Source organism: Actinoplanes rectilineatus, from assembly GCF_000962825.1.
GTDB classification, from domain to species: Bacteria; Actinomycetota; Actinomycetes; order Mycobacteriales; family Micromonosporaceae; genus Actinoplanes; species Actinoplanes rectilineatus.
In genome coordinates, this window is record NZ_JZKF01000044.1 from 1 (window position 1) to 57,671 (window position 57,671).

A 57,671-nucleotide genomic window follows, 5' to 3' on the forward strand; every position below is an offset into this window, starting at 1 on the left:
CTCGGCATCGCGCTGCTCGGCCGGCACACCTATGACCCGCGGGCTCTGGACTGGCTGGGTTCCACGCCGGCCCTGGCCGGTTGCCTCGGACTGTGGACGACCGATAGCGATCAGCTGGAGCTTGCCGGCGAGTACCGGGTGACGGCCTCGGACGCCGCGATGTATCGCGCCAAGACCGCCACCCGAGACAACTATAAAAGCGACTGCCCGTACGCGCTTGACAACTTTCTGGAACCGATTCCAGACTGACCGGCGAACCGATCGATCGATGTCGAAAGATCAGGGAGTCGCCGTGCCGGTGACGATCAAGGATGTCGCGCGTCTGGCCGGGGTCTCACAGTCCTCGGTCTGCCGGGCGCTGGCCCACCCTGACCAGGTCAGACCGGAGACCCGGGAGCGTGTCGAGCGGGCCGCACGGGACCTCGACTACCACCCCAACCGGGCCGCCCGCAGTCTGATCACCGGCCGCACCGGGACCATCGGCGTGATCCTGCCGGACCTCGGGAACCCGTTCTTCCCGGATGTCGTCAAGTCGATCCAGACCCGGGCCCGCCGCGCCGAGCACGCGGTGCTGTTCAGCGACACCGACGAGGATCCGACCGTCGAGGCGCCGGTGATCGCCGCGATGGCGCGGCAGGTGGACGGCCTGCTGCTCTGCTCGCCGCGGGCCGCCGACGAGGAGCTGCGCGCACTGGCCGGGCGCAAACCGATGGTGGTGCTCAACCGGCGGATCACCCCGTTCCCGTCGGTGACCGCGGACAACGCCGACGGGATGCGCCAGGCGGCCGCCCATCTGCACGCGCTCGGGCACCGCCGGGTGGCGTACGTGGCCGGCCCGCGCGCCTCCTGGTCGAACCGGGACCGGCTGCGGGGTCTGCGGGCCGCGACCGCCACCCGGGACATGACCCTGATCGAGATCGGCAACGTGACGCCGACCGTGGACGGCGGCGCGGCCGCGGCCGATCTGGTGGCCGCCTCGCCGGCGACCGCGGTGCTCGCCTACAACGACCTGATCGCGCTCGGCCTGCGGCAACGGTTCCAGGCCCGGGGCATCGACGTGCCGGGCCGGATCAGCATCGTCGGCTTCGACGACATCCTGGTCGCCGCGCTGGTCGACCTGACCACGGTGGCCATCGCCAGGGAGCAGATCGGGCGCGTCGGAGTCGAACTTCTTTTAGCCGAAATGTCGAACAAAGCGGACAAGCCGCGAAAGACGACGGAAACCCAGCTCAGAGTACGCGCTTCCACCGGACCACCACCCCTCGTCTAGAGGAGAGCCGTCATGCGCAGAACAGCCGCCACCATCGCCGTCTTAACCCTCCTCACCGCCTGCAGCCCGCCCGAGAACAACGCCGCGAACACCAAGACCGACGGCCCCGTCCCCGACAAACCCGCCGCCGCGGTCACCCTCAACGTCCTGGACGTGGCCGGCAACCTCCAGCTGACCCAGGGCATGATCGACGACTTCGTGGCCAAGAACGGTGACGTGATCAGCAAGGTCACCTACACGAAGTCCACCGCGCCGGAACTCGTCGGCAAGATCAAGGCGCAGCAGGCCGCGAACCGGGTCGATCTGGATCTGGTGCTCACCGGCGTGGACGGCCTGGCCGCCGGCATCGACCAGGGACTGTGGCTGCCGCTGCTGCCCACCCACGCCGCACGGCTGACCGGCATGAACGCGTACTCCGAGGGCGCCGCCGCGATGCAGGAGCTGGCCGGCGGCAACGGCGTGACGGTCACCTACTACCCGTCCGGACCGCTGATCGAGTATCTCCCGGCGAAGGTCCCGGCCCCGCCGGCGAACGCGCAGGCCCTGCTCGACTTCGCCAAGGCCGACCCGGGCGCCGTGCAGTACGCCCGGCCGTCCAACTCCGGCCCCGGCCGCACGTTCCTGATGGGCCTGCCGTACCTGCTCGGCGACAGCGACCCGAAGGACCCGGTCAACGGCTGGGAGAAGACCTGGGCGTACCTCAAGGAGCTCGACAGATACATCACCCTCTACCCCTCCAGCACCAGCGAGACGATGAAGAACCTGGCCAACGGGTCCACGAAGATCATCGCGTCGACGACCGGCTGGGACATCAACCCGCGGGTCCTCGGCACCGTGCCGAAGGAGGCGAAGGTCGGCACCCTGGCGGGCTTCCACTGGGTCACCGACGCGCACTACGCGGTGATCCCGAAGGGCGTCCCGGTCGACAAGCAGGCCGCCGTGCTGTCCCTGCTGAACTGGATGCTCACCCCGGAACAGCAGGCCAAGGCGTACGACAAGGGCTACTTCTACCCCGGCCCGGCAGTCAGGGACGTCCCGTTGTCGATGGCTCCGGCGGACAGCCGGCAGGCCATCACCGAGTTCGGCCGGCCCGAATACGATCAGCTGATCGCGGACAATCCGCTGGAGACACCGCTCGACGCGAAGGCCCTGGTCGCCGCCTTCGACCGCTGGGACAGGGAGATCGGCGGCTCGAAGGTGTCGAAGTGACCGGCTTCGACCGTCTGCGCCTGGACGGCGTGACCCGGCGTTTCGCGGGCGCCGACGCCCTGACCGACCTGACCCTGGAGATCCGCCGGGGCGAGTTCATCGCCCTGCTCGGCCCCTCCGGCTGCGGCAAGTCCACCGCGCTCAACTGCCTGGCCGGCCTGCTCCCGCTCAGCGGCGGCAGCATCTGGCGCGACGACACCCGACTCGACACGCTCCCCCCGGAGAAACGCGGGTTCGGGATGGTCTTTCAGAACTACGCGCTGTTCCCGCACATGTCCGTCCAGAAGAACATCTCTTTCGGACTCTCGATGCGGGGTGTGCCGCGCGCCGAGGCACGGCGCAGGACCACCGAGGCGATCCGTCTCGTGCACCTCGAGGAACACGCGCGCAAGCTTCCCGGCCAGCTCTCCGGGGGCCAGCAGCAGCGGGTGGCGATCGCGCGGGCGGTGGTGGTCGAGCCGTCGCTGGTCCTGATGGACGAGCCGCTCTCCAACCTCGACGCCAAACTGCGGCTGGAGATGCGCACCGAGATCCGCCGCCTGCACCAGAGCCTGGGCCTGACCACCGTCTATGTCACCCACGACCAGGAGGAGGCGTTGTCGCTGGCCGACCGGCTGGTGGTGCTGCGCGACGGCCGTGTCCAGCAGATCGGCACCCCCGAGGAGGTGCACACGCGCCCGGCCAACCGGCACGTCGCCGACTTCATCGGGTTCCGCAATCTGCTGCCGGGCCGTTTCTCCTCGGCCTTCTTCCACACCGAGGGGGTACGCGTGAAAGGGACGCCCGTGGGCACCCTCGAGGACGGCGGGCCGGCCGTGGCGGCGATCCGTCCCGAGGACGTGACGCTCACCGGCGAGCTGGACGCCACCGTGGAGGTCGCCGAGTACCAGGGCCGGGAGATCGCCGCCGAGGTCCGCACCGACGACGGCCTGGTGCTGCACCTGCGCACCGACCGCCGGCTGGCACCCGGTGACAAGGTCAGAATCGGTCTGCCGGCCGACCGACTGCTCATCTTCCCGTCATGACCACCGTCGCGCTCAGTCACCGGCTCGCCGACCGGGGCATCGACCGGCAACTGCTGCTGCTCGTGCCGGCCACGGTCTTCGTGGTCGCACTGTTCATCTATCCGTTCGCGTACGGGATGTCGGTGTCCCTGCAACCGGCGCAGGGCGGGACGTTCGCCGCCTACCAGGCGTTCTTCACCGACGCGTACCAGCGCGACACCATCACCACGACGCTGGCGATCGCGCTGCCGGCCGCCCTGCTCAACGTGCTCGCCTCGGTGCCGATCGCCTACCGGATGCGCGGCCGGTTCCGCGGCAAGCGGCTGCTCACCACGATCCTGGTCGTGCCGATCACGCTGGGGACCGTACTGACCGCCGAGGGCCTGCTGAACTTCCTCGGGCCGGCCGGCTGGGTCAACCGCCTGCTGACCACGATCGGCCTGATCGACACTCCCCTGCGGTTGACCAACAACTACACCGGGGTGTTCCTGTCCCTGGTGATCACCGGGTTCCCGTTCGCGTTCCTGCTGGTGCTCTCCTACCTGTCCGGTATCGACCCGAGCCTGGAACGGGCCGCGGCGACGCTCGGGGCCGGCTGGCGGCAGCGGTTCCTCCGGATCACCCTGCCGCTGCTCGCGCCGGGGCTGGCCACCACGTTCTGCCTGACGTTCGTGCTGGCGTTCAGCGTCTTCCCGTCGGCGATCCTGGTCGGCGACCCGTCCGGCAGCACCCGGGTCATCTCGATCGCCGCGTACGAGGCCGCCTACGTCCGCTACGACTACGCCGGAGCGTCCGCGGCCGCGATCATCATGGGCGCCGTCGAACTGCTGGTGATCAGTGTGGTGCTCGGACTGCGGGCTCTGCTCTACACCGGCTCGACCGCGGGAGGCAAAGGGTGAAACGTGCTGTAGTCGCCAGCCCGGCCGCCTGGCTGGTCTGGGGCACCGTGGCGATCTTCTTCGTCGGCCTGGCCGGGGTGATCGGCTCGGTGGTGGTCAACTCGGTCGGGTTGCGCTGGTTCGACTCGTGGCTGCCCGAGGCCTGGACCACCCAGTGGTACGCGCAGGCCTGGGACGAGTTCACCCTGCTGCCCGTCCTCACCGTGACCCTGGTCGTCTGTGCGCTGGTCACCGGCGTCTCGGTGCTGATCGGGGTGCCCGCCGCGTACGTGCTGGCCCGCCGTTCCTTCCCCGGCAGCCGCGCGCTCTACCTGCTGTTCCTGCTGCCGATCCTGATGCCGCCGATCACGTACGGGATCCCGCTGGCAACCGTCCTCTACAAGTACGGCCTGGCCGGTCACCTGTCCGGTGTGGTGCTGGCGAACCTGGTGCCGTCGGTGCCGTTCGTCATCCTCACCATGACCCCGTTCATCGAGCAGATCGATCCGACGGTGGAGCGGGCCGCCCGGATGTGCGGGGCCGGAACCCGGCACGTCTTCACCCGGATCCTGGCGCCGCTGCTCGTACCCGGCATCCTCGCCGCCTCGATCCTGGTGGTGGTCCGCACCGTCGGCATGTTCGAGCTGACCTTCCTGACCGCCGGACCGGACTCGCAGACCCTGGTCGTGGCGCTCTTCTACTCGATGTCGGCGGCCGGGATCCGGGCCCAGCAGTCGGTCGACGCGATGGCGGTCATCTACTGCGTGATGATGCTGACCCTGCTGGTCGTCGCGCTGCGCTTCGTCAACCCCACCCAGCTGGTGGCCCGCGTCAAGGAGGACCCCGAATGAAGATCGCTGATGTCCGGGTGATCGTGACGTGTCCGGGACGGAACTTCGTCACCCTGAAGATCGTCACCGAGGACGGGGTGAGCGGGGTCGGGGACGCCACGCTGAACGGCCGGGAGCTGGCCGTCGCCGCCTATCTGACCGAGCACGTGGTGCCGTTGCTGATCGGGCGGGACGCGTCCCGGATCGAGGACACCTGGCAGTTCCTCTACAAGGGCGCTTATTGGCGACGTGGGCCGGTGACGATGAGTGCCATCGCGGCTGTCGACACGGCTTTGTGGGATATCAAGGGAAAAGTCGCTGGTTTACCCCTTTATCAGCTCTTAGGAGGACGCTCGCGATCCGGTGTGACTGTTTACGGTCACGCTAACGCCGTCGACGTAGAGACCGTTTTATCGGAGATTTCATCGTATGTTGCGCTCGGCTATCGCGCGGTTCGGGTGCAAACCGGCATTCCCGGTCTTTCCTCGACCTATGGCGTTTCCGACGACAAGATGTTCTACGAGCCCGCCGACGCGGCGCTGCCGACGGAGAACGTCTGGTCGACCGAGCACTACCTGCACCACGTACCCAAAGTATTCGCCGAGGTTCGTAAGGAGTTCGGGCCGACGCTGAAGCTGCTCCACGACGTGCACCACCGGCTCACCCCGATCGAGGCGGCCCGGCTCGGCAAGTCGCTCGAACCGTACGCGCTGACCTGGATCGAGGATCCGGTGCCGGCCGAACTGCAGGAGGGCTTCCGCCTGATCCGGCAGCACACCACCACTCCCCTGGCGGTCGGCGAGGTCTTCAACACGATCTGGGACTGCCAGGAACTGATCACGTCGCAGCTGATCGACTACATCCGGACCACCGTCGTACACGCGGGCGGTATCACCCACCTGCGGCGCATCTTCGACCTGGCGGCGCTCCACCACGTGCGCAGCGGCTCGCACGGCGCCACCGATCTGTCCCCGGTGTGCATGGCGGCGGCCCTGCACGTGGACATCGCGATCCCCAACTTCGGCCTGCAGGAGTACATGCGGCACACGCCGGAGACCGATCTCGTCTTTCCGCACGGATACCGGTTCGAGCGCGGATATCTGCACCCGTCCGAGGAGCCCGGGCTGGGCGTGGACATCGACGAGGAACTGGCGGCACGCTACCCGTACAGTCCGGCGCAGTTGCCGGTGAACCGCCTGGAGGACGGGACCATGCACAGCTGGTGACCGGTCGATAGTGTTCCTCCCGTGATGCCCCTGCTCGTGACCACGCTGTTGACTCTTCCCACGGTGGCCCTTCCCACCGGGGCGCCGCAGCCGGTGTGCCGCGTCGACGACGACCGGCTGCGGGAGATCTCCGGGATGGTCGCCACGAGCAGCGGGTACATCGTGGTCAACGACGGCGCCGACGACCCGGCCGGCCGCCGGATCTTCTACCTGTCGAAGAAATGCAAGGTCACCAAGACTGTCGCCTACCCGTCCCGCCCGCGCGACACCGAGGACATGGCCCTCGCCGCCGACGGCACCCTGTGGGTGGGCGACATCGGCGACAACGGCAAGAACCGCGAGACGATCGCCGTGTGGCGGCTGGCTCCGGGCGCCAAGAGCCCGAAACTGTTCCGGCTTACCTACCCGGACGGCCCGCACGACGCCGAAGCCATGATCGCGCTGCCCGACGGCACCCCGGTGGTGATCACCAAGGACGCCGGGCGGGCCGGGCTGTACCGTCCGGACGGCAAGCTGAGCGCCACGAGGAGCACCCCGATGCGGCACGTCGGCGACTTCGACGTTCCGGGCACCACCACCGCCAACCCGTACTCGTTCGTCGGCCGGCTGGTCGTCACCGGCGCCGCCACCAGCGCGGACGGCCGCCGGGTGGTGATCCGCACCTACGCCGACGCGTTCGAGTTCGACGTCCCGGACGGCGACCCGATCCGCGCGATCACCTCGGACACGCCGCGCGAGATCCCGCTGCCGGACGAGCCGCAGGGCGAGTCGGTGGCCTACTCCCCCGACGGCGAGTCCCTGCTCACCATCTCGGAGAGCCAGGAGGGCGCACCGAGCGACCTGCTCGCCTATCCCCTCCCCGCGAGCGACTCCGCGTCCCCGTCGCCCTCCGCGGGCGTGGCCGCCGCATCGCCGACGGCCGGGAAAGCCGCCCCGCAGGCGACCACCGCGACCTCGACGACCGGGGTTCCGGCGGGTGCGCTGGTCGCCGGTGGAGTGCTGCTCGCCGCGGCGGCGCTGCTGGGCACGGCGATCAGCCGTCGACGGCGGTCGGGGTCCAGCCCACGCGAGGGGCAATGAGGGTCGCCGCGGCGGCGACGGTCTTATCCCATGGACCGAATAGGATATACCCGTGAGCTTTCACATCCGGTCGGCGACCTGGGACGACCCGGACGGCATGGCGTTGCGCGAGGCCATGCGCGTCGAGATGCGCGAACGCTACTTCGACCGCCCGGCGATGGTGGTGACCAGCGAGAACATGCTCTGGATCGGCGTGGCCACCACCCCGGACGGCACCCCCGTGGGACATGCCGCGCTGCGCCGCCACGGGCCCGACGTCGAGATCAAGCGGATGTACGTGACGCCGGCGTGGCGTGGTCGCGGCGTGGCCTCGGCCCTGCTCGATGCGATCGAGTCGACGGCGGTCTCGTTGGGAGCGCCGCGGATCATCCTGCACACCGGGGATCGTCAGCCCGACGCGATCGCCCGCTATGTGAAACACGGGTACACGCCGATTCCGGTGTACGAGCCCTACACCGATCACGTGGGCGCCAACTGTTTCGCGAAGCCGCTGGATTGACCGGCGATCTCAGCCCGGTGGTGGCGGCACGGGCCGGACAACCGGGAAGATCGCGATCAGTCACGGGACTTCGGTAGGTCGTACCCTATCCGGGGTTTCTGACGTCATGGGTGCGCAGGTGGCCGCACATGCCGGAACGCACCTCCGAGCTCTGCGGGGCCGAGCGGAGCGAGGATCGGCGCAGGTGGGAGCCGTCGCCGGCGCCCAAGGCGGTGAGGATCGACGCGGTCCGCGCGGCGTCCACCTCGGCCGTCTCCGACCAGAGGGTGTGCCAGTCCGCGACACGCGGGCGGACCAGGGCCACCGCGTGGTCGTAGAACTCCTCCAGCAACGCCGGGTCGGACAGCAGCCGGCGGAAACCCCGCACCGCCAGTTCGCGGCGCTCCGGGACGGGCAGCGCGACAGCCTCGCGGTACCGATCAGGATCGGTCACGACGTCCGGCGGGAAGGTCATCACGGCGTCGCCCGCCTCCGGGAGACCCGCATTCGACATGATCACCAGGACCTGCAGGTCACCGTGGTTGACGGCCCGGTGGATCACACCCGGGCTGAACCAGATCAGGTCGCCCGCCCGCAACGGGGACTGGCGCAGTCCCGCGGTGTCGAGCGTGTGCAGTTCGCCGGAACCGCCGATCACCGCGTACGCCTCGGTGGACGCCAGATGCAGGTGCGGGGTGCCTCCGGCCAGGCCGTCCGCGGCGCAGACGCCGTCGTAGACGGAGAGCCTGGTCACCGAGGTCCCACCCGGGAAGACCGTCACGACAGCGCCGCCCGGCCGTGCTCGGCGAGGGCCGCGGTGCCGGATTCGCCCCGGTCGCCGGCGGCGATCACCACGGCGTAGCGGAAGGCCAGTGTCTCACCGTCCGGAAGGTCGAGTTCCTCGCTGAAGAACGGCGCCGGATTGAGGCAGGCGAATTGCTCGCTGCGGGCGAACCATTGCGGCGGGTGCTGCGGATTGGTGGTGTCGTCGACGATCAGCACGGTCGACGCGGTGCCGGTGCCGTCGTGCCGCCCCCGGAAGGCGAACCACTCGGCGCGCTTGCCGCGCAGGTCGTCGGCGCCGACACCGTCGGGTGACTGGACGACGCCGTCGGTGAAGGAACGCGGACCGCGCCAGAACAGTCCGCCGTATCCGGCGTTCTCCCGGCCTTTCGTGGTGGGTGAGGCGAACGTCAGCGTCGCGCCGGAGACGTTGGTCATCGCCGTCTCGAAGACGAGTGTCCAGATGCCGTCGTCGACCAGGGCCGGTTCGAGTGCCCGCTCCTCCCGGATCACCGGGGCGCCCTGCTGGGAGATCCAGTTCAGCGAGTGAGCGATCCGCCTGTCCGAGATTTCGGAGATTTCGTCATGGATTGCGCTTCCATTGTTCTCCAACTGCACGTAGAACTGGCCGTGCACATACGTCGGGCCACCCCAGAAATTGTGTTCGCCGACGTACGGCAACGACCAGGCGATCCCCTTGTGCCAGACGTGGTCGTGCGGCCGGAACAACGAGACCACGTCACCGGTCAGCGTGCGGATCGGGTGCAGATAGGGCTTCGGCGACTCCAGCTGCGGAGTCTCCGGACGATAGACGTAGGTGAACAGCTCCACGTCACCGGCCGACACCGTGACCGACTTTCCCACCGCGTGCACCACATCGAGACCCGTCATCACCACGGCGTTCCCTCCCCGTCCATCCGCTCGGCGAACGGGCTGTCCGGCCCGATCTCCCCCGCCCGCACCGGCGCACCGGTGAACGCCGACGCGTACAGCGCTGCCACGAATTCCATCGTCTGTCGTGTCTCCTCGATGCCGACCGGCAGCACACCACCGCCGTCCAGCGCGTCCAGCACCGCGGTCAGCTGACCGCCATGACCACTCGTCACGGTCGACGACGCCTCCCAGTGCACCGTCTCCCCGGGCGCCGGGGTCACCGTCCAGTCCGCGTCGCGATAGCCGTAGAGATGCTCGAGTTCGACGGTCGCGCGCTCGAAATCGAACCGCAGCGCGGAGGTCTGCCGCGGCGACACCACCGAGTTGACGACCGAGGCGAGGGTCCCGTCGGCGAACGTCACCAGCGCCATCGAGACGTCCTCGGTATCCACCTTCCGGGAACGCCGGCCGGCCACCGCGGTCACCTGTTCCCACGGCCCGAGAATCGAGAGCAACAGGTCGAACTGGTGAATGCCGTGCCCCATGGTCGGCCCGCCGCCCTCGGTCTCCCACTTCCCCCGCCACGGCACCGCGAAATAGGCGGCGTCGCGATACCAGAGGGTGTTGCAGGTGGCGAGCAGGGAGCGGCCCAGCTCCCCTTTCGCGATCATCTCGCGCAGCCGCACGGCGCCGCTGCCGAACCGGTGCTGAAACACCGTGGCGACCTGCGCGCCGGTCTCCGCCGACGCCGCCGCCAGCTGATCGATCTCGGCCAGCGACAGCGTCGGCGGCTTCTCCAGCAGCACGTTCACCCCGGCCCGCAGGCACTCCAGGGCGAGCGGCGCGTGCGTCGACGGCGGCGTGCAGAGATGCACCAGGTCAAGACCGCCTCCGGCCAGCAGCGCGGTCAGGTTCGGCGCCACGCCGGGCGCATGCCAGGTGTCGGCGAAGGTACGCGCCCGCGCGCCGTCCACATCGACGACGGAGGTGAGCGTGATCCGGTCCCGGTGGTCGGACAGTGCCTGGGCGTGGGCGGCGGCGATGGCGCCCGTGCCGACGATGGCCGCGCGATGCATGTGACTCCTCCGGTGCCGATCTGAGCGGCGTCGATCTCGGCCTGCAGTTCCTTGATGAACCCGGCGGCCGCCTGGTCGGGCGTCTGGCGCTTGAACAGGACCTCCTCGGTCCAGCGCTTGACGATCTTCTCGATGTCGCCGGCGCCGAAGAAGCACGATGAGAGTCGATGCCGGTGTGCCCTCCGACATCGATGGAAAACGTATTCCGCAGTGTGCCGCGCGTCATCGTGGACGGTCAAGTGTTTCGATCAGATGACGCCGGAACGCATCGACGTGCTGTCCCGGACCACCAGCGTGCCGGTCACCCTCTGTCGCTCCGGCGCCCGGCCCGGAGTCAGAGCGAGCTGGATGCAACGGGCACCGATCTCGGCGAACGGGATGGCCACCGTGGTCAGCCGGGGCGTCACGTCCGCGGCGAGCGGGATGTCGTCGAACCCGGTCACCGACAGCCGGCCGGGCACGTCCACCCCGGCCGCCCGGCACGCGGACAGCGCACCGATCGCCACCAGATCGTTCACCGCCACCAGAGCGCCGGTCTCCCCCAGCCCGGCGGCGATCAGGCGCGCGGTCGCCGCGTATCCGCCCTCGCGGGACACCTCGCAGTCGACGACCCGCACGTCACCGCCGCCCAGGCCCTCGGTGAAGCCACGGACCCGCGCCGCCGCGAACGTCCGGTCCCGGGTCCCGCCGAGCACCACGATCCGCCGGTGCCCGGTGGCGGCCAGGTGCTCGCCGACCAGCCGGGCCGACCCGTGATCGTCCACCCCGATCGCGTCGAACGGCGTGTCCAGATCACCGTAGGTCACCACCCGGCCGCCGCGCCGTTCGTAGGCGAACAACTCCTCGGCCAGCCGCGCGCCGTACGCGGTGGTCGCCGTCCAGCTCGAGGTGATGACCAGCGCCCGCGGGCGGAACGCGCACAGGGTCCGGACCGTCTCCAGCTGGCGGGCCGGATCACCCCGGGTCGCCGACACCGTGACGAACGCGTCGACGGCCCGGGCCCGCCGTTCCATCGCCGCCACCACCTGCGCGATCGACGGCGTGGTCAGATCGTCGGCGACCAGGGCGATCGCGTCGCTCTTACGGCGCATGGCCCGCGCCGACACGTCCACGGTGTACCGCAGGGCCGCGGCCGCCTCCAGCACCCGGCGGGCGTTCTCCCCGCCCACCGTACGTGAGCTGCCGCCGAGCACCCGCGAGGCGGTCGCCACCGAGACTCCGGCTGCGGCCGCCACCTCCCGCAGGGTCACGGTCGGCCTGGCTGGGTGCGGCACGCTCGTCCTCCTTCTACCGGCGCTTCACCGGCGTCCCTGATAGACCCGGAAGTCGTCCAGGTGCACCTGACCGTAGTTGGAACTGTTCGCGAAGTACTCGACCTGGGCCACCCCGTCCATCGGGGCGCGCAGGGCCGCCCTGCTCAGCACGGTGGTTCCGTCGACGAGCAGGTCGAAACGCCGGTTGGCGACGTCCACCACACACTGGACGTGGTACCAGCGGCCGAGCTCGTAATCGCCGAGGGTTACCGTGCCGGTCCCGGAGTAGGCGACGATCCTCCCCCGGTCGAAGGCGACACTGACCGCGTTCACGCCGCTCGTGCCGCGCAGGTAGGGGACGCCGAACCAGTGGTTGCCGGAGACGTACGGGTCGTCGCGCATCACCCGGCCCTCGACCGTCACCAGCCCCTTCAGCGGCGGGTCGAAGGCCCGCACGACACTGGTGCCACCGCTGTCGGCGGACCGGGTCAGACGCAGGTGGCCGCCGACCACCTCGACCGCGCCGCCGGAGTGGCTGACGGTCAGGCCGTTGGTGCCGGTGGCCAGCGGACCGTCGGGCAGGTCGTCGAAGGTCTGCAGATCACGCTCGTCCGGGACGTCGGCGAGCAGGATCAGGGTGCCGGCCGGCGTGGTCGTGGCGGCGGTGACATCCAGGCCGTCACGGGTGGCCGGGGCCAGGCCGTCCCGGGTCGCGGTGATCGTGTGGTCGTCGCCCACCGGCACGTCCACCAGGGTGAACGTGCCGTCGGCGGCGCTGCGGGTCTCCGCCACCGCACCCTGGACGGTGATGACGGCGCCGGCGACGGGCTGCCCGGTCTGGTCCTGGACCTGGCCGCTGATCCGGCCGACAGTGCTCGTCGACGTGAGGGTGAAATGCAGGGTGGCGCGCCGGGCCGAGACGGCGATGTCCGCCTGCCCGGTGGAGTAGCCGTCCCGCGTGGCGGTGACGATCACCGAGGCGGCGAACGGAACGTCCGGGAGGGCGTACCAACCGTTGGCGGCGGTCGTCGTCGTCCGGGCGCCGACGGCCACCACCGCGCCGGACAGCGGGACGCCGTTCGGGTCGCGGACGAAACCGGCGATGGTCTCGGTGGTGGCGCCGGGCGGTGTCGCGTACTCGAAAGCGCCCCGATCATCGACGCGCGGAACACCGGCGAAATCACGGCCACCGTCGTCGGGAATCGCCGTTCCGGTGTCGATCGCGGGCGACGCGGCACGCACCCGGAAAGCGTGCGCGGTGGTCAGCTCGGGACCCGACGCGGCGGTGCCATAAGGTCCGGTCACGGCGGGATTCAGGAACAGCGGATCGGCGACGATCGCCCGCGCGTCACCGGGTACGGCGGCATCACTGTAGAGATTCGCGTCGTACGTGATGGTGGGACTCGTCGTCAGCACCGCGCCGGGACGGGTCGTGGACAGGACGTTGTTCCGCACCTCGTAGGTGGCGTTGAGGGAACTCCCGTACCCGTAGATGAGAAAGTTGCTCCGGTCGTTGTGGACGGTGTTGTGGTAGATCTGGGCGCGGGCGGCCCGGTCGGAATGCAGATAGATCTGATGGCGGCTGTTGCTCGCGATCACGTTCTCCCGGACCACCACGTCGCCGAAGACGAACTGGCAGAGCAGGATGCCGTCGCCGTTGTGGTGCACGTAGTTGTACTGCACCAGGTGACGGGTGGTGCCCTTGTCCGGGTCGATGCCGTTGGAATCGGCGCCACCGGCCTTGGCGGTCGTCTCGTACACCTCGTTGAACTGGATCGTCACGTCGTCGGAGAAATAGGACTCGATACCGGACGTGCCGGTGCGGTGGACGACGTTGTGTTCGACCACGGCGCCTCGGACGTCGGTCAGATAAATACCGTTGCAGCCGTACGCGGTCCCGCTCTGGGTGATGAAGTTGTTCCTGATCGTCACGTCGGTGTGTGGGGCGAAAGCGGGATCCGTCGCACTGGTCCGGGTGCCCCATCCGGTGGGAACCGCCTTGTCACCGGTGTACTGCTTGACGACGATCCCGGCGAACGACGTGTCCCGGACCGTGGAGTTCTGCACCAGCACGTCGTTGAGAATCGTGGGCGTCTCCGGCGGCGCCAGCGGATCCGGAACGGTGGTGTCCAGCACGATGCCGCCGGTCCTCTTCGACCGGTCCCAGCCGGTGCCCTTGTTCATACCCGGCTCGCTCTCCGCCGGATCACCACTGATCCAATTGACCTCGCCGGTGACGTCGTGCACGTCGACCGCGTCGATGACGAAACCGTCCAGGATCTGGCTGTTGTCGCCGCCGACATGCAATCCGCGCAGGTCCCGGAGATTCTCGCCGGGCATCCCGGTGGGCGGATTCGCATTGGTGATCTCCAGATTGCGAATCGTCCAGTGTTCCTGATTGAACAGGCGGACGGCGTCGGCGACCACGCCCGCCCCGTCGATACGGGGTTTGGCGCCGGGCCCGTAGCGGTCCACCACGATCGGACGGCCGGCGGCGCCCGAACCCTTCGGCCAGAGCTGACCAGTCCACGACTGGCCGGAACGCAGCAGAATCCGGTCGCCCTGGTGGAAGGTCGTGGTGTTGACCCGGTCGAGAGTGCGCCAGGCGGAACGCGGGCCACGGCCGGAATCGGCGTCGTCACCGGTGCCGGCGTCCAGGTAGTAGGTCGTGCCGGATCGGTGCTCCGGACGGTGGACCGGGGTCTGCGGAATCGCGACTGTCAACGCCAGCGCGAGGAGAGCTTTCCAGGACATGGGTGTGCCACTCCTTGTCGTCCGGGTGGCACAGCACGGGCGGGCCCGCGCCCCGGTGATACAGGTGGGGAAAACGTATTCCGGATTGTGCGGGGCTCATCGACGAGCGTCAAGCGCGGGTGGCAGAATGGTGCTGGTGGAGCGGGATGACACCGGCGTCACTCTGCACGACGTCACTCTGCACGGCATCACTCTGCACAGCGTCACTCTGCACGATGTGGCGCGCGAGGCCGGGGTCTCCTACGCGACGGCGTCCCGCGCACTGAACGGCAGCGACCGCACCGTCCGCGCGGACAACGCCGCCCGGGTCCGCGACGCGGCCGACCGGCTGGGCTACACCCCGGACCTGTCCGCACAGGCGACAGCACGCGGATCCAGCAGCACGGTGGCACTGGTGGTCAGCGACATCGACGACCCCTACTTCTCGTCGATCGCGGCCGGTGTCACCGAGGCGGCCACCGACGCCGGGCTCATCGTCACGATGGCGATCGCCGACCGCTCCCCCGGCCTGGAACTGCAGATCGTGCGGGCACTGCGCGGCCATCGCCCCCGGGCCGTCATCATCGCCGGAAGCCGGATCGCCCCCGCCGCCTCCACCTCCGCTCCCGCCTCCTCCGCTTCCGCCGCCGCTTCCGCCGCCGCCGCTTCCGCTTCCGCTTCCGCTTCCGCTTCCGATGACGACGACACCCGGGCGGCGCTGATCGCGGAGTTGGCCGCCTATCAGCAGGCCGGCGGGCGGGTGGCGCTGATCAGCCAGGACGACCTGCCGTTCACCACGCTGGCCATCGACAACACCGGTGGTGCGCGGCAGCTCGCGCTCGACCTGGCGGGACTCGGCTACCGCCGGTTCGCCATCGCCCACGCCGACGACAGCATCCGCACCTCCCACGACCGGCGCCTCGGTTTCGCCGCCGGACTGGCCGAGGCCGGTCTGCCGCCGCCTGCCCTCCTGCCCACCGATTTCACCCGGGCGGGCGGCCGCCAGGCGGCGCTGGATCTGATCGCCCGCGGCCACGGTGACCTGGAACTGGTCTTCGCGGTGAACGACGTGATGGCCATCGGCGTGATGACCGGCCTCCGCGAATCCGGCCTGCTGCCCGGCCGCGACCTGGCCGTGGCCGGCTTCGACGACATCAACGCCGCCGTGGACGTCTCCCCGGCCCTGACCTCGGTCCGGGTGCCGTTGCACGAGCTGGGCCGCCGCGCTCTCGCGTCGGCCCTGGCCGAGCCGCCCCCACACACCACCACCGACCGCGCCTCGGCCGCTGTCTCCGGCCCGATGTCCGTCCCGATCCCGGTAGAGGTCATCCTCCGTCCCAGCACTCCCACCCGCCGCCACCCGTGAACCACCGTCGGTGAACCACCGGCTGCAGCCACCGTCGGTCAACCACCGTCGGTCAACCACCGGCTGCAGCCACCGGCTGCAGCCACCGTCGGTGAACCACCGTTCGCAAGTCCTGAAGACGACCCGCCCACCCGGCCGCCGCCCACAGATCCTCAGCCTCGAAGAACGGCTCGCCCACGCCAGCCGTCGCGGACGGTTCCCGGACAGCGGCACGACGACCGCAGACGACGGCCGAACTTCGCCAGCCGTCGTGAGTGGCTCCTCCACCACCGAATCTCGACCGTGCACGACGGCTGAAGCGAGCGGGCCGTCGCCGGCGGCTGTTCCGAACGCGTTTTCCGACCATCAACGACGGCCCACCCGGGCCGGCCGTCGTGAGCGGCCGCCCGCAAAAGCGAAATCGACCGCTGCCACCGGCCGACGCGGGCCAGCCGTCGACCACGGCCGGCCGACACCCCCGCAACAACCCACAGCGGCCCGCCGCCACTCGGCGCCCCGCCGATCCGGGCCGTCGAGCACGGCTGACCGCAGCAGGAGTTCCAACCGTCGACGACGGCAGACCGACTCCGGCATGCCCGGCACGCGATCTTCAGCCGTACGAGACGGCCGAGCGGGACGCCAGCGAACCGCCGAACGGGGCGCCCGGAAAACTAAACGAGACGCCCGCGAACCGCCGAACGGAACGCCAATGACAGGATCGGGATCATGACTGCTGCCGCGCCGCTGGATCACGAGGCGGCCGCCCGTCTCTGGGAGGAGTACTCCCGGGGCACCCCGCACCTCGCCGACGCGGAGTACACCGTCGAACGGTTCGGGGACTCCGCCGAGATGGCCGACGAACTACTCGGCCTGGTGCTGCACGGCGGGAAGCGGGCCACCGCGTCGCTGCTCGCCGACTTCGCGCACGACAAGACCCCGCTGCCCCGGATCGGCGTCCACTGGATCGTGTGCGACGGTTCCGGCACGCCGCGGGCCGTGCTGCGCACCACCGAACTGCGCATCGGCCCGTTCCACAGCGTCGACGACGCGTTCGCCTGGGACGAGGGGGAGAACGACCGTACCCGCGACGGCTGGATGCGCGAGCACAGCCGGTATTGGCAGCGAGTCCGCGCCGCGCAGGGCGCCACCTGGTCAGAATCGGACGAGGTGCTGTTCGAACGATTCCAGGTGGTCCACCCCCGTTAGACACGTTTCGCGGTCAGGGCGCGAAGCCCGTACGCGTGCTGGCTTCAGGCGCGCTGAGCACCCGAAGTCACCACATCCGTGGTGGCATGTGGTGATTACGGCCGCGCTCAGCGCCCCAAATCACCACACGGATGCTGACCATGGAACGTTTCTAGTCGTCGTCCTCCCGCGTGGTGACCTGCAGTTGCGGCACGCCGCGGGCGCAGTCGAGTTCCACCTTGAGCCGCACGTGCGAATCCGTGTCGCTGCGGAACTCGCCCTCGTCGTCCTCCTGCTCGTGCACCGACCAGCCCTGGGCCGGTGACAGGGAACGGATCCGCTGACAGTCGAAGACCACGATCCCGCCGCGGGTGGCCTGTGACCTGACATCGGACGACGCCGACGGCTCGGACCGGGAAGGAGAAGACGACGGAGAGGAAGAAGACGGAGTAGGGGAAGACGCAGAGGGAGAAGAGGACAGTGACGGGGCCGCCAACGCACGCAGCTCCCGTTCCACCTGCTCCTCGCTGAGCGAGGTGGTCGTCTGCCGGGACGTCAGGCCGGCACCCACCGTGGTGATGCCGACAACGCCCACGAGCACGGCGAGGCCCACCGCCACCAGCCAGCCGGTGACGATCACCAGGGGTCGCCGGCCCAGTCGATCGAGAAGTCGCACCCCACCACTGTGCGCCCCGGCACGATAAGACGCGTACCCGGGCACGATAAGGATCGGTTAAGGCCTTACCGGCGGCCCGAGCTGGACGGATACCGTGCAGCGGTGGCCCGACTGCTCCTCATCGAAGACGACCCGGCGATCCGGGGGCCGCTGCTGCGTGCCCTCCGGGAGAAGGGGCATGCCGTCGCGGCCTGCGCCGCGGCCATGGAGGGCCTGCAGACGGCGCTGGCCGAACGACCGGATCTGATCGTCCTGGACCTGGGCTTGCCCGATCTTGACGGGCGGGAGCTGCTGCGGATGCTGCGCGCGGTGAGCCGGATTCCGGTGATCGTGGCGACCGCCCGGGACGAGGAGGCCGAGATGGTCCGGTTGCTGGATGCCGGCGCCGACGACTACGTGGTGAAACCGTTCACGGCGGCGCAGCTGGACGCGCGGATCCGGGCCGTGCTGCGGCGCGGCGGCGTCACCGAGGAGACGTCGCCGGAACTGACTGTCGGCGGCCTGCGCATCGACCCGGCGGCGCGGACCGTCACCCTGGACGGCACGGCGGTGGAGTTGAGCCCACGCGAGTTCGATCTGCTGCACCATCTGGCGCAGAAGGCCGGGCAGGTGGTGACGAAACGGGAGCTGCTCGGCGAGGTGTGGCAGGTACCGTACGGCGGCGCCGACAAGACGGTCGACGTGCACCTGTCGTGGTTGCGGCGCAAGCTCGGCGAGACCGCGCAGGAGCCGCGCTATCTGCACACCGTCCGGGGTGTCGGGGTACGCCTGAGCGAGCCCGCATGAGACGCCGCCTGACACTGCTGGTCGCCGGCACGACCGTGCTCGTACTACTGGCGTTCCTGATCCCGATGGCACTGTTGGTCCGGCAGGTGGCGGCCGACCGCGCGCTCAGCCGTGCCGACGACGTGGTGCAGACGATCGTGCCGCTCGTCGGGGCGGGCGACGTGACGGTCCTCGAACTGACGGTGACGACTCAGCCCGTACCCGTGACGGTCTTCATGCCCGACGGCACCGTGATCGGCGCTCCGGCCGCCCCCACCCCCGCGGTCCGCCTGGCCGCGGCCCGCGGCCGTGCGCTGACCGTCAAGACCGATAGCGGTCAGGAGTTGGCGGTCGCCGTGGTGGGCACCGCCGGAAACGCCGTGGTGCGAACCCTGGTCACCAACGCCGAGATCAACCGTGGGGTCGGTCGGGCCTGGCTCACCCTGGCCGGACTCGGCGTGGTGCTGGTACTGCTGGGTCTCCTGGTGGCGGACCGTCTGGCGCGGTCCATCACGGTGCCGATCATCGAACTCTCCGAGGTGTCACATCGCCTGGCCGGAGCCGAACTGAACGCCCGCGCCGAGCCCGCCGGGCCGCCCGAGCTGCGCGAGGTGGCGGGCGCCCTCAACCATCTCGCCGGTCGCATCCAGGACCTGCTCCGCGCCGAACGGGAACGCGTAGCCGACCTCTCCCACCGCCTCCGCACCCCACTCACGGCCCTGCGCCTGGAGGCCGAGTCGTTGCGCGACGCCGACGAGGCGGCCCGGATCACGTCCGCTACCGATCAGCTGGAGCGAACCGTGACCGCCCTGATCCAGCAGGCCCGCCGCAGGGACACGGCCCCGGCCACGGTGTCATGCGACGCAACCGCGGTGGTCCAGAATCGGGTGGCGTTCTGGGCGGTGCTGGCCGAGGACACCGGCCGTGACGTGCGACGACACCTGCCGTCCACACCACTCCCGGTCGCGGTGGCCGCGGACGATCTCGCGGCTGCCCTGGACGCGCTGCTCGGCAACGTCTTCGCCCACACCCCGGACGGCACCGCACTGTCGGTCACCCTGGCCGCACACGAGGGCGGCGCCCTCCTCACGGTCGACGACGCGGGCCCGGGTTTCCCGGCATCGGCGGTCAGGCGCGGCGTCTCCGCGGCGGAATCAACCGGTCTAGGCTTGGACATAGCCCGCCAGATCGCCACCACGTTCACGATCAGGCGGTCCGCCGCCGGAGGCGCCTCGGTCCAGCTCATCCTCAAAACCCCTTGAGGGGTACGCGCTGCCGTAAGTCCCGTCTCCCCCGCCATCGACGGCCGGCCGCTCCGACGAACGGGTGCACCAACCGCCTGAACAGAGATCGCACCCGCAGTCGAGTCACATCCGCAGTCCCGGTTCAGCCGCCGTCGCGGTGCAGCCGCCGTCGCGGTGCAGCCGCCGTCGCACCTGACTTTGGGTGCGCTCGCAGCCCTGCCAGGGACAACAAACGCACCCGATCACAGCCTCGGGTGCCCCGACCGCCCCGCTAAGACGGCAAACGCACCCAACAGCGGCTTCGGGTGCGCCGACCACCCCGACGCAGACCCGCTCCGAGCTTGGGTGCGCTGGCCGCCCTGATAAGGACTGCAGCGGCACCCGGAAATGACTTTGGGTGCGGTGTGTGCCCACTGCCACGTCGGCTGTCATGACCTGCGACGCGGGTAGGCCCCGCGGCGCAAACTCGCCGCGGGGCCGTGGAAGGTGGGGGGATGTAGTAGTTCGTCCGATTGGTCGGCGACGCCACGCGAGCGGGCAGGCCGAGGCCCCAGGCGAGCGGCAGGCCGAGACGAGCGGGCAGGCCGAGACGAGCAAGCAGGCCGGGTGAGCGGGCAGGGTGGGAAAGGTCAGTCGTCGGAGCTGCGACCGCCGTGACCGCTGTCGTCGGAGCCCGAGTCGTCGGAGCCGCGCGCGTGGTGACCGCTGTCGTCGGAACCGCGACCGCGGCTGTCGTCGTCGGCTCGGTTACGGAGGATTGCGCCGGTGGTGGCGTTCACGTCGATGTCGTACTCGACGCCGTTGTTCCAGATTTCGACGTCCCAGACCAGGATGCCGTGTTCGGTCTCCCGCTCGATGTCCTCTACCCGGCCTCCGCCGGCCGCCCGCAGAGCGATCTGCCCGGCCTGCTCAGCGGTGATCACGGCGCCCCGGGAGGAGCCGTTCGTCGCGGAACTGCTCGGGGAGGTGGGCGGGTTCGTGTCGTCGGAGCGGCGGTTCGGGTTGTCCTCGCCGGTGCTCGCCGAGCTGCTCTGGGAGGCGGAGGCGGAGGCAGAGGCAGAGGCAGAGGCAGAGGCAGAGGCGGTCCCGTCGTCGAAGCCGCGGCTCTGGCTGTCGTCGAAGGTTCCCGTCACGTCCGGCGACTCCGACGGCGACGACGTGGCCGAGGATGAGGCGGACGGGTTCGGGCTGTCGGAGGCGGCTGCCAGGGCCATGCCGCCCAGGCCCAGGGCTGCGATCGTGCCGACGGTGATCGCCACTGCGGTGCGGGTCTTCCTCATGATGCGTACCTCCGTGATTCCGACGTGTTTCCGTCGTGTGGTGCTACTTCGTTCTGACAGGAGGAACTTTCGCGGAAAGAGGGCTATCACCACGCTGTCTGTTCGCTAAGGCCCGGATAAGGCGGTACTCGGGCCGCTATCAACGGGGCGTCGATCGGGGGCCGCCACCATTCCGCGAGTGGAATCACCCAGCGGCCGGGTGGGCGTGCTCCCGCCCGGCCGGCGCGCATCGTCGACACCACCCGACCCGACGCCACCCGAACCCGGACTCGAACCCGGACTCGAACCCGGACTCGAACCCGGACTCGAACCCGGACTCGAACCCGGACTCGGGCTCGAACCCGGACTCGGACTCGGGCTCGGGCTCGGGCTCGGATCCAGCCCGGACCCCGACGCCACTCTGCGGCTCCCTCTCCCCAGGCGACCGGACATCGATCCCGATGCCACTCAACGGCTCACGCTTGCGCCTGAGGGACAGTCGGAAACCGGGCTGCCTGAATCGGTGGCTACACGGCGGCCCGCCCCGGACCGCGTGGCCACAGGGCATCTCGTCATCTCGATGGCGGCTGTGGTGTTCGGGTTCGCGGCGCTGGCCACGGCCCGAGCCCGCACCCCCGGGCCTGCGCTGTCGATTCTGATCAGCTGGACGGCGGTGGCGGCGACGGTCGAGGCGCTGATGCGGCGGCCGATGCGACTGCCCGTGCTGCCGTTCGCCGCCCTCGCCGCCGTGCTCGCCTGCCAACAGGGTGCACGGGCGGTCGCGATGATGCTCGGTTCGGCCGGGGTGGTCCACGGGACGATCGCGGTGATGTCGGTTCCTTCGCGGCGGATCAGAACCGGTCGTGCTCGGAACACGAGGCAACCACGGACGACGCCGGACCATCGATTCCGGGCAACCGGCCGTGGCACGTAGCGATACGGCCGGGCCCGAGCCACCGAATGCGGCTCATCACGGACCGTCGACTCACGGGACCGTCGACTCACGGGACCGTCGATCCAGAGCGGCCACACGATGGTGACCACGGCCCTGGAGACGCCCCTCCGACTCTCCACAGGGCCGTCGATCGCTGGTGGCTCCGGGACACGTAGTTCTCAGGGAGTAGTAGCTCGTACCATAAAAGATTTTTGCGGTTAAACAATCATAAGTCGGTACTGTCAGCTCGGCCGAGCGCCTGTCGAAGAAATAGGTGATCAGAAGGGATCAGCGGTGGCCGGACGCGTGATGCTTGCGGCGCAATACCTGGTGTACGCCTTGGCCCTGGCCGGTATCGCCGCCGCGGCCGGCACCGGTGCCGCGCCGGTCGAAGCTGCCGCCGGGCCGGGGATGTTCTGGTTCGACATCGTTGCCGTGGTCTACGGATGGCGCGCCTGCCGACATCCCGGGCTGGACCCGCCGATCCGCCGGGTGGCCCGCACGTTGCTTGCCGCCTTCGTGATCACTTTCGGTATCAGCCTGACGTTCACGATCACCGGCACCGGCGCGTTCCCGCAGCCCGGTGACATCCCGCACCTCCTGGTGATGGCCGTGCTGTTCGTGGCGCTGCTGCTCGTCCCGATGCGTGCCGCCTCCCGCCGGGACCGCCTGAAAACGCTTCTCGACGCCGGCACGGTCGTGCTCGGTGCCTCGATGGTGCTGTGGTACGTGGCGCTCGGCCCCGCCCTGGAGAGCGGAAAACGATCAGTCGCGCTGCTTCTCGCCGCGGCCTGTTATCCGGTGGCCGACCTGCTGGTGCTGTTCGCCCTGGCGCGCGCCCTGTTCTGCGGAGACGGCCGGATCGGTCGCCGGGTGCTGACCTGTATCGGTCTCGCCAGTCTCACGCTGTTCGTCAGCGACGCCTATCTGGGGTATGCCCAGTCGCACATGACCACGGTGCACCGGTCGACGTTCGAGTTCGTCTGCTGGCTCACCACACACCTGATGCTCTGCTGCGGCGCGATCGAGCTGTGGCGTCAGACCGTCCATCCGGTGACCGTTTCCGACACCTTTCGGCGCGGTGTGGCCGGCAAACTCCCCTACCTGGCGGTCGCCGTCGGTGTCTCGCTGACGGCGGTGGCCGCGTGGCGCGAGCACGAGGTCTTCCCGTGGCTGGGGCTGGTCGTGGGCAGCACCGGCCTGACCGGGGTGGTGATGCTGCGGCAGGTCCTCGCGCAGAGCGAGACCGCCGAGGCGGCGGAGACCGACGCGCTGACCGGTCTGGCCAACCGGGCCCGGTTGCACGAGGAGTTGACGCGCGCCCTGCAGCGGTCGGCGCGGACCGGCCGCCCGGTGGCCGTGCTGCTGATCGACCTGAACGGCTTCAAACAGATCAACGACACGCTGGGTCACCTGGCCGGTGACGGCCTGCTGGCCGCGGTGGCCGAGGCGATGCAGGCCTCGGTACGCCAGGACGACCTGGTCGGACGTCTCGGCGGTGACGAGTTCGGCATCCTGCTGCAGTCGGTCGCGGACGAGGCCGGCGCGGCGGCGATCGCCGAGCGGATCATCGAGGCCATCGCCGGCCCGTTCGTGATCGGGTCGGTGCCGATGAGCGCGTCGGCGAGCATCGGCGTGGCGGTGAGCGCACCCGGCGAACTCGATCCGGACACTGTCCTGCACCGGGCCGACGTCGCCATGTATGACCGGAAACGACAGGGCAGCGGCTGGCAGGCGTGGCAGCCGGATCTGGAGTCCGGCGGCACCGACACCCTCGGCACCGAGCTGGGCCGGGCCGCGGCGGCCGGGCAGCTGCGGCTGTCCTACCACCCGATCCGCACCCTCGACGGTGCCGAGGTCGGCGCGTCGACCGCGCTGAGCTGGGAACATCCGGAGATCGGCACGATCGCCCCGGAGGTGTTCCTGCCCATCGCCGAACGCACCGGCGTGGCCGGGCAGATCACCGACTGGACCCTGCGCCGGGCGATCGCCGACGCCGCGACCTGGGACGACGGCTACGTCACCGTGGCGGTCACCCCGCAGCAGTCCCGCCATCCACGGTTCACCGCCGACGTGGCCGAGGCCCTCGCGGCCAGCGGCCTGCCCGGGAACCGTCTGGTTCTGACCATGACGGGCGACGCCCTGAACGAGACCTCGATCGCCCGGCTGCGCGAGCTGGGCGTCCGGGTGGCGGTCCGCGACCTGGGCCGGACCTTCGAGGCGCTGCACGGCCTGTCGGTCAACGTCCTCGATCTGGGGAGGGCCCGCGGGGAGAGGGAGGTCGTCGAGGCGCTGATCCGTCTCGGTCAGGCGCTGGGTCTGTCGACCCTGGTCGGCGGCGTCGAGGTGCCACCGGACGCCACCGATCTGAGCGGCCTGCCCTCCCCCGCGACCCCGGTCACCTGCTGATCACCCGCTACTCGCCGCGGAACACCGGTGGGCGGCGTTCGAGGCTCGCGGCGATGCCTTCGGCACTGTCGGCGGTGGACCACAGGACCTTCTGTTCGGCCAGCTCGTGGGCGAGCGCGTCGCGTACCCGCAAAGCAAGATCTCCCCGTAGGGTCGCGCGCATCGCCCGGATCGCCAAGGGCGCACCCGCGGCGATCTCCCGAGCCAGATCGTGCGCGGTCTGGCGGACCAGGCCCGGCTCGGCGAGGCGGTCGGCGAGTCCGAGGTGTACGGCCTCCGCACCGCCCACCCGGCGGCCGGTGAGCAGCATCCCGGTCGCCGCCTGCCGGCCGATCAGCTCCGGGAGTGTGACGCTGAGCCCGAAGCCCTGGTGAAATCCGAGCTTGGCGAAGTTGGCGACGAACCGGGTGGATTCCTCCGCCACGCGGAAGTCCGCGGCGCACGCCAGGCCGAGACCGCCGCCCACGGCGCTGCCCTGCACGGCAGCGATCATCGGGGTACGCACGTCGAACAGCCGAGCGGCACTCCGGTACAGCCGGTCCGCCGCGTCGACGTGATCAGTCGCGAAGTCGCCGCTGCCGAAGTCCGCGCCGGCGCAGAAGTGCCGCCCCTGCGAGGCCAGGACGATCACCCGGCAGGCACGGTCCTCGTCCAGTTCCAGGGCGGCGTCGGCGAGCCGCCCGATCAGCGACTCGTCGAAGTGGTTGGCGGGCGGCCGCCGCATCTCCAGCACCGCGACGTGGTCCTCGACGGACACTTTGAGATCCGGGTTCACCCGCATCCTCCCGAATAGACGAACCGAACAAACGAACCGAGCAGACGGACGGCCCGCACCCTGCCAGCACCGCAGTATCGGTCAGTCGGCGGGGTCCCATCGGTGGGACTTCGACGCCGTCCGCATGATGCTGCCGGGCATCGTCCGAGGTCTATCATCCTGGTCACCGAACGTCAGGCCGGTCCATTGATCACATACGCGGGAACGAAGATGTCGCTCTTCCTTAGTTATGCCCAAGAGGACGGCAAGATCGCTGAGGAGATCGCCCGGAAATTGCAGCAGCGACACCATGAGGTGTTCCGTTTCGAGGATCCCGCACAGCGCGGCAAGCAGTGGGTTCGTCGCCTCGAGGAGGAGATCAACGAGGCTCAGGGATTCCTTGCGCTGCTCTCGCCGAGTTATCTCGTCTCGGGGTGGTGCCGCCGGGAAAGGGAGTTGGCACTGATCCGAGAAAACGATCTTCAGGCCGATGGACGAGACACACAATTCGTCCACGTGGCTCGGGTCGGCCCCACACCGTTGACCGATCCCGGATTTCTGCGGACCTATGATTGGCACGATCTGGTCGCGCCGGATGGCATGGTCCATCTGCTGGACGTATTGGATGCCCACATGGGATCCCGAGGCAACGCCGCACCGGGCGACCCGGCGTCCGGGCCGGCGCTGACCGCCTTCCGCAACCGGGAGCAGGAGCTGCAGCAGCTGCTGCACGGGGTCACCACGCTCGGCGGGCACTGCTTCTGGCTGGTCGTCGCGCCCCCGCAGCTGGGCAAGTCCTGGCTGCTCGATCAGGTGAGCGCCGAGCTGACGCAGGGCCGCGACGGTCGTCCGTGGCGGGTGCGGCTGGTCGACCTCCGGGTACTGCCGTCGGATGTCCGCAGCGACACCACCAAACTGCTCGCCCACATGTTCCCGGCCGTCGACCCGCAGTCCGCGCCGCCCACCGGCGCCCGCGAGATCACCAAGATGATCAGCGGTGACAAGCAGCCCTACGCGTGTCTCCTCGACGGCGCCGACCTGCTCGATCGCGGCGCGGCGGACGCGCTCCGCAAGCAGCTGTCCCAGGTACACCAGCGGCTGCAGGCGTCCGGGCATCCGGCAGCCCGGCTCGCCGTCGTCGTGGCCGGCCGGCGCAACGAGGAGTGGCTGCCGGTCAGCCCGGCGCCCCGGCTGAACCAGTTACCGCTGACCCGGTTCGGCGCCGAGGTCATCAGCCAGGCCCTGCGTGACCTCGCCGCCCAGATGGACCGGAGCTTCTCCCCTCGGGAGATGGAGGTGCACGCCGAGTTCGTCCACCGATTCACCGAGGGCCTGCCCGCACTGGTGGTGGAGTGCCTGCAGTGGGTCCGGCGGGAGGACAGTTGGGCCGACATCGCCGACCTGGACAGCACCACGTCGTTCGACCGGATCGCCCGCCCCTATGTGGAGAACAGGCTGCTGTCGACCGAGAGCCTCATGCCGGAGGGCGGCCGTGACCTCGGCGACATCCGGGACGTGCTGTCGCACGCTCTCCGGGTGCTCACCCCCTACCGGGTGCTCACCCAGTCCCATCTGGCCCACTACTGGGCCGCCGACGCCGCGCTGCACCAGGCGGTGTCCGCCGGCGGCTGGTCGCCGCCGGACCTGTGGGAGGCGCTGAACCGGACGGCGCTGTTGGCCCGTCCGCACGACGAGCCGTGGACGGCGATCCACCCGCCGATCCGCCGCCTGTTGTTCCGCCACTTCCACCCGGCCGCCGCCGACCGGGCCGCCGCGCACCGCGAGGCCGCCACGTACGTCGAGCAGTGGATGGAGAGCCCTCGCGGCAAGGAGTCCGGTGTCGGCGTGGTGGAACGGCTCTGGCACGAGGCCTCGGCGCTCGCCCTGGAACGGCCGGCCGAGCTGACGGCGGTCCTGTCCGCCACCGCCGACCGGATGCGCGAGCGCCTGCGGCCCTCCTCGTTCTACGTCGCCGGGGAACTGCGGGACTACGTGGCCACCCGGATCAGCCGGGACGAGGAGTTGCAGGAGGTCCTCGGCGTGGAGTCCGGCCTGGCGAACCGGCTGATCGCGATCATCTCGTCCCCCGCGGGAGGCAGCGATGCATGAGCCCGGCCTCTACCCCGACTACGTCCCCCGCCCGGCCGAGGAGAAACAGATCCAAACCGAGCTGGCCCGGGTACGCGAGGACGGCGAGAGCCGTGCCGTTCTGCTCTACGGTCCCGGCGGGGTGGGCAAAACCCAGATGCTCCGCGCGCTCGGCGCCCGGGGCCGGGACGGGGTGGCCGTCTGGCTCGCCCCGATCGACATGGACGACTCGGAGTATTGGCTTCTCTCCAATCTCGAACGCAGGACGGTCGAGCAGCTCGACCCGGACGGCGGACACTTCGCCGAGTACCTCCGATACCTGTCCGAGCTGCCCCGGCTGGAACACGACGACATCGCGTACGAGACCGTGGTCAGCCACCTCGCCCGGATCAAGCGGGTCTTCGTCGAGTGTTACACCTCGTTCGTCCGGGCCACCGGCACCGTCGTGGTGATCCCGCTGGACACGGTCGAGGCGATCCGCGGCATGGATCTGCTGGTCACCGTGACCCAGTGGATGAAATCGCTGCCGAACACGCTGTTCCTGCTCTCGGGCCGGCCGCCGCACGGCGGTGAGGAGGCGCTGGACGCCATCGCCGAGCAGCTCAGCGATCCGCATCAGCACATCCCGGTGACCTCGCTGCGTCTCGGGCCCTTCGGCATGGTCGAGTCACTGGCCTATCTGGAGACCAGCGCGATCGCCGGTGCGCTGACCGCCGAGGAGAAGTCCAAGTTCGCCCACCTGGCGCAGGGCCATCCGCTCTGGCTGGCGATCACGCTGGACTATCTGCAGGACCGTGGGATGCCCGAGGAGGCCGCGGCGAGCCTCGCGGAGATCGCAGCCGACCTGCCCCTTCCGGGGGAGCCGACTCCGGCCGGTCGCCTGCTGCACGAGGCTTTCAAGCGCCGCCTCGTCACGCCGTACCGCGACAGCGATTTCTGGCACGAGGCCACCAAACGTCTCGCGGTGATCCGCAAGAACGTGAGCCTGCCGATCTGGCTGGAGCTGATGGCGGACCGGCCGATGCCGGCCGAACTGGCCTCGTGGCAGGACGCGTGGTTCCTCCTGCTGGACATCCCCTGGATCCGGCCGCGCGCCAACCGGCACTACGTGACGCTGCACGACGCGTTCGCCGACGAACTCGCCCAGCGGATCATCCCGGTCCACGACAGCGATCAACGGTGGCGCCGGGACCTGTGGGAACGCGCGGTCCGCATCTACGGCGTCCGGGCCGACGAGCAGGCCCGCGTCTACCGGGAACGGCGGGCCTCCCTCAACGACCGGCTCCGCGCCAAGGTCGAGGACGACACCTCCGCGGCGCCGGACGCCACCTTCATCCTCGAGGTGGAGCATCTCAGCCAGGACAAGCGGGAGCTCGACCAGTTGCGCACGGCGCACCTGTACTACCAGGTGCTGCTCGACCCGGAACCCGGCTGCCGGGAGTTCCTGCAGTCCGTCGAGCAGGCCCGCCGGGACAACGACGTGTTGTTCCAGAGCCTGGTCACGATGGAGATGCAGCGTTTCCTGCCGGGTGCGGACCGCACCCCCGCCGTCACCGAGGCGGTCGCCGAAGCGGTCGACTCGTTCCACCGCTGGCTGATCGGCACCTCTCCGTCCGTCTACGTCGACATCGGCATCGCCATCGCGGCGTACCTCGTCACGACCGAGAGCTGGCAGCCGGCCGCCGTGGTGCTGGAAGGCCTGCCGGTCCGGCACTCGCCACCGCTGAGCCGTTACCAGGTCCACATTCTGCGGGGCAACGTCTACATGCGGTTGCCGGGCCGGGTGGCCGAGGGCCTGACCGAGTTCGAGCTGTCCCTGGCCGAGACCGACTTCCTGCCCGAGGAGGACCGGCCGAAGCGCCGGGCCGAGGCCGAGAAGGAACTCGGGTTCTACTACCGCAACGTCGGGCGCTGGGACCGGGCCGACGCCGCGTACGGCCGGGCCCACCAGCTCATCTGGGAGAAGGTCCGCAAACGCAGCCCGGCAGAGGACCAGGGCGAGATGGCGTCGATCCGTATCAACTGGGCGTACGTGAAGGGCCTCAGCGGCTCCCGGCACGAGGGCCACCAGCTGGTCGAGAGCGCGATCAAGATCAGGCAGCGGTTCCAGCAGCGGTCCGGTGAGGGCATCGGCTGGAGTGTGCACGGCGAACTGCACCGGTTCGACGGCGAGTTCGACCAGGCATGGCGGTGTTACCGGACCGCCGAACGACTGTTCCACAGTCTGCGCAGCTGGCACTGGCTCGGTCAGATCTACCAGCAGCAGGCGGTCTGCCTGCATCAGGCGATGCGCCGCGGTGTCGAGGTGGAGGGTGTGCCGCACCCGGCCGAGCAGGCGAAAAAGCGCATCGGCCTGGCCCTGGACATCTGCCGGGACCAGGCGATCCGCAGCTACCCGTCGGCGCTGAACCGGGCCGGGCGCATCTACGGCAGCACCGACCGGGACCGGGGTCTGCGGTACCTGCACGAGGGCATCACGCAGGCACGTGCCCTGTCCGACGGCTGGTTCCTCTTCGCCAACATGGTCGAGTACGCCGAACTGAGTTACGAGGCGTGGCAGCTCACCGGCCGGGACCACTACCGCGCACAGACCGGCGTCCACGCCGACGAGATCGCGCAGGTGTCCGCGGACTACACCTTCCCCAGCCTGGCGGGACGCTGGCGGCTGGTTCAGGGCCACGTCCTGGTCCGGCAGTCCCTGGAAGCCGGCGACCCGGACCGGCTGCCGGACGCCCTTCTCCACTACACCGAAGGATTCCAGCGCATTGCGGAGGGCTATCAGCGCTCCCATGGCGTGACCGCCATTCCCGACCAATTCGCTAAATTCCGCGAACTGTTCGTCCGGCTCCCGGAAAACGTCCAGGAGCAGTGGGAGGAGAGTCTGCGGCAATCGTGGGGCGGATCCGTCGAGCTCCTGGCACGGTTGGAAGAGCTGTACTGATCTGTTACCGCTTCTCGCCGACCGCATGGAGGCTGGATCGTGGCGAGCATGCAATCCGACGGGCACGCCGTCGTGCTGTCCGGTGCCGATGTCGGCGGCGACGGCGGCCGCCTGGTGCACAACTGCGAGGACTGCGCCTGTGAGGTGAGCAGCACCAGCGTGCGGCGGGCACCACGGCAGCCGGCGCCGGGTGAGAACGACGACGTCTGGGTGAGTGGGCGCAACGTCGTCGAAATACCCGTGGACGACGCGTACAGCACCTTGTTCAATCCGCTGGGGCACGGCGGCGCGGTGGTCGTCGACGCGGCGGCCCGGCGGATTTTCCGTGGTTTCGCCGATCCGGTGACGGTGCCGGCCGCCCGGGCGGCGCTGGATGCCGCGACCCGGGCGGAATTCCATTCCGTGGTGAATCGGCTGCACGCTCTGGAAATGATCGAGCCGGCCGATTCCCCGGTCCGGCCGGACTTCTCCGGATCGGACCGCGGGGAGATGCTCACCGCCTGGCTGCACGTGACCAACGACTGCAATCTGCGCTGCCCGTACTGCTATCTCGCCAAGACCCGGGAGCCGATGGACGAGGCGACCGGCCGGGCCGCGATCGACGCCGTGGTGGCCTCGGCGGTGCGGCACGGATTTCCCGCGGTCAAGATGAAGTACGCCGGTGGCGAGGCGACGCTGAACGCGGACCTGGTGGTGACGCTTCACGCGTACGCGAAGGAGGTGGCCGGGAGGAACGGCCTGGACCTGCACGCCACCGTGCTGACGAACGGCGTCATGGTGCCGCCCCGGCTCGCCGCGGCGCTGGCCGGTGAGGACATCAAGGTGATGATCTCGCTGGACGGGGTGGGGGCGAGCCACGACGTGCAGCGTCCGTCGACCGCGGGCAAGCCGTCGTTCCGGATGGTCGAGCGGACCATCGCCCGGCTGGCGCAGCTCGGTGTCGCACCGCATCTGTCGATCACGATCACCAGCCGGAACGCGGACGGGGTGGCCGACGCGGTGCGTTTCGCCCTGGACCGCGACCTCACGTTCAGCCTGAACTTCTTCCGCGACAACGAGTGCGCCTCCGGGTTCGACGACCTGCGCTACGAGGAGCAGCAGATGATCGCGGCGTTGCGGGCGGCGTTCGCCGTGATCGAGGAGCGCCTGCCACCGTGGAGTGTCCTCGGCACGGTGCTCGACCGTGGGCAGTTGCTGCAGCCCCGGCAGCACTCGTGCGGGGTCGGCCGCGACTACGTGGTCGTCGACCAGCACGGACGCGTCGCCAAGTGTCACATGGAGATCGAGCGGACGCTCGGTGACGTCTTCCGCGACGACCCGCTCGAACTGGTCCGCTCCGATACCCGGACGGTGCTCAACCTGGCCGTCGAGGAGAAGGAGGGCTGCCGCGACTGCTCGTGGCGGTACTGGTGCTCGGGCGGTTGCTCGGTCGCCACGTTCCGGGCCACCGGGCGGTTCGACGTGAAGTCCCCCAACTGCCACATCTACCAGGCGATCTACCCGGAGGTGCTGCGGTTGGAGGGCCTGCGCCTGTTGAAGTACGCCCGCCCGAGCTGACCGTCACCCCAGTTGCCGGCACATGCGCAGGCTCACGATGTGGTCGTCGACGCGGGACAGGGCCGCACGGACCGTGTCCATCGGCTGGAAGCCGCGCGCCCGGTAGAAGCCGATGCCGTTGCGGTCGCCGAGGAAGACCGACACCCACATCTCGGTGCCGCCGGCTGCCCGGATCTGATCGGTGACGCTGTCGAGCATCAGGGTGCCGAGGCCGCGCCCGCGCTGGGCCGGCTCGAGGTAGATCAGGGAGAGTTCGCCCGCGGTGGGGCCGCTCATGCCGCCGCCGGCCGCGCCGAGGATCCGGCCGTCCTCCTCGATAACCTGGTATCCGAACCAGTCCGGTGGGGCGGGTGACACCTCCTTGGCGACCCTCTCCGGCTCGTAGAACGCGACGACGCTGCGTTCGATGTAGCCCTCGGGCAGAAGGTCCCGGTACGCGTCGCGGTAGGACGTGGAGCAGATCCTGGCGATGCTGGACACGTCGGCTTCGATGGCGGGGCGGACAACGGCGGTCAACGATGATCCTGGCACGTTCGCAAGATTAGTTGTGTTGCCCTGCAAGATCGTAGGGTTGATCGTTGAAGATCCATCGATTATGGCCCCCGAAGGTCGACCGGTTCCCGATCATCAATATCGTGGTCGGGTGATCGACAAGCCCCTCGCCGAGCCGGTGGATCCCTACGACCCGCCGCTGCCCGAGATTCCGTACGACCCGCCGACGGCTCACGATCCCGCGCCGCCGCCGGAGCCGGAGCCGGTCCAGCAGGAATCAGTCTTGGAGAAGAGGGGCAACCGGCCGCTCGTCGGGGCGGTCGTCGCACTCGCGGTCGTGCTCTGCGTCGGCATCGGCGTGGTGATCGGGCAGCTCACCCCGTCGGCGTCCACTGCCGAGCCGCCATCAACGGCTGCTGTCACGAAGACCGCGGCGCCGGTGTCCGACGACCCGGACACCTGGCCGGAGCTCGCGGCGCTGCCGGCGTCCGAGGCGGTGGCGGCCCCCGACCCCGGCCCGGAGACGCGGATCCACTTCCGGAACACCGGCGGCGCCTCCGTCATGGTGTCGTGGATCAACTACGACGGGGAGCGCAGGGACTACGCCGCCCTGACCACCGGAGAGACGTACACGCAGCAGACCTTCGCCGGTCAGTACTGGGTGGTCTCCGGCGCGGACGGGACGGTTCTCGCCGCGTACCGGACTCTCGCCACGCCCGCGCAGGTTGTCATCCGCTAACCGGTCTGCGACCGAACGGCTCCACACGTTTACTCCAGGTATTCGGGCCGCCACCGATTGTGGTGTGCAACGCCGACAACGGCGCCCGATCCTGGAGGAACCCCCATGCAGATCCGTCACCGCGCTGCCGTCGTCACCGCCGTCGCCGGTATCGCCCTGACCGGCATCGCCACCGCCACCCCCGCACTGGCCGCCACCGCCGGCTCCAGCGTGCAGGCGGGCTCGGGCAGCAACGTGAAGACCTTCACCACCGAGGGCACCGTCTCCGGCGTCGACGCGACGAAGGGCACGGTGACCGTCACCGATGCCACCGGCAAGAGCACCGTGGTCTCGGTCTCCCCCAAGGCCCTCGTCACCGTCGACGGCAAGCTCACCGTGGTGGCGAAGCTGCCGCTCGGCGCCGGCATCACGCTCTCCGGCAATGTCACCGACGGCGGGATCTCGCTGGCCACCAAGGTCTCGGCGGCCTCGGTCCTGCCGTTCGCCACCGCCGGTTCGGTGGTCTCGGCCGACGACGCCAAGCGGACCGTCACCGTCAAGCGGCTCTCCCTCACCACCGCCGGCGGGTTCGCCACCGACGTCATCCCGGTCGCCGACAAGGCCCTGATCACCCTGGACGGCAAGGTCACCGGGCTGGGCAAGCTGACGTCCGGCGCGACCGTCGTGGTCACCGGCGTCACCACCAACGGCGTCTCCTCGGCCAAGACCCTGACCGCCCTGTCCCGCTGGGACCTGAACCTCTCCGGCGCCGTCACCGCGGTGGACGTCAAGTCCGGCACGATCACGGTCTCCACCGGCCCGTCGGCCAAGCCGCTCACGCTGAAGGTCGACCCGAAGGCCACCGTCACGATCAACGGCAAGAGCGTCTCGCTGGCGGACCTGCCGGTGGGCGCCTCGGTCAAACTGAGCGGCTCCGAGACCACCGTGGGCACCTCGGTGCTGGGCATCACCGCGAACGTCGCCGCCACCTCCACCAAGAAGTAGGCAGACGCGGAAGGGCCCGGCCTGGGGAGGCCGGGCCCTTCACTCAGTGCGTGACTCAGGCGATGTCGAAGCGGTCCAGCTCCATGACCTTGGTCCAGGCCGCGACGAAGTCCTTGACGAACTTCTCCTTCGCGTCAGCGCTGGCGTAGACCTCGCTGACCGCGCGCAGCTGCGAGTTCGAGCCGAAGATCAGGTCGACCGCGGTGGCCGTCCACTTGACCTGGTCGGTCGCCAGGTCACGGATCTCGTAGACGTTCTCGCTGTCCTCCGACACCTTCCACTTCGTGCCCGGGGAGAGCAGGTTGACGAAGAAGTCGTTGGTGAGCACGCCCGGCTTGTCGGTGAGAACGCCGTGGGCCACGCCACCGACGTTCGCGTCGAGCGTCCGCAGGCCGCCGAGCAGGACGGTCATCTCCGGGCCGGTCAGGTTCAGCATGTACGCCCGGTCGACGAGCAGCACCTCGGGCTGGGTCTTCTCGTCCGCCCGCAGGTAGTTGCGGAACGCATCGGCCCGCGGCTCGAGGACCGCGAACGACTCGACGTCGGTCTGCTCCTGGGTCGCGTCGGTACGTCCCGCGTGGAACGGCACGGTGACCGGGACGCCGGCGTCGGCGGCCGCCTTCTCGACCGCGGCCGAACCGGCCAGCACGATCAGGTCGGCCAGCGAGATCTGCGCGCCACCGGCGGCGTTGAACTCGCCCTGGATCTGCTCGAGCTTGGCCAGCACGTCACCGGTGGCCGCGTTGACCTCCCAGCTGCGCTGCGGCTCCAGGCGCAGGCGGGCGCCGTTCGCGCCACCACGCTTGTCGGTGAACCGGAAGCTGGCGGCCGACGCCCAGGCGGTGGAGACCAGCTGGGCGATCGTCAGGCCGGAACCCAGGACCTTCTCCTTGAGGGCGGCGATGTCCGCATCGCCGACCAGGGCGCCCTCGACGGCCGGAACCGGGTCCTGCCAGAGCTGCGCCTCGGGCACCCACGGGCCGAGGAAACGGCTGACCGGTCCCATGTCACGGTGCAGCAGTTTGTACCAGGCCTTGGCGAACGCCAGCGCGAACTCGTCCGGGTTCGCCAGGAACCGGCGGGAGATCTTCTCGTACGCCGGGTCGACGCGCAGCGACAGGTCGGTCGTCAGCATCGTCGGACGGTGCTTCTTCGACGAGTCGTGGGCGTCCGGGATGATCTCCTCGGCGTCCTTGGCGACCCACTGCTTCGCTCCGGCGGGGCTGGTGGTGAGCTCCCACTCGTACCCGAAGAGGATCTCGAAGAACCGGTTGCTCCACTGGGTGGGCTTGTCGGTCCAGGTCACCTCGAGGCCGGAGGTGATGGTGTCGCCACCCTTGCCGCTGGCGTGCGTGCTCAGCCAGCCGAGGCCCTGGGCCTCGATCGGGGCGCCCTCGGGCTCGGCGCCGACCACACCGTCGGCCGGGGCCGCGCCGTGGGTCTTGCCGAAGGTGTGACCGCCCGCGATGAGGGCGACGGTCTCCTCGTCGTTCATCGCCATCCGGCGGAAGGTCTCGCGGATGAACCAGGCCGACTCGAGCGGGTCGGCGCTGCCCCGCGGACCCTCCGGGTTGACGTAGATGAGGCCCATCTCGGCGGCGCCGACGTTCGGCGCCATCTCCTTGTCGCCGACGTAGCGCGAGTCACCGAGCCAGGTGTCCTCCTGGCCCCACAGGATCTCCTCGGGCTCCCAGACGTCCACCCGGCCGAACCCGAAGCCGAAGGTCTTGAAGCCCATCGACTCCAGGGCCACGTTGCCGGCCAGCACCAGCAGGTCGGCCCAGGAGATCTTCTGGCCGTACTTCTGCTTGACCGGCCAGAGCAGGCGGCGGGCCTTGTCCAGGTTCGCGTTGTCCGGCCAGCTGTTGAGCGGGGCGAACCGCTGACCGCCGTCACCGGCGCCACCGCGGCCGTCGTGGATCCGGTAGGTGCCCGCCGCGTGCCAGCTCAGGCGGATCATCAGACCGCCGTAGTGGCCGAAGTCGGCCGGCCACCACTCCTGCGAGGTGGTGAGGACCTCGGTGATGTCGGCCTTGAGCGCGTCGACGTCGAGCTTGGCGAACTCCTCGGCGTAGTCGAAGTCGGGCGCCAGCGGGTTGACCTTCGGCGAGTGGGTGTGCAGCGGCGCCAGGTCGAGCTGGTTGGGCCACCAGTCACGGTTGGTGCGCGGGCGGCCACCGGTCTGCGGGGTCGGCGCGTCGATCGCCGGGTTCTCGCTCTCGCTGCCGCTGCCGTGAGCGACCGGGCATTTGCCCGCGGTGTCCTGGTTGTCGGTCATTGCTGTCCTTCCGAGCCGGCGTTCTTGGTGAGGCATTCGGGGCATACACCCCAGAAGACGACCTCCGCCTCATCGACCGCGAAACCGTGGTCGTCCGAGACGGTGAGACAGGGGGTCCGTCCGACGGCACAGTCGACGTCGGCGATCGTGCCGCACGAGCGGCACACGATGTGGTGATGGTTGTCGGCAACCCGGGTCTCGTACCGCGCGGTCGCGCCGGCGGGCTGGATGCGCCGCACCAGACCGGCGTCGGTCAACGCGCGCAGCACGTCGTAGACCGCCTGGTGGGAGACCGTGGGCTGGCCGGCCCGCACGAGGGCGATCACCGTGTCGGTGTCGGCGTGCGGGCGGTCGTGGAGCGCGGCGAGCACCGCCAGACGAGGACGGGTGACGCGCAACGAGGCCGCCCGCAGCTGAGCCGCGAAGTCGGACGTCATGCGAAGAACCTAGCGGACTTTTCTGGAGTGAATCAAGTTTTGAAATCACCTCACACCGGCGCCACCCGATTACGGCCGGCCCGCTTCGCCTCGTACAGGGCGGCGTCGGCGAGTTTGGTGAGCCGCTCCGGCTCGTCGGCGAAACCGGCCGCGTCGGTGGCGACACCGGCACTGATCGTCACGATGCCCGCGTCGGCCAGGACGTGCGGGACGGCCAGCTCGGCCACCGCGCGAACCAGCCGGCCACCGGCCCGCAGCGCGATGTCGCCGGTGGTACCGGGCATCACGACGCAGAACTCCTCACCGCCGTACCGCGCCACCAGGTCGGTGCCGCGCACACTGTCTCGCAGCGCCTCGGCGACCACCCGCAGGCACTCGTCGCCACCCTGATGACCATAGTGGTCGTTATACCGCTTGAAGTGGTCGATGTCGATCATCACGACGCTGATCGGGGCGCCGGTCCGCCGCGAACGGACCCACTCGTCGGCGAGCACCGCGTCGAGCTTGCGGCGGTTGGCCAGCCCGGTGAGCGGGTCGGTGACGGTCATCAGCTCCAGGCGGTGGTTCGCCTCGGCCAACTCCTCGGTCCGCTCGGCGACCTTGCGTTCCAGGGACGCGTACAGGCGGGCGTTCTCCAGCGAGACGGTCAGCTGGCCGGCGATCAGGCGGACCGCGTCCAGCCGGCTGACCGAGAACGCGCGCCGGCTGAGCCGGTTCTCCAGCACCAGCATCGCCGCGGGCCGCCCGTGGTTGAACACCGGGACGACCAGCAGCGAACAGTGCTCCAGCCCGGCCAGACAGGGGTCCCGCCCGACCCGCTCGTCCCGGGCGGCGTCGTCGACCAGCAACGGCTCCCCGGTCCGTTCGGCGTAGCGCACCGCACTCAACGGCAGCAGCCCCTGGAACGCCGCCTCCTCCACCGGCATCTCGGCGCGGTCGTCGAGGGCCGGCAACACCCAGCCCTCCCCCACCGCGAGGATCATGTGGACCGTGGTGGCGCCGGTGAGCTGACTCAGCACGTGCCGGACCCGGCCCTGAAGCCGGTCCAGGGAGGTCTCCGAACTCAGCGCCCGGGCGGCGTCGAGCACCGCGATCAGGTCGATGTCCTCGACGGACAGGTCCACGCTGTGACTACTCGACACACTCCGGCCGCCGGGCGCCCGGGAGAACTCGGCCAGCCCCGGCTCCTCCCGCCGCAGCCGGCGCACCTTGCCGGTCGCGCCCCAGCGCGCGTACCCGTCCATCGCCTCGGCCATCAGCCGGAGTCCGACCTGCTGGTAGCCCCGGCGCAGATAGAACCGGGCGGCCCGCTCGAAGATCAGCGGTCGCTGCCAGGCCGTGCCGACGTCCCCGGACACCGCCATCGCGTCGTCATAGGCCGCCGCCGCACCGTCCGGGTCACCGACGGTCTCGGCCCGAACCGCCTCGGCGAACCGCAGCAGGTACCGGAAGTTCGGCGGATGGTCAGCGGCACGGGCGGCCAGGAATCCGACGCAGCGGTCCCGCTCCTCGGCCGCCCCGGCCTCACCCGCCCGGACCTGCGCGCCGAGAACACCGAGAAGATGCGTGGTGACGGTCAACGAGGTGCCGGGCGCCGAGGACACCAGCGGCACCGCCCGGGCGCTGTGCGCTGCCAGAACGGCGTCCTCGCCGAGGATCGCGGCGGACAGCCCGCGAATCGTCAGATAGATCAGGACGGCCATGTCGTCACCGGCCAGAGCCGCGAGGTGCGCCTCCTCGTCGAAGCCCTCCGGCGGCTGATCCGTTCCGGTCCGCATCGCCTGCGCGAACCGTCCGGGAACAGCAAACGTGAGACGCTCCCGAGCCGCACCCAGACGATCGGCCATCGCCAGCGCCGCCGTCACCTCGTGCTCCAGGGCGTCCAGATCGGCACAGTCCACCATCTGCGTCAACGAGGTGTAGAACGTGTAGAACGCGTTGTGCGGGTCCCCCACCCGCAGCATCCCCTCCCGCGAACTCTGCGCCAGCGCCACCGACCGCGACAGCGGCTCGAACCACGACCCGGTCGCGATCGCGTGCATGAACCTGGCGTGCAGCGCACCGTGTTCCCAGCCCCGGGCCTCGCAGACGGCCATCACGTGCCGCGCCGCGTCATAGGCGTCCCGGTATGCGCCGCCACCGCCGATCGTGACCCAGCCGATGTGCCCGAGCGCCGCCACCAGCGGTTCGCAGACGCCGTCACCGGACCAGATGCCCGCGGCGGTGGCGACCAGCCATGTCGTGATCTCGGGGTCGACGAAGAGCGCGGCCAGGGCCATCCGGCTGATCACCACGGACGCGGTCAGCAGCCGGCAATCGGTCAGCTCCGGCAACGGGGCATCGGCGTCGTGAGCGTCCAGCCACTGATAGAAATCGGCCAGACCGGCCCGGCCAATCGGCCCCATCCGCTCCCTGCCGGGCACGTCGACACCGAGCCGCCCCAGCATCCCGAACCCCAGCGTGAAAACCTCGTCCATCATCCGCCGCCGCAACAGGGCACTGATCTGCTCGGCGGCCGGATTCGCCAACCGGATCGGATCCGGCTCGGTCGCCGCGATCTCCTCGAAAAGACGGTCGGCCTCGTCGAACCGGCCCAGCGCACACAGCGCGGCATGCCAGTCGACGGTCGTTTCGGCGTACTCCGCATCGGTCTTCTCCCGAAGACGCAGCGCGGCCGCGAGATAAAGCTCGGCGCCCGCATAGTTCGCGAGCCGCCGGGCCGCTGCCGCGGCACGCCGGAAAAGACCCGCCACCGACGCTTTCTCTTCGTCGTGTGCGCCTTTCTCTTCCTCGTGTGCGCCCTTCTCCTCCTCGTGTACGGCCAGAGCACTCATTCCGGCGAGATAGTGTGGCGCCGCCGACAGCTCCGGTACGGCCGCCCCGGTCAGCCGACGGGCGATCGTGAGATGGAGTGCGGCACGCGCCCCCGGATCGATGCCCGCGGAAGCCGCCTCCTGCACCCGGTCGTGCCGGAAACGCGCCACATCGTCGTGCAGAACCAGCAGACCGTCGTCGACGGCCGGTCCCAGATCCAGCGGGTCCCGGCCGCTCGCGATCCGCACCGTCTCCCGGTCGGCCTCCGCGCCGAGACAGGCCATCACCTCGACCATCTCCCGGGTACGCGGCGGCAGGGCGGCGATCCGCGCACCGAGCAGGTCCACCACGTCCCCGGACCCGACGAAACGCCGCAACGACGCGCCGTCCCAGGTCCAGCCGTCGCCCTCCGGCACCAGTTCGCCCTCACGCCGCAACGCGTCGAGCAGTTCCACCGTGTCGAACGGATTACCTCCCGTCCGCTCCGCGAGAACCGCGGCGAGAGGCCCCGCATCGGCACGGGAAAGGCGCAGCATCTCCGCGACCAGGGTGGTCAGATCCTCCGCTCCCAGCGGCTCGAGCAACACCTCGGCGGCGTTTCCCCGATCCCGGCGCAGGCGGGCCCGCAACGCGCTCAACGGGTGAGTCTCGTCGATCTCCTCCACACGGTAGGCGCCCAGAACCAACAATCCGGGAATGCCGTCCTCGCCCAGCATCTCGTCCAGGAACTGCAGGGCGCCGGACGTGGCCCACTGCAGATCGTCGACGAAGAGGACAACCGGATTCTCGGCGCTCGCGACGGTCCGCAGAATGGCCGTCCCGGCCGCCCGGACATGAACGAACTCCGCGACCCCTTCGGTGTCCGGCTCCTCCGCGGCGAGGAGTGCGCGGAAAGACGGCTGGATCGCCGCGATAGCCCGCAACGATTCCGGGCCGAGCGCGGCCCGCAGGCGCTCCCGCAGACCGGCGACCACGTCGTCCGGCTCGGCCAGCAGCATGGCACCCAGACGGGCGAACGCCTCCCGCACCGCGTCACCGCCGTGGCCCTTCTGGAACTGGTCGAACTTCCCGGAGACCATCCGCCCGCCGACCGCGGCCACAGCCGGGCGCAGCCGCTCGACCAGCACCGTCTTACCGATCCCCGGCGGCCCGGTGAGCAGGGCGAAAACGCTGTGCCCGGCGCTCGCCTCGGCCAGCAGCCCGTGCAGGGCGGCGATCTGCGGGTCCCGCCCGATCAGCCGGGCCGGAGGCACCAGCCGGATCGGGAAATCCCGCGCCCCGAGCCGGAAACCGTCCGGGTTGCCGCGCTCCCACCGGTCGTGGAGGAGTGCCAGGTCGTACGCGAGCCCCTCAGCGCTCTGATACCGCCGGTCGGGTTCCTTGTGCAGCAGCCGCATCAGGATCTCCGACAGCCCCTTGGGCAGATGCGGGTCGACCTGGTGCGGAGCGTCCGGCAGCCGCGCCAGATGGTCGTGGATCAGTTGGAGCGGATCGTGGTCCCGCCCGAACGGCGGCGCCCCGGTGGCCAGCTCGTAGAGGGTGGCCCCCAGCGCGTACAGGTCGGCCCGGTGATCGATGGGCCGGCCGGTCCGCCCGGTCTGCTCCGGAGCGAGGTACGGCAGGGTGCCCGCCATCCCCTCGTCGGGCACCGGCACGCTGCGGTCCTGGGCGGGCAGCACCGCCAGCTCGAAGTCGATGACCACGGGCAGATGGTCCACCCCGACCAGGATGTTCGCCGGGCTGATGTCCCGGTGCACCACCCCACGCCGGTGAACCCCGGCGAGCACGCCGGCGAGCCGGTGCGCCAACTCGATGAGCCCACCCACCGGCCAGGGCGCGGGCAACTCCCCCAGCGGGGTCCCCACCGAGTCCACGACCGCAACGACCCCGGCTTCGCCTTCTCCGTCGTCGACGCCCGGGGCGAGCACCGGAACGCCGGGAAGTCCCTGCAGCCGGCGCAGCGCCGCCAGCTCGTTGCGCAGACGCTCCCCCGCGCGCGGCCCGAGCGGCCGTTTACACACCAGCCAGGTGCCGTCGGCCGCACGAACCCGCGCGACATGGGTCCGGTCGCTGTCGTGCAGTACGTCTTCCGGCGTGTCAGGCCCCACGCCATCCGATCGGCATTCCCACGCCGTCCTTGAGCCGCCGCCCGGGCAACCTGCTCGGTCTCAGTTCACGTCGCCGCAAACGGTCTCGCACGGGTAACCGTCGTGGTCGATGTCCATCGTCGCGGGGTAGCCGAACTGCTGGTAGTACTCCCACATCCGCGAGTAGCCGACCCCGCGGGCGAACAGCGCCGCACACGGCTTCGACCCGAGGGAGCTGAGCGTGACGCGTGCCGGCGCCGCGGTCTTCGCCATCACGTAGACGGTCGTGACCGAGGATCGCGGCATCGGCGCTTCACTGGTGGATGCCGCGGTCGGCGTGGTGGTGACGGCCGCCGCCGTGGTGATCGCAGCAGCAGGGGCCGGGGCGTCGCTGTTGCGGCTGCCCATCAGGTAGGCGATAGCGCCGACCGAGGCCGCGACTACCACGGAGAGCACCGTGGCAAGGGTGATGGCGACGTTCTTCATGACTACCTCGATCCGCTCGGCCCCTGCTTGCATCGCCTCCCGGTCGGCCTGCCAGCGGCTGAATTTAGGACCCGCCGAACCTCTTGAGGCGTCGCCCGGCACGCCGATGGACACCCCCGACAGCGAGCGAGTCGTCCCGGCTCCCCACCCGTTCACGGCAGACGTCACCTGTAGCGAAAGCGAGACCCCCGATGACCGCGAACCTGCTCCGCACCCTGTTCGTCGCCGGCGCCGCACTCACCGCGACCGCCCTGGGCTCGACCTCTGCGGAGGCGGCCACCAAGCCGGTCAAGAATCTGGAGGTCACCGTCTATGCCGGTGAAGGCGGCTCGTGCAACCACGGTTCGTTATGGGCCAGCTTCGAGGCGCCGCTACGCAAGACAAGTCTGTACGACCTCACCGTGACGACGTCCCGCGGCCAAATCTTCAAGCCCACGTCCTCGGACTACAACTGGGTATCGATCGACGGAGGCTGCGTGAGCAAGGCCTTCGTCAAGGACGTCCGCCGTAACCGGCTCACCGGCACCGTCCGCGCCTACACCACGGACGGGGACTTCGCCGGGCAGCGCACCGCCCGCATCAAGCTGGCCGACTACGAGACTGATGACTGCTGACCTGCGCATAGCCCTGACCGAGACTGGCGAGGTCGGTGCGGCATTCCCGCATCGACCTCGCCAGGCCTGCTGAAACACCCAGTGGCGACACGGCTTTGGTGCACATGTCTCCCAGCCCGAGGCGTCGGCGGGCCTGTCTGCGGGCTTACTCGCTGCGCAGGTTGCCGGGGCGGGTCAGGCGCATCAGGGTGGGCAGGGTCGCCGCCGTCGTGCCGAGCACCACCAGCGCGGCGACGCCCGACGTCGTGCCGATGCCGAACCAGTCGACCGTCACCGGGGCCTCGACCATCGCCATCAGTGCCGCCGCCAGCGCGCTGCCGAAGCCGACGGCCAGGGTCATGCCGATCAGGACCGGGACCGCGGCCTGCGCCAGGACCGAACCGGTCAGCGTGCGCCGGCGGGTGCCGAAGGCGACCAGCACCGCGAGGACCTTGCGGCGTTCGCGGAGTTGTTCGGCGACGTTGACGACCAGGCTCGCGCCGATCAGCAGGAGCAGCACGACCGTGCCGACGAGCAGGCTCTGCCGGATGGTCCGCATGGTGGCGGCGACGGTGGCGTTGCCCGGTTCGGAGACCAGCGTCTGCGGGTCCAGCGTCGCGACGGTGTTGCGCAGGTGCTCCACCGCGTCCGGGTCGGCGGTGTCGAGGTTCAGCGCGAAGTTGGTCTCGGCGGACGGCACCTTCATGCCCCGCAGCGCGCCCGGGGTGATCAGCAGCGCCGGCCCGTAGATCTCGTAGCTCGGGGTGGCGGCGACCTCGTGGTTCGCGGTCGGCGGGGTCCACGTGGTGTCGTCGCTCAGCTCGTAGGTGGCGGGGCCGGCCGGAACGTCGACGGCGTAGACGTCACCGTCGGCGCATCCGGCCGTCTCGGCGAATGCCGCCAGCACCGCGCAGTCGCCGATCCGGATCCGGACCGAGGTGCCGTCCTGGGTGCCGTAGACGCTGCGGACGGTCTGGACCTCCCGCACGCCCGGCGTCTTCTCCAGGGCGGTGATCCAGGTCTGGTCGGGTAGGTCGGCGCGGGGCAGGATCTCGTGCTGGAACGGGCGGGCGTCACTGCCCCCCTCACCACCGATCGTGCTCTCGACGCCGCTGACCAGGCCCTGCAGGGCGATCACGCCGGCCACCGAGACCGCGATGCCGGAGACGGCCCGGACCGCGGTGCCGCTGTCGAGTTGGAGGCGGCGGATCGCCAGTTCCCACGCCACGCTGCCGCCGCCGAGCCGGTGCACGGTCGCCTCGACCCACCACGGCAGCAGCAGCGCCAGACCGATCAGCAGCAGTGCCACCCCGGCGGCCGCCTGCAGCTCGACACCGGAACTCCCGCCGAGTCCGTCCTTGAGCGGCCAGAGCAGCGCGACGCCGAGCACCGGCAGGATCAGGCGCCACCACAGACGGCGGCGGGTGGTCCCGCTGAGCCGCACCACGCCGAGCGGCTGCACCACGACCTGCCGCATCGCGGACAGGGTGACCAGGACCGCCACCGCCGGCACGCCCACCGCGATCAGGGCGACCAGGGCGGGAACGGGACGCATGTCGGTGAGGTAGAAGCTCATCGCGCCGGACGCATAACGGTTGACCAGCAGACCGGCACCCACCGCGAGCACCGCACCGACGACGAGCCCGAGCAGTGCCCCGGCCAGTGTCTCGCCCGCCGCGATGCGCCGGGTCATCGCGGCGTCGGCGCCGACCAGCCGCAGGGCGGCGAGCCGCCGGTCGCGGGCTTCCCCACCGAACCGGACCGCGCTGGCCATGAAGACCATCACCGGCATCAGCAGCACCACCATGCCGACCGCGGAGAGCAGCAGCATGACCGGGGAGACGCCGCCCTCGTCCTCGACACCGGCGTAGCCGAAACCGGCGATGCGGTGGCCGGTCTCCTCGGTGAGCGTGTCGGTGCCCAGGTAGAACGCGAGGTCGGCCGGACCGGACAGCCCCTCGTCGGCGATGGTGCCGACGACACGGGCGCCCCAACGCTGGGCCAGCAGCGGCTCGTCGGCCATCAGGTCGGCCAGGGCGGGCGAGACCAGCATCTCGCCGGGGCCGGGCAGGGTCGTCACGCCCGGCGGCACCGGCGGCCGGGAGCCCTCCGCCTGCAGCATCCGCCCGTGCACGGAGTCGCCCCGGAACATCATGGTCGCGATGCCGATCAGCATCGTGTCGTCGCCGCGGGGCAGGTCGGTGCTCGCGGCGATGTTCTCGGTCCGGGCCTCGGTGCGGGCATTGCTCGCGGCCAGCGCGGTGGGCAGGGTCGCGACCGCCAGCAGGACGGCGACGCCGATGCCCACCCCGGTCGCGATCAGGGCGAGCCGCGTCCAGCCGGCCCGGCCGCCGGCGACGCTCATCCGCGCGCCCAGCCCGATCTCGAAGGCCCAGGTCCGCAGGCGGGTCATCGGACGTACTCCTGTTCGCGGACGACACCGTCACGGACGATGGCCTCACGGTCGGAATACGCCGCGACGCGCGCCTCGTGGGTGACCAGCACCACCGCGGCCCCGGTCTCCTTGGCGGCGGCGATGAACAGTTTCATCACCAGTTCGCCGTTGAGCGAGTCGAGCGCCCCGGTGGGCTCGTCGGCGAAGACGACCCGGGGACGGCCGACCAGTGCCCGGGCGACGGCGACCCGCTGCCCCTGCCCGCCGGAGGCCTGACCGGGCCGTTTGTCGGCGACGTCGGCGACCTCGAGACGCTCCAGCCACTCGGTGGCCGTGCGGTGCGCCTCGCGGCGGCCGGTGCCGGTCAGGCGCAGCGGCAGGGCGACGTTCTCCCGGCAGGTCAGCTCGGGGACCAACTGACCGAACTGGAACACGAACCCGAACTCGCCCCGGCGCAGCGCGCTGCGCTCGGTGTCGGACATCGCCGACAGGTCGCGCCCGGCGTAGCCGACCCGGCCCGACTCCGGTGTCAGGATGCCGGCCAGGCAGTGCAGCAGCGTCGACTTGCCGGAGCCGGAGGATCCCATCAGGGCGACCACCTCGCCGGCCCAGACGTGCAGGGAGGCGCCGTCGAGGGCCTTGGTCTCACCGAAGCTCAGGCGCAGATCCTCGGCGGTCAGCAGTGGTTGTTCAGTCATGGGGGACTTCCTGGGGTGAGGGGGATCAGGAACGGATCCGGGAGGCGAGGCGGTCGAGCCGGGCCGCGGTGAGCTCCAGCCAGCGCAGGTCGGCCTCGAGGTGGAACAGGGCGTGGTCGCAGATCAGCTCGTCGGCGATGTCGCCGCCGGACTTGCGACGGGTCAGCTCCCGCATCAGCCGCAGGTGTTCGGTGCGCTGCGCGTCGAGCACGTCGGTGGCGTCCCGGCCGGTCATCAGCGCGAGGACGACCTTGGTGTAGAGGGTGCTCTGCAGGTAGGGCTCGGGTTTCTCCGCCCGGCCGATCCACTCCGCCACGTCGGTGACGCCGGCGTCGGTGATCGCGTAGCGCTTGCGGTCGGGCCCGACGCCGGGCTCCGCCTCCACCTCGACGAGGCCGTTCTTGAGCAGCCGGGCCATGGTCGAGTAGACCTGCCCGTAGTGCAACTCGCGGTCCCGGCCGAAGGTGTCGTCATAGGTGCGCTTGAGGTCGTAGCCGTGGCGTGGGCCGTTCTCCAACAGGCCCAGCAGAGCGAAGCTGACTGACATGCCGGCCACTATACACACGGTTTATAAACCGTGTGTATAGCTCGCTAGCAGGGCGCTTCCGCGACGCTGCGGCGCTTCTCCCCCACCGCCCAGAGGGTCGCCAGCACCATGCCGAACGCCACACCGAGGGCCGCACCCCACAGCGGCGCGTCGGCGAAAGCCGCGCCACCCAGCCGTCCCAGCCCGATCACGTACACCGCCCAGGCGACACTCGACACCGCCGTGAACAGGTGGAAGCGCCCCATCGGCAACGCGGCCGCCCCGGACATCACGGTGGTGGCCGTCCGGCCGTACGGCAGGAAACGCCCGACGATGATCGCCGCCCCGCCGTGCCGCAGCAGCGCCCGCGCGGCCTTCTCCCGGGCCGGGGCGAGCCGGCCCGTGGCGAACCGCCCGCCGGCCCGGCTCCCGATCAGGTAGGCGATCCGGTCGCCGACCACGCCACCCGCCACCACCGCCGCGAACAGCGCAAGCAGGTTCGGCGAGCCGCTCACCGACACCGCACCCAGCCCGATCACCATCGCCTCGGACGGCACCACCGGGACGAACCCGTCCAGCGCCACCACCACGACCACGACCACGAACAGCCACGGCGAGGAGGTCAGTGGCATCAGCACATCCATGCCCCGACGCTACGGACGCCGCGCTCGTCCATCGATGGTGGAGACTCTCCTCCCGGGGGTGGGGTTAACCCCACCCCCGGGCCGCGCTCAGGCCGTGTCGTTGCTCAGCCGGGCGTGCATGTGCATGTCGTGCCAGCCGTCGGCGTGCAGCAGATAGCCGCGGATCGTGCCCTCCAGGCGATACCCGCCGTTGATCGCGACCCGGCAGGACGCCGGGTTCTTCACCGAGTGGAGCAGGAACAGCCGGTGCAGCCCCAACTCGTCGAACGCCCACCGGGACAGCGCCTCGGTGGCCTTCGCCCCCATGCTCATCCCGCGCGCCGACGGGACACCCCAGCCGGACAGCTCGGCCCGGGCGTGCCGCAGCCGGATGGCCCGCAACGCGATGTGCCCGGCGGCGGTGTCGTCGGAGGCGTGCGCCACCGCCCACCCCGCGTCGTCCCCTGCCTTCCACCCCGCGCTCCATTGCTCGATCCACTCGCGGGCCTCTCCCGGATCATCCATCCGATGCATGTTCCATCGCTGGATATCCGGATCCGCGAACGCCTCGACGACCAAAGGGGCGTCGTCGGGGCGCCACGGACGCAGCACCCATTGGTCATCGATGGTGATTCGCGGCTGCGATACGGCTAGGAATTTGTTCTCCGTCAATGCGGGACCGACCAGCGAAGGCATGGCTAGAGTATCGCAGATCCCCTGCTAAACCGGCCTTGCGACCTCACGCCACTGTGGAAACTGAACGCGCAGCAACCCCAGCTCGGTCGCCACGGAACAGCCGAGGGCATTCGGCACCACAGCGGCCACCGGAGCAGCCAGATCAATGATCAGATATGCCTTCGATGATCCCCTGTGCCATATTCGGAGAGTGCCGTCCTCACCGCCGGAAAGAATGTGATCCTCGTATTCGCCACTGCCGGCGGCCACGCACAGGACACGGCCCCGGTGGCCGCTCAACGGCGGCAGGCCCGGCGTGACACCCACGGGATCCCACAGCCGTACGGTGCCGTCGTCGCCGCCCGAGATCACCAGACCGTCCGGCCCGGCCGCCACCGCGTTCACCCCGTCGAGGTGCCCGCGCAGGACGACCGCGGACCCGTGCTCGGCGTCCCACACCCGGACCGTGCCGTCGGCAGCGGCCCCGGAGACGACCACCCGGTGGCCGTCCACCTCGCCGAACGCCAGCGACCGGACCCGCCCCCGGTGACCGGTCAGTACCCGCAGGAGCCGGCCGCTGCCCGGATCCCACAGCCGGATCAGGTTGTCCCAACCACCGGTGGCGAGCAACGGCGGGCCGCCGTCGGTTGCGAGCGCCACAGCCGAGACCGTGTGGCGGTGCTCGAGGGACACCCCGGCCTGCTCACCGGTGGCGAGATCCCAGACCCGGGCGCTGCCGTCGTCGCTCCCGGACACCACCACGGCCCGGCCCCGCGACGTCCCGGCGGCCAGCGCCCGGATCCGGCCACTGTGCCCGATCAGCGGATCGCCCCGGGGTACGCCGGTCTCCTCGCTCCATCGGTACAGGACGTGGTCGTCGCCGCCGGTCACCAGCACGGACCGCCCGTCCACCACCGCGGCGGCCAGGGCGAGGACCCGGCCGAGGTGCACGGTGAACCGGGCTCCAGGCGTACCCGTGACGGCGTCCCACACCCCGATGGTGTGATCCGCGGTCCCCGCCGCGATCATGTCGCGGCCGTCGGCCCGGGCGATCGCCACCGAGGTCATGCCCGGTGTGTGCCGGGTCAGCACGCGTACCGCCTGACCGGTCTCGCCGTCCCAGAGCCGGACCGTGTGGTCGGCCGAGGCGGAGACGATGAGCAGGCGCGTGCCGACCCGCCCGGCGGCCACCGACCAGATCCGGCCGGCGTGCCCACGGAACGGCTCGATCACCGGCTCACCGGACCGGACGTCCCACAGCCGCACGACCCGGTCGTCGTCGCCGGAGACCAGCAGCAGCACCACGTCGCCGGTGGGCGATTCGCACAGCGCCACCGACCGGACCGCCGCGCCACTCCGGATGATCCGTTCGGTGCGGCCGGTCCGGGGATCCCAGATCCGGATCGTCCGGTCGGCGCCACCCGACACCACGATGCTCCGGCCGTTCACGGCGCCGACCGCGACCGCGTTCACCCCACCGGTGTGTCCCCGCAGCGGCTCCCCGAGCGCTTCGCTCTCGCGTACCGACCAGAGGTTGATCTTGCCGTCGGCGCCGCCGGAGGCCACCACCTCCCTTCCGTCCACGAAGCCCGCGGCCACCGACCAGACACCGCCGGCGTGCCCGGGGAGACGCACCGGGCCGGCCGCCAGGCCGGACAGATTCCAGAGGTACGCGGCACCGTCCGCTCCCCCGGAGACCGCGTGCCCCCGGTGCAGTGCCACCGTGTTGACCGGCCCCGTATGCCGGGTCAGCGGCTCGGCCAGCGCCTCCCCCGTGGCGGCGTCCCACAGTCGCACCGTCGCGTCATCCGCCCCCGAGACGAGGATGCCGCGACCGCCGAACTCGCCGAACGCCACCGACCGGACCTCGTCGGTGTGCCCGGTGAACGGGTCACTCACCGGCACACCGGCCGCCATGTCCCACAGCCGGACCGTCCCGTCGTCCCCGCTGGACAGCACCATCGCACGGCCCTCGACCTCGCCGACAGCGACCGAGCGGATCCCGTCGACATGCCCGGTGAACGGCACTCCGGCCATGGTCCCGCTGTCGGTGTCCCAGACCCGGACCGTGCCGTCCTCACCACCCGACACGATCACGCACCGGCCGTCCATCACGGCGACGGCCACACTGCTCACCCCGTCGCGGTGGCCGGTGCAGGTCCGCATCAGGGCCCCGGTCCCGGCATCCCAGAGACGCACCCCTCCGTCGACACCCCCGGAGGCGACCAGGGTGCGGTCCCCGTCACCGCCGATCGCGACCGCCCACACCATGCCGTGGTGCCCGGCCAGGGGACCGCCGACCGCCGCGCCGGTGGCGGCGTCCCAGATCCGGACCAGCCCGTCCGCGCCCCCGGACACGATCACGGCGCGGTGCCCGGCCCGGCCGATCGCCACCGAGTTCACACCACCGGCATGCGCCCGCACCGGCCGGCCGGCCGGCCGGCTCGCCACCGGCAGCGTGCCACCGGCGTACCGTGCCGTCGTCCCCACCCGAGACGATCATCGGTCCGGCGTCGGTGTCACCGGCCGCGACCGCCCAGACGTTCCTACCGTGCCCGGTGAGCGGCGCACCGATCGGTACGCCGGTGGCCGCGTCCCAGAGACGCACCGTGCCGTCACCACTGCCCGACACGATGACCACCCGGCCGTCGACCACGCCCGTCGTCACCGACCAGACGCCGTCCTCGTGACCGGTCAAGACCGGACCGTAGGCGTCGCCGGTCGTCGCGTCCCACCGCCGGACGGTCCGGTCGATGCCCCCGGACACCACCAGTACCTGACCGTTGATCCGCCGGATCGCCGCGGCCCACACCTTGCCGGCGTGCCCGCGGAAAGCCCGGTGCGGGGGCCGGAGCCGCCACACCGCCCACGGCGTCGACCAGGCCGGCGCAAGCCCGGCATCGTCGACCGCCGCGGCCAGCTCCGGCGCCCGCCCGCACCGCGCCGCAAGCTGCAGACAGGCGGCCCGCTGCGCCACGTCACCGGCCCGCAGCCGGCTCTCCGCCCGTCGGTACGCGTCGGCGGCCAGCCGGGCGGCGCGGCTCCGGGCGGCGGGCAGCACGTTGAGCAGCACCGCCGGATCGGCGGCCAGCAGGAACCGCGGATCGGTGACCAGATCGTCGAAACGGTCGGTCCGCGCCGCGTGCGCCGCGAGATGAGTGGTGATGTACGGGTGCGCCCGCGCCCAGTCCCAGCGTCCGTGGTCGGTGCGTTCCACGTACCCGTCGATCAGGGTGTCCACGATGATCGCCTGGTCACTCGCCTCGTCACGGTCACTGCGCAGGTGGTCGGCGAGGTTCTGGTGATAGAGCCGATAGAGCGAACGGTTGCCCTCGGTGCTCTCGGTCACGAAGTAACCGGCAACGTTCATCAGCCAGTTGACCTGCGCGTTCGAGTAGTTCCGGCCGGACAGCGCCGAGGCGAGCCGGGCCCACACGTCCTCCCAGGGAAGACCCGGACCGTTCGCGTACGCCAACGGCAACAGCAGATCTCGGGCGGCGCAGATCCGGTCGCCCAGCCGGCTGCGGAGATCGTCGTCGATCGACTCGGACGCGACCCGGGGCAGACCACGCCGCCACGTCTCGTCACCCGGGTCGACGATGTCGTCCCGCAACGCATGACTGCGCGCCGTGATCAGGGCGACCAGGAACGACCGTCCGGCGGCGGCCGCGATCGCCCGGGCCACCCGCAGCACCCGGCGGTGATCCAGCCCGCGGTACGGCGAACTCGCACCGAGCGTGACCAGACACGATCGGGTGTACTTCACGATGGCGTCCGGATCGGCGTACGCCTCCCGGTCCAGATCGACGACGCCGGAATCCTCGAACCGCGCGACGAGATGGCGGCGTACCCCGATCAGCAGCCGCAGCGGCGTCCGGTGCGTGGCCCGGGCCAGCGGCGCCAGCACCAGATCGACCGGGGTGAACCGCTCCGCGTTCTCGTCGGCCGCCTCGGTGATCGCCTCGTCGACGCCGTCGACCACCACGACGATCGGTTCCCTGCCGCGGATCGCCTGCAACAGCTCCCCCGGGCTGGCCACCCGCTCCACCGCGCAGGCGTCGGCGAGCGCGGCGAGCAGCCCCCGCGCGGTCTTGCCCCGCGCGTGCACGAACTCGCGGATCGCACCGGCCGCCGGCATCGTGTCGGCCGCCAGGCGGTGCACCTGCGGCACCTGCCCGCGCAGCCGCCGGTCGGCGAGCACGAACAGCCGGGCGAGCACCGCCGACTTGCCCGAACCCGGATCACCCGTGACGACCATCGTGGCCGGCGATCCGGTGTTCAACCACCGCACCAGGTCACGCAATGCATGCTCACGCCCGGTGAACAGCCAGGCGTCGACGTCGTCGGTGGGGCGCAGGCCCCGGGCCGCCGGCAGGACATGGGCGAGCCGTTCCGCCCGGCGGGCGTCCTTCTGCCGCAGCCCTTCCCCGGTACGCACATCCAGGTCCCGCAACCACGGGTCGGACCGCGGGTTCGGCACGAACGGCGTGATCCGGTCACCGGCCAGAAAGTGCCGGGCGTGCTGCCACGGCGGCGTGTTCCGGTTGGTGAGGTCGACCAGCCCGTCGAGCGGCAGGAAATCGGAGTTCACCCCACCGCTGGCCGGATCGTGCACGGCCGCCACGAACGCCGTCCCGAACGCCGACTCGACCGCCCGTTCAGCCGGGCGGGCGGCCACCACCACCGCGATGCTGGGATTCTCGTCGAGCCGGTTCAGCCGGTTCACCACGTCGATCGCACCCCGCGCGGCACTCGCCCCACCGATCGCCGCATGACACGTGTCCAGGATCAACAGCATCTGCCGCACGCGTACGCCGCCCGCCAGGAACCGCGTGGTGAGGTCCCCCGCGCGCATGCTGGTAAAGGACAGGTCGCCGTCGGTGTCGGCCATCGGCAGCAACAGTTCGCCGTTCTCCACCAGCGCATGCCCGGTGTAGTAGAGAACGACGACGTCGTCCGCGGTCCGCTGAGGATCGATGAGGAACCGGCGCAGGTTCATGCTGAACCCGCTCACGGTGTGGTCGTGCCCGAACCCCGGAACCGTCACATAGCCGAGCTCGCCGAACAGCCCCGCGAACCGGGCGACCTCGTCGACGAGCCCGGGCCGCTCGGCCAGCCCGGAAGCCTCGGTGTAGCGGGCCGTGGCCGCACCGATGAACCACCGCCTGTCAGCCGACATGCGCGCCGAAGACCATGGCGTCCTCCGGCGCCTGATCGGTCACCGCCAAGTCGAACTCGTGTGCCCCGCAGCGGGCCCGCACCCGCCACTCGCCGTCCCACGAAACGCCGAGCACCTCGACATCCCGGTCAGCCCCGAGCCCTTCATGGATCAGGGTGACCCGCACCGCGAGCCGAGCCAGGAAGACGGCCTCCGCCTCCCCGAGCACCCGCTCTGCAAGGTGCCGCTCCCGCACCGCACCGACAAGTTCCCGGAGGGCGTCGTACGCGACGTTCCCCACCACTCCGGAACCCGCCGCGACGGCCACCCAGACGACGAACTCGGCCCCGGCGAACCCGAGAGTCCCGCCGCGCAGCGTGTATCCGCCCGGCTCAGACCACCGCTCGTAGGCCGGCCCTTCCGAGGCAGCGCCGGCCGCCCAGATACGGACCGCTCCCCGCAGCACCGCATCCGCGTCATCCATGCCCGCCACTGTAACTACGCTCAGTGATCAAGATGACGCCCGTTTTCACCGTGGAGGCGCCGCGTCAGCATCCGGACAAACCAAGGTTGCGGCCCCTGACCGAATGGCACCGTCACCGAACCGGCCCCGCGGTCCGGGCGCCACTCGCCCGTTCACAGCCGCGGTCGCCGACCTGCCACCCTGGTCCAAGGCCCGCGAAGGCGACATGTAAAGTTGTACAGGCAAGTCCGGGTGGCGGAATGGCAGACGCGCTAGCTTGAGGTGCTAGTGCCCTTTATCGGGCGTGGGGGTTCAAGTCCCCCCTCGGACACCAATCGAAGACACGAGAACTCGCCGGGGTGCAAACCTCGGCGATCAGCGTTTCTGGCCCACGTCGGTAGGTCATCCGCAGGCCGATACGGCTGTACAACTCGGCATTGTCTCGCGGGTCGGCGTCGCGGAGTAGCCGGAGCAGGTCGTGGAACGCGTCGGCGATGGTGCCGATCTGATCGGTGGTCATCCGTTGGGGCGGCGCCTCGGTGAGTCCGGAGTCGGGCCTGTGCGGTTTTCTTGATCTCGGTGGTCTCGCTGGTCCAGTCGGCGATCAGTGCGGGGTCGCCGCCGTCGGCGAAGGTCGCCCGGTAACGGCTGATCTTGGTGTCTGCGTCGGCGATGGCCTGCCGTGTTTGAGTGAGGGGCTCGATCTTCCGTTTGGTTGGGCTGACAGAGCGTGATGTGGATTCTTCATCGAACTTAGGTAGCCAAGACATCCCCGGCGGCGAAGGGCGGACCGTTCATGACGACGCGGACGTTCTCCACCCGGCCGCAGACCGGTAGCCCACCGTACGAGAGAGCCCGAGTACGACCACACACCGGCCGTGTTGACGCTCACGTTTTCCCCTAGCCTGGGCTCGTGCAATGGAACCGCTCGTCCTGTCCGCCTGACGGGATGAGGCTGGCAGGGTCGGCGATCGTGGGCACTGATGGTGATGCAGTGCTCGCCGGTCTGCTTCGGGGCGTCGTGGCCGACTCGCTGGCTTGGCTCGGCGAATATCCGGAGGATCAGGTCGACGCCGGGGCATTGGCCGCGATCCGGCAGAGTCTGGATTGGTTATCTCAGCAGCTCCAGGCCCGGCAAGGGGATCGGCTTGAGTCCGGCGTCATGGACGAGACAGCGTTGAAGGTCTCCGCGGAGCTCTTCGTCGACTTGTCCTGGTGGTTGGACACCTGCCCAGACGAAGAGGTGGAGCCGAATGCGGCGGTGAGCGTTCTGGAGAACGGTACGACGTTCACCTATGAACTGTCCGACCAGCAGCGTGGACGGCTTGTCGAGGTTCTCGGTGAAATTGGTGCGGCGGAGCGTCATGAGGGTCGTCGGCATGCTGTCTGCCGGCTCCCCTTCGCGATCGGTCTCGTCGACGGCGAGGAACCCGAGTGCGAGATGCCAGTGGCTCGTGAGTGGGTTCGGCTCGAGGACCGGGCGGACGACCAGGCGAAGATCTAGCCGGACGTCGTACCGGGACGGCCCGCATACCGGTGCGCCAGCGTCTCGGTCATATCGATCAGGTGGAACATCTTCGTCGCCATCCGCTCCTCAGAGGGCTTGCGTGAGCCCGAGCCCATCAATCCATCGGTAGACATCAGCGGCGCCACGAAGACGGCGACCCGCTGTCGCGCCGCAACAGGCGCACCCAACGCCGGCAAGCGCGGGGGCGACAGGCGTCGCGCCAGACGGCGTGCCGAGGGCGAACCGGCGCAGCCGGGCGACGCGGACGCTGACACCCTCGATGCCGGGAGTGGTGTCGTGCGCGGGCCGGCCGGTTTCAGCGGTGATGGCGTTGTGCGGATTGTTCGGCGAGACGCACAGGTCGGTGCGGTCGGCGGCCAGAGATCGCACCGCCAGGATCACTGCTGTTCACGGACCGGTGCCGGCCGCACCAGTTCCAGCACCAGGCGCCACGCGTTTGTGGGGAGGAACGCCCATGCCCACAGAAACGGCTCGTAGATCAGACGCATCAGTCGTGCCTGGTCGGTGTTGAGGCCGAAACCGTCGACGTGGCCCAGGTACTGGGCGATGTTGCCCGGGAAGACCGCGATGAGGAACGCCGTCATCACCAGGCCGGCCAGTGCGCGCCAGCGGCGTAAGACGACGACGGCGCCGCCGATGAGGATCTCCAGCACTCCGGAGACCAGCACCACCGCGTCGGGGTCGGCGGGGAACCACGGCGGCACCTGAGCCTGGAACTCGATGCGCGCGACAGTGAGATGGGAGATGCCCGCCAGGAGCAGCATCAGCCCGGCGGACACCCTCAGGGCCGCCGCGAACAGGCGTTCTCGCCGAAGGGATGCGGAACGGGCAGCGTCGAAGAATTTAGTCACGTGTGCAAATTATCAGACGCCGACGTCCCGGGCACCAGCGCTTCCGGAGGGGTGCGAGCGGGCGATGCCTTACGGCCGTCGCCCGGCCGCAGCCCAGCTTCCCTCGATTCCGGCGGCGGCGAAGTCGGCCAGCCGCTCCACGAAGCCGGGGTCGAGCCCGGCGCCCGCGGCTCCTCGCGTCCCGCCGACCTGCTCGGGGCTCACCAGTAGCGCGAGGACGGAGAAGACCGCGATGCCGACCCGGCTGCCCACCTCATGCCGGTCACGTTCCGGCAGCACCCGTGCCGACACCGCAGCGAGCAGTTCGTCCAACCTCGGCCCGCCGTTGACCGCGGCCGCCCACGAGGGATCCTCCGCCAGTTGCAGTCGGGCGATGATGCGCATCCAGCGCAGGCCGCCCACCGGATCGGCCTGGATCAGGGCGACGGCCGGCATCAGCACCGCCTCGATCAGCTCCCGCGGCGTGACCTCGCCGTCGCGCTCCAGCAGCGCGCTGAGGTGGCGGCTCATGTCAGCGCCGACGAGGGTCATGCGGCGGTCGATGACCGCGGCGACCAAGGCGGTCTTTCCTGCGGGGAAGTGGTATGCGAGTGCCCCCGGCGCCACTCCCGCCTCCCGGGCCACGGCCCGTGCCGACACCGGGTCCAGGCCCTGTTCGCCGAACATCCGCTCGGCCACCGCCACCAGCCGGGCGCGGACGTCGAGATCGGTTCGCGGGCCCCGGCGCCGACCGGGACCGGGGTCGGGGTCGGTTGTCACGCGATCAATTCTATGCGGTCAGGTGGCGGCCGGGACTTCCGGCGGCAACGCACCATCGACGCGTTCGTGGCCGCCTTCAACGACGCACAGCCGGACGTCGACCGGGTGCTGTCACTCTTCGCGGACGACGTCCGCCGCCTCCCCGGCCACGGGCCGGGACGGCGCACGAGGGCGCCGCCGATCCGGCCGGTGCCGATGAATGCGCGATGCCGGCCGGATCGGCGGCTCGCCCGGCTCCGAGGCCGCCGTCCGCAACGGCACTCCGTCAGCGGCTGAGAACGACCTTGAGCGCTCCGGTTCTGGACGGCTCGGCGAAGAGGTCGTAGCCGGTCATGATGTCGTCCAGGGCCATTCGGTGGGTGATGATCGGTGACAGGTCGATCTGGCCGCCGGCCACCATGCCGAGCAGCCGCGTTGTCGATGAGGTGTCCACCAGGCCTGTGGTGACGGTGATGTTGTGCGCCCACAGATGTTCCAGGTGCAGCATGGCCGGGGCCCCGTGCACGCCGACGGTGGCGATCCGGCCGCCCGGGCGCACCAGGGTGGTGCACAGCTCGAAGGCCTCCGGCGTGCCGACGGCCTCGATGACGACGTCGGCGCCGAGACCGCCGGTGAGCGCCCGGATCGTCCCGATCGGCACTCGGTCCGGGGCCAGCGTCACGTCGGCGCCGAGGTTCTTCGCCGCCTGCAGCCGGGCCTCCACGACGTCCACGACGACCACGTGGGCCGGGGAGTACAACCGTGCGGTGACGACCGCCGCCAGACCGATCGGGCCGGCGCCGACGATCACCACGGTGTCGCCGGGACGCACACGCCCCCGCCGGACCCCGACCTCGTAAGCCGTGGGCAGAGTGTCCGCCAGCAGCAGCGCCGAGTCGCCGGCGAGCCCTTCAGGAAGCCGGTAGGTGGACAGGTCGGCATACGGTATCCGCGCGTACTCGGCCTGGACACCGTCGATACGGTGGCCGAGTGCCCAGCCGCCGCCGTTGCGGCATTGGCCGTAGACACCCTCGCGGCAGAAGCGGCACAGACCGCAGGCGGAGATGCAGGACGCCAGCACCCGGTCGCCGGCCGACAGTCCGGTGACCGCGTCGCCGGTGGCGACGACGGTGCCGACCGCTTCGTGGCCCAGGATCCGGCCGGGCCGTACGTCGTGGAGGTGTCCGGCCAGGATGTGCAAGTCGGTGTCGCAGATGGTGACCGCGTCGATCCGGATGATCGCGTCGCGTGGATGC

Annotated in this window: 47 protein-coding genes, 1 tRNA gene and 2 pseudogenes (1 of these 50 running past the window's edge); 25 read left to right on the top strand and 25 right to left on the bottom strand. The window is 70.3% G+C overall.

What is annotated here, in order from left to right; all coding sequences use genetic code 11:
• The 9 genes from WH85_RS51715 to WH85_RS28370 form a co-directional block, all read left to right on the top strand.
• On the top strand, positions 1 to 249 hold a 249-nt coding region (locus tag WH85_RS51715; RefSeq protein WP_045745078.1), incomplete at its 5' end, for a hypothetical protein.
• A gap of 49 nt (positions 250 to 298) precedes the next feature.
• Positions 299 to 1,270: a LacI family DNA-binding transcriptional regulator gene (locus WH85_RS28335; protein WP_245674127.1), complete on the top strand. Its 972-nt coding sequence runs from the start codon at positions 299 to 301 to the stop codon at positions 1,268 to 1,270.
• A 12-nt stretch (positions 1,271 to 1,282) separates the two neighbouring features.
• Positions 1,283 to 2,479, top strand: a complete 1,197-nt coding sequence (locus WH85_RS28340; protein WP_045745080.1) for an extracellular solute-binding protein — start codon at positions 1,283 to 1,285, stop codon at positions 2,477 to 2,479.
• Positions 2,476 to 3,504, top strand: a complete 1,029-nt coding sequence (locus tag WH85_RS28345) for an ABC transporter ATP-binding protein (RefSeq protein WP_045745081.1) — start codon at positions 2,476 to 2,478, stop codon at positions 3,502 to 3,504. Before WH85_RS28340 ends, WH85_RS28345 begins: the two co-directional genes overlap by 4 nt.
• Positions 3,501 to 4,382: an ABC transporter permease gene (locus tag WH85_RS28350; protein ID WP_045745082.1), complete on the top strand. Its 882-nt coding sequence runs from the start codon at positions 3,501 to 3,503 to the stop codon at positions 4,380 to 4,382. Before WH85_RS28345 ends, WH85_RS28350 begins: the two co-directional genes overlap by 4 nt.
• Positions 4,379 to 5,212 (top strand): ABC transporter permease, encoded by an 834-nt coding sequence (locus tag WH85_RS28355; protein ID WP_045745083.1) that lies wholly within the window; start codon positions 4,379 to 4,381, stop codon positions 5,210 to 5,212. The genes WH85_RS28350 and WH85_RS28355 overlap by 4 nt, the downstream gene beginning before the upstream one ends.
• Positions 5,209 to 6,417, top strand: coding sequence for a D-mannonate dehydratase ManD (gene manD, locus WH85_RS28360; protein WP_045745084.1), 1,209 nt, complete (start codon positions 5,209 to 5,211; stop codon positions 6,415 to 6,417). The genes WH85_RS28355 and manD overlap by 4 nt, the downstream gene beginning before the upstream one ends.
• Before the next feature lie 24 nt (positions 6,418 to 6,441).
• The gene (locus WH85_RS28365; protein WP_045745129.1) at positions 6,442 to 7,497 is read left to right on the top strand and encodes an SMP-30/gluconolactonase/LRE family protein; all 1,056 of its coding nucleotides are present in this window, start codon (positions 6,442 to 6,444) and stop codon (positions 7,495 to 7,497) included.
• 52 nt (positions 7,498 to 7,549) lie between these two features.
• Positions 7,550 to 7,996 (top strand): GNAT family N-acetyltransferase, encoded by a 447-nt coding sequence (locus tag WH85_RS28370; RefSeq protein ID WP_045745085.1) that lies wholly within the window; start codon positions 7,550 to 7,552, stop codon positions 7,994 to 7,996.
• A gap of 85 nt (positions 7,997 to 8,081) precedes the next feature.
• Here WH85_RS28370 and WH85_RS28375 read toward each other — a convergent pair whose 3' ends face one another.
• From WH85_RS28375 to WH85_RS48230, 5 genes are all read right to left on the bottom strand, one after another.
• Positions 8,082 to 8,729 (bottom strand): cupin domain-containing protein, encoded by a 648-nt coding sequence (locus WH85_RS28375; protein ID WP_211275467.1) that lies wholly within the window; start codon positions 8,727 to 8,729, stop codon positions 8,082 to 8,084.
• Between the two features lie 23 nt (positions 8,730 to 8,752).
• A complete protein-coding gene (locus tag WH85_RS28380; protein WP_045745130.1) occupies positions 8,753 to 9,649 on the bottom strand; it encodes a DUF6807 domain-containing protein in 897 nt (298 codons plus the stop codon).
• A complete protein-coding gene (locus WH85_RS28385) occupies positions 9,649 to 10,707 on the bottom strand; it encodes a Gfo/Idh/MocA family protein (RefSeq protein ID WP_045745087.1) in 1,059 nt (352 codons plus the stop codon). Before WH85_RS28385 ends, WH85_RS28380 begins: the two co-directional genes overlap by 1 nt.
• Before the next feature lie 248 nt (positions 10,708 to 10,955).
• Positions 10,956 to 11,981, bottom strand: coding sequence for a LacI family DNA-binding transcriptional regulator (locus WH85_RS28390; RefSeq protein ID WP_083449316.1), 1,026 nt, complete (start codon positions 11,979 to 11,981; stop codon positions 10,956 to 10,958).
• A 24-nt stretch (positions 11,982 to 12,005) separates the two neighbouring features.
• Positions 12,006 to 14,714 carry a carboxypeptidase regulatory-like domain-containing protein gene (locus WH85_RS48230; RefSeq protein WP_063775552.1) on the bottom strand — a complete coding sequence of 903 codons (2,709 nt, stop codon included), beginning with the start codon at positions 14,712 to 14,714 and terminating at the stop codon, positions 12,006 to 12,008.
• 136 nt (positions 14,715 to 14,850) lie between these two features.
• On the opposite strand from WH85_RS48230, the gene WH85_RS28400 reads away from it, so the two are divergent.
• Both WH85_RS28400 and WH85_RS28405 read left to right on the top strand, forming a co-directional pair.
• Entirely contained in the window at positions 14,851 to 16,059 is a 1,209-nt protein-coding gene (locus tag WH85_RS28400) for a LacI family DNA-binding transcriptional regulator (RefSeq protein WP_211275468.1), read from the top strand.
• Between the two features lie 705 nt (positions 16,060 to 16,764).
• A complete protein-coding gene (locus WH85_RS28405; protein WP_045745089.1) occupies positions 16,765 to 17,244 on the top strand; it encodes an ASCH domain-containing protein in 480 nt (159 codons plus the stop codon).
• A 151-nt stretch (positions 17,245 to 17,395) separates the two neighbouring features.
• Here the strand turns inward: WH85_RS28405 and WH85_RS28410 are convergent, their stop codons facing one another.
• Positions 17,396 to 17,899 (bottom strand): hypothetical protein, encoded by a 504-nt coding sequence (locus tag WH85_RS28410; RefSeq protein WP_045745090.1) that lies wholly within the window; start codon positions 17,897 to 17,899, stop codon positions 17,396 to 17,398.
• Between the two features lie 102 nt (positions 17,900 to 18,001).
• On the opposite strand from WH85_RS28410, the gene WH85_RS28415 reads away from it, so the two are divergent.
• Entirely contained in the window at positions 18,002 to 18,685 is a 684-nt protein-coding gene (locus tag WH85_RS28415) for a response regulator transcription factor (protein ID WP_045745091.1), read from the top strand.
• Entirely contained in the window at positions 18,682 to 19,926 is a 1,245-nt protein-coding gene (locus WH85_RS28420; RefSeq protein ID WP_045745092.1) for a sensor histidine kinase, read from the top strand. The genes WH85_RS28415 and WH85_RS28420 overlap by 4 nt, the downstream gene beginning before the upstream one ends.
• A gap of 611 nt (positions 19,927 to 20,537) precedes the next feature.
• On the opposite strand, the gene WH85_RS49080 is transcribed toward WH85_RS28420, so the two are convergent.
• Complete coding sequence (locus WH85_RS49080; RefSeq protein WP_083449317.1) at positions 20,538 to 21,188, bottom strand: PepSY domain-containing protein; 651 nt, start codon at positions 21,186 to 21,188, stop codon at positions 20,538 to 20,540.
• 559 nt (positions 21,189 to 21,747) lie between these two features.
• On the opposite strand from WH85_RS49080, the gene WH85_RS50780 reads away from it, so the two are divergent.
• Positions 21,748 to 22,101 carry a hypothetical protein gene (locus WH85_RS50780; RefSeq protein ID WP_157411260.1) on the top strand — a complete coding sequence of 118 codons (354 nt, stop codon included), beginning with the start codon at positions 21,748 to 21,750 and terminating at the stop codon, positions 22,099 to 22,101.
• A gap of 294 nt (positions 22,102 to 22,395) precedes the next feature.
• Positions 22,396 to 24,510, top strand: coding sequence for a putative bifunctional diguanylate cyclase/phosphodiesterase (locus WH85_RS47475; RefSeq protein WP_052720865.1), 2,115 nt, complete (start codon positions 22,396 to 22,398; stop codon positions 24,508 to 24,510).
• A gap of 7 nt (positions 24,511 to 24,517) precedes the next feature.
• Here WH85_RS47475 and WH85_RS28450 read toward each other — a convergent pair whose 3' ends face one another.
• Entirely contained in the window at positions 24,518 to 25,291 is a 774-nt protein-coding gene (locus tag WH85_RS28450; protein WP_211275469.1) for an enoyl-CoA hydratase/isomerase family protein, read from the bottom strand.
• Positions 25,292 to 25,495: 204 nt separating this feature from the next.
• On the opposite strand from WH85_RS28450, the pseudogene WH85_RS54195 reads away from it, so the two are divergent.
• The 4 genes and pseudogenes from WH85_RS54195 to WH85_RS28470 form a co-directional block, all read left to right on the top strand.
• A pseudogene (locus WH85_RS54195) lies at positions 25,496 to 25,792 on the top strand (toll/interleukin-1 receptor domain-containing protein); the annotation flags it as partial.
• Positions 25,793 to 25,897: 105 nt separating this feature from the next.
• Positions 25,898 to 27,373, top strand: coding sequence for a hypothetical protein (locus WH85_RS28460; RefSeq protein WP_045745098.1), 1,476 nt, complete (start codon positions 25,898 to 25,900; stop codon positions 27,371 to 27,373).
• Positions 27,366 to 30,293, top strand: a complete 2,928-nt coding sequence (locus tag WH85_RS28465) for a MalT transcriptional regulator family protein (RefSeq protein ID WP_045745099.1) — start codon at positions 27,366 to 27,368, stop codon at positions 30,291 to 30,293. Before WH85_RS28460 ends, WH85_RS28465 begins: the two co-directional genes overlap by 8 nt.
• Positions 30,294 to 30,341: 48 nt before the next feature.
• Positions 30,342 to 31,850 carry a radical SAM/SPASM domain-containing protein gene (locus WH85_RS28470; RefSeq protein WP_052720866.1) on the top strand — a complete coding sequence of 503 codons (1,509 nt, stop codon included), beginning with the start codon at positions 30,342 to 30,344 and terminating at the stop codon, positions 31,848 to 31,850.
• 3 nt (positions 31,851 to 31,853) lie between these two features.
• On the opposite strand, the gene WH85_RS28475 is transcribed toward WH85_RS28470, so the two are convergent.
• Positions 31,854 to 32,366 carry a GNAT family N-acetyltransferase gene (locus WH85_RS28475; protein ID WP_052720867.1) on the bottom strand — a complete coding sequence of 171 codons (513 nt, stop codon included), beginning with the start codon at positions 32,364 to 32,366 and terminating at the stop codon, positions 31,854 to 31,856.
• A gap of 127 nt (positions 32,367 to 32,493) precedes the next feature.
• Here WH85_RS28475 and WH85_RS28480 point away from each other — a divergent pair, with 127 nt between their 5' ends.
• Together WH85_RS28480 and WH85_RS28485 are read left to right on the top strand one after the other, a co-directional pair.
• Positions 32,494 to 33,081: a VHL beta domain-containing protein gene (locus WH85_RS28480; protein WP_045745100.1), complete on the top strand. Its 588-nt coding sequence runs from the start codon at positions 32,494 to 32,496 to the stop codon at positions 33,079 to 33,081.
• Between the two features lie 105 nt (positions 33,082 to 33,186).
• On the top strand, positions 33,187 to 34,065 hold the full coding sequence (locus WH85_RS28485; RefSeq protein WP_045745101.1) for a hypothetical protein: 879 nt from the start codon (positions 33,187 to 33,189) through the stop codon (positions 34,063 to 34,065).
• Positions 34,066 to 34,120: 55 nt separating this feature from the next.
• Here WH85_RS28485 and katG read toward each other — a convergent pair whose 3' ends face one another.
• The 4 genes from katG to WH85_RS28505 are packed head-to-tail and all read right to left on the bottom strand — an operon-like array spanning position 34,121 to position 42,167.
• Positions 34,121 to 36,343, bottom strand: a complete 2,223-nt coding sequence (gene katG / locus WH85_RS28490; RefSeq protein WP_045745102.1) for a catalase/peroxidase HPI — start codon at positions 36,341 to 36,343, stop codon at positions 34,121 to 34,123.
• Positions 36,340 to 36,780, bottom strand: a complete 441-nt coding sequence (locus WH85_RS28495; RefSeq protein ID WP_045745103.1) for a Fur family transcriptional regulator — start codon at positions 36,778 to 36,780, stop codon at positions 36,340 to 36,342. Before WH85_RS28495 ends, katG begins: the two co-directional genes overlap by 4 nt.
• A 50-nt stretch (positions 36,781 to 36,830) precedes the next feature.
• Positions 36,831 to 41,702 (bottom strand): diguanylate cyclase, encoded by a 4,872-nt coding sequence (locus WH85_RS28500; RefSeq protein ID WP_045745104.1) that lies wholly within the window; start codon positions 41,700 to 41,702, stop codon positions 36,831 to 36,833.
• Positions 41,703 to 41,762: 60 nt separating this feature from the next.
• Complete coding sequence (locus WH85_RS28505) at positions 41,763 to 42,167, bottom strand: hypothetical protein (RefSeq protein WP_045745105.1); 405 nt, start codon at positions 42,165 to 42,167, stop codon at positions 41,763 to 41,765.
• Between the two features lie 191 nt (positions 42,168 to 42,358).
• Here WH85_RS28505 and WH85_RS28510 point away from each other — a divergent pair, with 191 nt between their 5' ends.
• On the top strand, positions 42,359 to 42,781 hold the full coding sequence (locus WH85_RS28510; RefSeq protein ID WP_045745106.1) for a hypothetical protein: 423 nt from the start codon (positions 42,359 to 42,361) through the stop codon (positions 42,779 to 42,781).
• A gap of 145 nt (positions 42,782 to 42,926) precedes the next feature.
• On the opposite strand, the gene WH85_RS28515 is transcribed toward WH85_RS28510, so the two are convergent.
• From WH85_RS28515 to WH85_RS28545, 8 genes and pseudogenes are all read right to left on the bottom strand, one after another.
• A complete protein-coding gene (locus WH85_RS28515; RefSeq protein ID WP_045745107.1) occupies positions 42,927 to 45,173 on the bottom strand; it encodes an ABC transporter permease in 2,247 nt (748 codons plus the stop codon).
• Complete coding sequence (locus tag WH85_RS28520) at positions 45,170 to 45,853, bottom strand: ABC transporter ATP-binding protein (protein WP_045745108.1); 684 nt, start codon at positions 45,851 to 45,853, stop codon at positions 45,170 to 45,172. The genes WH85_RS28515 and WH85_RS28520 overlap by 4 nt, the downstream gene beginning before the upstream one ends.
• A 25-nt stretch (positions 45,854 to 45,878) precedes the next feature.
• Entirely contained in the window at positions 45,879 to 46,400 is a 522-nt protein-coding gene (locus WH85_RS28525; protein WP_045745137.1) for a PadR family transcriptional regulator, read from the bottom strand.
• Between the two features lie 44 nt (positions 46,401 to 46,444).
• Positions 46,445 to 47,023 (bottom strand): DedA family protein, encoded by a 579-nt coding sequence (locus WH85_RS28530; RefSeq protein WP_063775553.1) that lies wholly within the window; start codon positions 47,021 to 47,023, stop codon positions 46,445 to 46,447.
• Between the two features lie 87 nt (positions 47,024 to 47,110).
• On the bottom strand, positions 47,111 to 47,698 hold the full coding sequence (locus tag WH85_RS28535; protein WP_045745109.1) for a GNAT family N-acetyltransferase: 588 nt from the start codon (positions 47,696 to 47,698) through the stop codon (positions 47,111 to 47,113).
• A 24-nt stretch (positions 47,699 to 47,722) separates the two neighbouring features.
• Positions 47,723 to 50,071 carry a WD40 repeat domain-containing protein gene (locus tag WH85_RS53205; RefSeq protein WP_245674128.1) on the bottom strand — a complete coding sequence of 783 codons (2,349 nt, stop codon included), beginning with the start codon at positions 50,069 to 50,071 and terminating at the stop codon, positions 47,723 to 47,725.
• 79 nt (positions 50,072 to 50,150) lie between these two features.
• Positions 50,151 to 52,856, bottom strand: a pseudogene (locus WH85_RS28540) (nSTAND1 domain-containing NTPase); the annotation flags it as partial.
• The gene (locus WH85_RS28545) at positions 52,846 to 53,319 is read right to left on the bottom strand and encodes a hypothetical protein (RefSeq protein ID WP_157411263.1); all 474 of its coding nucleotides are present in this window, start codon (positions 53,317 to 53,319) and stop codon (positions 52,846 to 52,848) included. The gene WH85_RS28545 and the pseudogene WH85_RS28540, both read right to left, overlap by 11 nt.
• A 225-nt stretch (positions 53,320 to 53,544) precedes the next feature.
• On the opposite strand from WH85_RS28545, the gene WH85_RS28550 reads away from it, so the two are divergent.
• A tRNA-Leu gene (locus WH85_RS28550) sits at positions 53,545 to 53,632 on the top strand.
• A gap of 579 nt (positions 53,633 to 54,211) precedes the next feature.
• On the top strand, positions 54,212 to 54,802 hold the full coding sequence (locus WH85_RS47480; protein WP_169792492.1) for a hypothetical protein: 591 nt from the start codon (positions 54,212 to 54,214) through the stop codon (positions 54,800 to 54,802).
• 90 nt (positions 54,803 to 54,892) lie between these two features.
• Here WH85_RS47480 and WH85_RS50785 read toward each other — a convergent pair whose 3' ends face one another.
• The 3 genes from WH85_RS50785 to WH85_RS47485 form a co-directional block, all read right to left on the bottom strand.
• Complete coding sequence (locus tag WH85_RS50785; RefSeq protein ID WP_157411264.1) at positions 54,893 to 55,207, bottom strand: hypothetical protein; 315 nt, start codon at positions 55,205 to 55,207, stop codon at positions 54,893 to 54,895.
• Positions 55,204 to 55,677 (bottom strand): DoxX family protein, encoded by a 474-nt coding sequence (locus tag WH85_RS28560; RefSeq protein ID WP_245674129.1) that lies wholly within the window; start codon positions 55,675 to 55,677, stop codon positions 55,204 to 55,206. The genes WH85_RS50785 and WH85_RS28560 overlap by 4 nt, the downstream gene beginning before the upstream one ends.
• A gap of 69 nt (positions 55,678 to 55,746) precedes the next feature.
• Positions 55,747 to 56,436, bottom strand: a complete 690-nt coding sequence (locus WH85_RS47485) for a TetR/AcrR family transcriptional regulator (protein ID WP_052720869.1) — start codon at positions 56,434 to 56,436, stop codon at positions 55,747 to 55,749.
• Positions 56,437 to 56,448: 12 nt separating this feature from the next.
• On the opposite strand from WH85_RS47485, the gene WH85_RS28570 reads away from it, so the two are divergent.
• Positions 56,449 to 56,712, top strand: coding sequence for a Cif family virulence factor (locus WH85_RS28570; RefSeq protein WP_045745112.1), 264 nt, complete (start codon positions 56,449 to 56,451; stop codon positions 56,710 to 56,712).
• Here WH85_RS28570 and WH85_RS28575 read toward each other — a convergent pair.
• Positions 56,702 to 57,671: the 3' portion of an alcohol dehydrogenase catalytic domain-containing protein gene (locus tag WH85_RS28575; protein ID WP_045745113.1), read on the bottom strand. Its footprint extends 68 nt past the window's final position; the window shows 970 of its 1,038 coding nt (coding positions 69–1,038); its start codon lies off the right edge, out of view; its stop codon occupies positions 56,702 to 56,704. The two genes, WH85_RS28570 and WH85_RS28575, sit on opposite strands and share 11 nt — an antisense overlap.

Excerpts from the sequence above, each read along its gene's own strand:
- WH85_RS28465 (WP_045745099.1), top strand. The coding sequence starts at position 27,366 with ATGCATGAGCCCGGCCTCTACCCCGACTACGTCCCCCGCCCGGCCGAG.
- WH85_RS28510 (WP_045745106.1), top strand. The coding sequence starts at position 42,359 with ATGACCGCGAACCTGCTCCGCACCCTGTTCGTCGCCGGCGCCGCACTC.
- WH85_RS28545 (WP_157411263.1), bottom strand. The coding sequence starts at position 53,319 with ATGGATGACGCGGATGCGGTGCTGCGGGGAGCGGTCCGTATCTGGGCG.
- WH85_RS28535 (WP_045745109.1), bottom strand. The coding sequence starts at position 47,698 with ATGCCTTCGCTGGTCGGTCCCGCATTGACGGAGAACAAATTCCTAGCC.
- WH85_RS48230 (WP_063775552.1), bottom strand. The coding sequence starts at position 14,714 with ATGTCCTGGAAAGCTCTCCTCGCGCTGGCGTTGACAGTCGCGATTCCG.
- WH85_RS28460 (WP_045745098.1), top strand. The coding sequence starts at position 25,898 with ATGGGATCCCGAGGCAACGCCGCACCGGGCGACCCGGCGTCCGGGCCG.
- WH85_RS49080 (WP_083449317.1), bottom strand. The coding sequence starts at position 21,188 with ATGAGGAAGACCCGCACCGCAGTGGCGATCACCGTCGGCACGATCGCA.
- WH85_RS28350 (WP_045745082.1), top strand. The coding sequence starts at position 3,501 with ATGACCACCGTCGCGCTCAGTCACCGGCTCGCCGACCGGGGCATCGAC.
- WH85_RS28485 (WP_045745101.1), top strand. The coding sequence starts at position 33,187 with ATGCAGATCCGTCACCGCGCTGCCGTCGTCACCGCCGTCGCCGGTATC.
- manD (WP_045745084.1), top strand. The coding sequence starts at position 5,209 with ATGAAGATCGCTGATGTCCGGGTGATCGTGACGTGTCCGGGACGGAAC.
- WH85_RS28470 (WP_052720866.1), top strand. The coding sequence starts at position 30,342 with ATGCAATCCGACGGGCACGCCGTCGTGCTGTCCGGTGCCGATGTCGGC.
- WH85_RS28365 (WP_045745129.1), top strand. The coding sequence starts at position 6,442 with ATGCCCCTGCTCGTGACCACGCTGTTGACTCTTCCCACGGTGGCCCTT.
- WH85_RS28495 (WP_045745103.1), bottom strand. The coding sequence starts at position 36,780 with ATGACGTCCGACTTCGCGGCTCAGCTGCGGGCGGCCTCGTTGCGCGTC.
- WH85_RS28420 (WP_045745092.1), top strand. The coding sequence starts at position 18,682 with ATGAGACGCCGCCTGACACTGCTGGTCGCCGGCACGACCGTGCTCGTA.
- WH85_RS28340 (WP_045745080.1), top strand. The coding sequence starts at position 1,283 with ATGCGCAGAACAGCCGCCACCATCGCCGTCTTAACCCTCCTCACCGCC.
- WH85_RS28505 (WP_045745105.1), bottom strand. The coding sequence starts at position 42,167 with ATGAAGAACGTCGCCATCACCCTTGCCACGGTGCTCTCCGTGGTAGTC.
- WH85_RS28520 (WP_045745108.1), bottom strand. The coding sequence starts at position 45,853 with ATGACTGAACAACCACTGCTGACCGCCGAGGATCTGCGCCTGAGCTTC.
- WH85_RS28525 (WP_045745137.1), bottom strand. The coding sequence starts at position 46,400 with ATGTCAGTCAGCTTCGCTCTGCTGGGCCTGTTGGAGAACGGCCCACGC.
- WH85_RS28570 (WP_045745112.1), top strand. The coding sequence starts at position 56,449 with ATGCGGTCAGGTGGCGGCCGGGACTTCCGGCGGCAACGCACCATCGAC.
- WH85_RS50780 (WP_157411260.1), top strand. The coding sequence starts at position 21,748 with ATGGCGGCTGTGGTGTTCGGGTTCGCGGCGCTGGCCACGGCCCGAGCC.
- WH85_RS28385 (WP_045745087.1), bottom strand. The coding sequence starts at position 10,707 with ATGCATCGCGCGGCCATCGTCGGCACGGGCGCCATCGCCGCCGCCCAC.
- WH85_RS28515 (WP_045745107.1), bottom strand. The coding sequence starts at position 45,173 with ATGACCCGCCTGCGGACCTGGGCCTTCGAGATCGGGCTGGGCGCGCGG.
- WH85_RS28530 (WP_063775553.1), bottom strand. The coding sequence starts at position 47,023 with ATGGATGTGCTGATGCCACTGACCTCCTCGCCGTGGCTGTTCGTGGTC.
- WH85_RS28405 (WP_045745089.1), top strand. The coding sequence starts at position 16,765 with ATGACTGCTGCCGCGCCGCTGGATCACGAGGCGGCCGCCCGTCTCTGG.
- WH85_RS28380 (WP_045745130.1), bottom strand. The coding sequence starts at position 9,649 with ATGACGGGTCTCGATGTGGTGCACGCGGTGGGAAAGTCGGTCACGGTG.
- katG (WP_045745102.1), bottom strand. The coding sequence starts at position 36,343 with ATGACCGACAACCAGGACACCGCGGGCAAATGCCCGGTCGCTCACGGC.
- WH85_RS28450 (WP_211275469.1), bottom strand. The coding sequence starts at position 25,291 with ATGCGGGTGAACCCGGATCTCAAAGTGTCCGTCGAGGACCACGTCGCG.